Raw genomic sequence first — 56,215 nt, 5'->3', positions numbered from 1 at the left:
CGGGCGTGGCAGGCCGGCGGCCGGACCATTCCGCGGACCTCGCAGGAGCAGTGGCGTCAGCTGCCCCGGGTCGCGCTCAAGGACATGCGGCCGGGCGATCTGATCATTTATTTCTCCGATGCCAGTCATGTCGGGATGTATCTGGGCGACGGCGCGATTGTGCATGCGCCGCGGCCCGGCCGGCAGGTCACGATCACCGGCGCCGGCTCGATGCCGATCCTCGGCGTCGTCCGCCCCGACGGCGACGGCTGACGCCATGGCGCGGATCACACGCACGATAAATGACCGGATTGTTTGCTATCTGAGTGTTGCCGTCGCGTAGCGGAATGCACTCAAGCGGGGTGATGTTCGTCATTCCGCATTCCGCCTTCCCCAGGTCAAATGGCTTATCGGGTGCGGCATATGACGATGGCCGATTGCCGTCGGGCATTCCATCCCACTCCGTACTGACGCTATGGTCGCCTGTCAGTGCCCGGTGTGTGCCGCCGCTTCATTGACCGACGAGCGGTGGGAGCCGGGCACGGTGGCGCGCCGTCGGCGCCCCGCCGCACCCCTCGGGGGGAGGGAAGGAAGCAGACCAATGCCCGTACCCGTACCGCACCAGCGGACGGTCGTGCTGCCGCACCAGGCAGGACCGGTGGACGACGCCCGCGCGGATGCCGCGCGGGTCGCCGGCGCGCCGGGCGCGGGGGACGCGACGGCCCAGGGCGTGAGCGCCCCGGCCACCGGCGTGGACCGGCAGCCGGTCCACTCGGTATCGCAGGCCTTCCAGAAGCCCGAGCAGCAGTCGGCCGAGCGGCGAGTTTCGGCCGACCAGGGCCCCGTCCATCAGGGCCTGACCCTGCTGCTCATCGGCGAGGACCCCAATAGCCATGTCCCCGACATGTGGGACTGGGCGGGCCGTAAGGTGCGCCTGCGCACCGCCCGCAACCTCACCGAGGCCGAGCGGCTGCTCACCGACGATGTGCACTGCATCCTGCTCGACCTTCCGCCGCGGCAGCCCGGCGACCGCACGGAACGCGGTCCGGGCCACGGCGACACCCCTGATGACGAACTGGGCATGCTGCGCGACGTCCTGCGGATGGCCACCTCGCACGCTGTCCTCGTCCTCACCTACGAGACGGACGCCCAGCGCGCCGCCGATGCCGTACGCGTCGGCGCCCAGGACTACCTCTTCCGCGACGAGCTGGACGGCGCGGTGCTCAGCCGCGCGGTCCGCTACGCCGTCGAGCGCAAACGCGCCGACCTCGCGCAGCGCCAGCTCACCGAGTCGCGGATGCTCGCCCAGGAGAATGCCCGCCTGGAGCGCGGCCTGCTGCCGACGCCCCTGCTCGACGGCTCCAACCTGCGGTTCGCCGCCTGCTACCGCCCCGGCCGCAGCCGCGCGCTGCTCGGCGGCGACTTCTACGACACCGTCCGCACCCCGGACGGCACCGTCCACGCGATGATCGGCGACGTCTGCGGCCACGGCCCCGACGAGGCGGCCCTCGGCGTCGAATTGCGCATCGCCTGGCGCGCGCTGACCTTCGCCGGGCTCTCCGGCGACGAGCTGCTGGCCACTCTGCAGAAGGTGCTGGAGCACGAGCGGGCGGACGACGAGATCTTCGCGACGCTGTGCACCGTCGACATCTCCGCGGACGGCCGCCGCGCCGGTCTGTGCCTGGCCGGCCACCCGGCACCGCTGCTGGCCCAGGCCGGCGAGAGCCCGCAGCTGCTGCCGTACGAATTCGGCGGCCCGGCGCTCGGCCTGCTGCCGCAGGCCCGCTGGCCGCGCCGGCAGGTGGAACTGGGCGGCTCGTGGAGCCTGATGATGTACACCGACGGCCTGATCGAGGGCCGGATCGGCGAGGGGAATCAGCGCCTCGGCCAGGAAGGCATGACCGAGCTGGTCAGCCGGCAGATGGCCGCCGGCCTCACGGGCGAGGAGCTGCTGGACGCCTCGGTCAGGGAAGTGCGCGATCTGAACGGCGGCGAGCTGACGGACGACGTGGCCGTACTGCTGCTGGACCGGCGGTAGGGCGACCGCTGCTGAAGCGGGCGGTGAGGGGAGCGCTGCCGCTGCTGGAGCGGCGGTGAGGGCCGGTGGCCGAGATTGGCCCGGTCCAGGCCGTCCCGTCCCGCTCAGCGCCCGCCGTTGTAGGGCCCGTACGGCCCGTCCGAGCTGGAACCCCCGCGTCGGGGACCGCGGCCACCGCCGGAGGCCTCCCGGAGCGCCGGGCGGACGTCGACGGTGTAGACGATCACCGCGATCACGCCGATGACCGGCAGGAACGACATGATCGGGAGAATGAACAGCAGCGCCGTGGCGAGGGTGAGGAAGATCAGCCACATGCCCTTGGTCTGCTTGCTCGCGGCGCGATAGGCGTCCTCGCGGCGCACGGCCGCATCGATCAGCATCACGGCGGCATAGACACCCAGGGCGAGCTGCACCCAGCTCAGAATGCTCTGGAACCCGTAAATCAGCACGCCTTACACCGCCCGTTCGCCAGTCGTGTCGTCTCGGTCCGCGGCGGCCGTCTGCCGCCCATGCGGCCCCACCGTACCCGGACAACGGGCCGGGCACCCGAAGTGTGCCCGGCCCGGCCCGTGAAACGGGACCCCCGGCGAAAGGGTGAGCGAGCTCACGCACCCTCGCCCGGTGCGCCCTCCGCTGTCACTTGGCGGACGGCGGGGTGCTCTTCTTCGCCGGCGTCGGCGCCGGCTTGCGCTGGGCGACGGGCTTCTTCGTCGCGGCCGGCTTGGGCTGCGTCGAGGGGGTGGCCTTGGTCTCGGCCTTGGCGCCGTTCGCCGCCTGGGGCTTCGGGCTCGTGCCGCTCTTGCTCTCCTGCTTCGGCTCCGGCTCGATCGCCACCGCGAGGTCCTCGACCTGGTCGGCGGCCTCGCCGCGCCAGGTCGCCACCGCGCCGCGACCGCGCTCGGCCAGCTCCTCGTAGCCCTCACGGGTCCGGACGACGGCCTCGGCCGCGCGGCCCACGCCCTGCAGCGCCAGCTCCTGCGCCTGGTCACGGACCTTCTTGATGTCGCCGTCGAGCGAGCCCAGCAGCTCGGTCAGCTTCTCCTTGGCGTCCTTGGCCTGCTTGGTGACCAGTGCCTGGACGTCCTTGGGGTCGGTGCCGCGGACGGACTCGAAGCGCTTGGGCGCCTCGACCCGGATCTTCTCGACGAACTGCGGCACCTCGCCGAGCTTCTCGGCGGCCAGGTCGACGGTGCCGGCCAGGGCGTACAGCGGGGTCGCGTCGGTCAGGGCCTTGCGGAGGTCATCGGTGTTGATGGCCATGACGTTATTCCTCCTGGAAACGAAGTCGGTTGCTCAGGTGGCGTGCGGGCCGCCGTCGGCCTCTGTCTCAAGGGAGTCCGTGCCGCGCCCGTTCTCAGGTCCGCTCGCAGCGGCGACCTTGCCGCCGCTCCCGAGCCCGTTCTCCTTGCGGAAGGACTCGTAGATCTGCAGCAGAACCTGCTTCTGCCTCTCGTTCAGCGCCGGGTCGGTGAGTATCGCGGTCTGCACCTCGACCCCGTCCAGACCATGCCGTTCGTCCAGAATCCCGGCCTGGACGTACAGCGTCTCGGCGGATATCCGCAGCGCCTTGGCGAGCTGCTGCAGGATCTCCGCGCTCGGCTTGCGCAAGCCGCGCTCGATCTGACTGAGGTACGGGTTGGACACCCCGGCGGCATCCGCGAGCTGCCGCAGGCTCAGCTGCGCCGTGCGCCGCTGCTCCCGCAGGAACTCGCCGAGATTGCCGACGTTGAGTGATGCCATACAACGATGGTGCCTCGTAGTGCTAACTATTGCAAGCAAGATGCTAGCGGGAGTGGTCCGGTCGAGTGGGACGGGCCACTGGGACCGAGTCCCCGAGAGTGACCGAGCACGAAGGATCCACCGTCATCGTCGGGCGTATCGGCCTGCGCCTTCGCCGGTCGGACCCGGCTAGGGGAGCCCCGGTTCCGGCTCCCGGTCACCGGTACCGGCCCCCGACGCCTCCACGAGCACCACCCCGGCCGCCGTCCGCACGTACAGCACCGATCGCCCGGCCCTCCGCCTCTCCACCAGCCCCGCGTCCAGCAGCACCCGCAGATGCCGCCCCACCGACCCCAGCCCCTGCCCGGTCACGGCGACCAGCTGGGTCGTACTCAGGGGAGTCCCGAGCAGCACCAGCAATCCGGCCCGCGCGGTCCCGATGAGCGCCCCGAGCCCGGCCGGGACGGGCCGCCGGTCGTGGTCCTCGGCGAGCACCCCGAGACACGGGTAGACGACGGCGTACCGCTCCCGTCCCTCCCACGACACCCACCCGGTCCTCGGCGTCACCGGCATGAACAGCAGCTCGGCCCCGGCGGCGATCTCCCGCGGCGGATACGCGTTCAGGTTGACCTGGATCCGGCTCTCCCCGAGCCACCGCGTCCCCGGCTGCAGAGAGTCCAGCACAGCGGCCCAGCCGCCCTGGCTCACCCGCGCGGTCCGCGCGACCACGTCGGCCTCCAGGACGCGCCGCCGACGCGCCCAGTACGGCTGTGCGGTCTTTTCCCAGACGTACGTCAGGAGCGCGGTCGCCCGCTCGGGCAGGTCGTCCCGCTCCAGGGCGGCGGGGAGCGGGCCCCGGAGAGACACGCGGAGGTTGGCGCGCGCCTCCCCGGCCCCGGCCGCCCGCACCCGGGCCACGCTCTCCTCGAAACTCTCCCCGACGCACGAGGTGGGGCAGAAGAAGTCGGCGATCCAGGACGTGCCGAGTGCCGCCCGCACGAGCAGCGCGGTCACCGGGTCGGCCGCGAGGCGGGCGCGGTAGCCGGGCAGGTGCGCGCGCAGCCAGGCCTCCTCGCCCGGATGGGCGCCGGTCCCCGCGTGCAGCAGTTTCAGGCTCGCGAAGGTCTCGGCGAACGGCGAGAGCACGAAGCGGCTGCGGGCGAGGGTGTCGGTGTCGATCTGCCATAAGCCCATGCGTACGACCTTTCGCGTGTCGGCGAAACAGTAACCACGGCCCCCGGGCCGCTCCGAGACTCCGACGCATGCGCAGCTACCGAACCCTGTTCCGCACCCCGGAGTTCACCCCGTTTCTGCTCTCCTTCGCCGCCTACGCCGCGGCCCAGACGATCGGCGGCCTGGCCCTCGGCACGCTGGTCTTCCGGGCCACCGGCTCCCCGCTCCTGTCGGCGGTGAGCATGTTCGGCCCGCAGCTGGCGCAGTTGCTGGGAGCCACGTTCCTGCTCTCGGGCGCCGACCGCCTGCCCCCGCGCGCGGTCCTTTCCGGCCTCGGCCTCGCCTTCGCGGCCGGAACGGCGGTACTGGCGCTGCCCGGCCTGCCGGTCGGGGCGGTCTTCGCCGTCGTACTGGCGCAGGGCCTGATCGCGTCCCTGGGCGGGGGAGTGCGCGCGGGGCTGCTGAACGAAATCCTGTCGAAGGACGGCTATGTCCTGGGCCGTTCCGTGTTCAACATGCTCTGGGGCCTGATGCAGGTGGCCGGGTTCGCAACGGGCGGCGCGCTGCTGGCGCTCCTGACCCCGAGGGCGTGCCTGCTCCTGGCGGCGGCGCTGTACGTGATGTCGGCCCTCGGCAGCCGTCTGGGCCTCACGGCCCGCCCACCGCGCTCCACCGGCCGCCCGTCCATCTCGGCGACCTGGCGCACCAACGCCCTCCTGTGGTCCTCGCGCCCCCGCCGCCTGACGTACCTGGGCCTGTGGATCCCCAACGGCCTGGTGGTCGGCTGCGATTCGCTCTTCGTCTCCTACGCTCCCGGGGCGGCCGGGACGCTGTTCGCGTGCGGGGCGCTGGGCATGTTCGTGGGCGACGTGACGGTGGGCCGCCTGGTACCGCCCGCGTGGCGTCCCCGTCTCGCGGTCCCGCTGCGCCTGCTGCTGGCGATGCCGTACCTGTTCTTCGTCCTGCGGCCGGGAGTGGCGCTGTCGGCCGTGGCCACCGCCGTCGCCTCCGTCGGCTTCGGCGCGAGCCTGGTCCTGCAGGAACGCCTGATGTCCCGCACTCCCGACGACCTCGCGGGCCAGGCACTCGGCCTGCACTTCGTCGGTATGTCCACCCTGCAGGGTGTCAGCGCGGCCCTGGCGGGCACGGTGGCCCAACTGACCTCCCCGGCCACGGCGATGACGGTGCTGGCGGCCGGATCGGTCACCGTGACCCTGACCCTCGCGGCGCTGGGCAGGCACGAGGAACGACAGTCGGCCGTACCCGGTACGGGTCCGGGCGTTCTGCCGGAACCCGCCGCCACGGACTAGCCAGGTGTGCTGTCCGGCGGATCCGGCCGGCTGCAGGCAACGGCGCCTTATCAGTGCAGGTGAGCGGGGTTTGATGGGTGCAGTGGCAAGGCGGAGGAGGGCGTCGGAGCGGAGCGTCGGCAACCGACGACAACGCCGCCGGGGGTGCCCCCTCTGACGCTGACCGGCCACTTTCCGGTGCCGTTCACGAGCGGCGAACGGCCGGCCCGGAGTGGACCGGGTTCATCCGGGTTCATCCGGGCGACGCGGTCCGGAGCCCCGGGCCCCTGAGCCGGGCCCGGGGCCGACGGCTCACTTGCCGAGGGGCTGGTTGAAGCGCAGCAGGTTGCCGGCGGGGTCGCGGAACGCGCAGTCGCGGACGCCGTAGAACTGGTCCATCGGCTCCTGCAGCACCTCGCCGCCCGCGGCGCTGATGCGCTCGAAGGTGGCGTCGCAGTCGTCCGTCGCGAAGATGACGCCGCGCAGCAGGCCCTTGGCCATCAGCTCCGCCATGGCCTGTCGGTCGTCCGGTGAGGCGTTCGGGTCGGCGAGCGGCGGTTCCAGGACGATGCTCACGTCCGGCTGGGAGGGCGCCGCGACGGTCACCCAGCGCATCCCCTCGAATCCGACGTCGTTGCGTACCTCAAGTCCGAGTACGTCGCGGTAGAAGGCGATCGCCTTGTCGTGGTCGTCGACGGCGATGAAGCATTGGGAAAGCCTGATGTCCATGCCGTTCACGCTACGGCCGAGGGGCGGTGCTCGCTTCTCCGTTCCTGACCGGCCGTGTGTGGATCTTGGCCATGCATGCCGGGATGGCGGCGCCATGGTCATGGTTCCGGGCCCGATAGCTGCTCGGGCTCTCGCCGACCAGCTCGCTGAAGCGCGAGCTGAACGACCCCAGCGACGTACAGCCCACCGCGAAGCAGACCTCGGTCACCGTGAGATCGCCGCGCCGCAGCAGCGCTTTGGCCCGCTCGATGCGGCGGGTCATCAGGTAGCCGTACGGCGTCTCGCCGAAAGCGGCGCGGAAGCTGCGGGAGAAATGGCCCGGCGACATCAGGGCGCCACGCGCCAGCGCCGGGACGTCGAGCGGCTCCGCGTAGTCGCGGTCCATCCGGTCGCGGGCCCGCCGCAGCCGGACGAGGTCGTCGAGCTCCTGCCGTCTCACGCGGTCAGTTTCCCACAGCATCCGAGGTCGGTGACGAGGAACTTGGACGGTGCCCCGGAGCCGGAGCGCCACGCGGCGCGCGCGACGGCGGGGATCCGTCGTGCGTCGCGAAACAGGTGCGTCGCGGAACAGCTGCCCGGACCGGTCAGGATTCGAGAAGCGCGGGTCACAAAGCCGCGGCTAGCGTGACTGCCGTGGACTTCCCCCTTCACCTCCGGGGCGATCGGGCTGCCGGTTTCTCCGGACTTTCCGTTCGACCGTAAGCCGGACGGTCCCCACCGGATCCAAGACTCAGGAGTGACCATGACCAGCTCATCCACCCAGGGAATCAAGACCGTGCTGCATCCCGTGTCCGACCTCGCGGCGGCCAAGGAGGTGTACGCCGCCCTGCTCGGCGTAGCGCCGCAGGCCGACGAGTCCTACTACGTCGGCTTCGAGGCCGCGGGCCAGCACATCGGGCTGGTGCCGGGCGGCGGACCGCAGGGCATGACCTCGCCGGTGGCCTACTGGCACGTGCCGGACATCGAGGCGAAGCTGGCCGAGGTCACCGCAGCGGGTGCCACGGTGAAGGAGCCCGCGCACGACGTCGGTGGCGGCCGCCTGGTGGCCACCTTCACCGACCCCGACGGCAACGTCCTCGGGCTGCTCCAGGACCGATGAGTGCCGCCCGCCGCTCCCGCGCCCGGCGTCGTCCCCCGCCCCCGTGCCCGGTGTTGTCGCGACACCGGGCACCGGCTCGGCCGCGACATCGGTGTCCGGGGGGCCGGTGCCTCGGCGGCCGGGGCGCCGTACCCGGTGCCGCTATCCTTCGGCCGGGACGGCGAGGCACTGCCGATGGCCACGCCGACGGACAGCCGGAGCGGCGGGGCGCACCTCACGGCCGCAGGCCGGGGGAGAACCTGGCCGCCACCCGGGCCGTTCGGCCGGGGACGGGCCACCCCCGCGACGTGTACATGATCGAGGGCGAAGCTGAGGTCCTCGATATCGCTCGAAGCCGGTCGGATCGGGCCGGGCGAGGCCTACGGAGACCGCGCAGGCGGCCCGCCCAACAGAGGGAGACACGATGAGCACGGTCACGAGGACGGGCACGCAGTCGCCCGCGCTGCACGATGCCGACAGCCACGATGTGATCCGCGTGCACGGCGCGCGCGTGAACAACCTCAAGGACGTCAGCGTCGAGCTCCCGAAGCGCCGGCTGACGGTGTTCACCGGCGTCTCCGGCTCGGGCAAGAGCTCTCTGGTGTTCGGCACGATCGCCGCGGAGTCGCAGCGGCTGATCAATGAGACCTACAGCGCCTTCGTACAGGGCTTCATGCCGACACTGGCGCGGCCCGAGGTCGACGTACTCGAAGGTCTGACGACCGCGATCATCGTCGACCAGCAGCGGATGGGCGCCGATGCCCGCTCCACGGTCGGCACCGCCACCGACGCCAACGCGATGCTGCGCATCCTCTTCAGCCGACTCGGGCAGCCGCACATCGGCTCGCCCAACGCGTTCGCCTTCAACGTCCCCTCGGTCCGGGCGAGCGGTGCCCTCACGATCGAACGCGGTGCCGGCAAGACCGTGAAAAAGACCTTCAACCGCACCGGCGGCATGTGTCCGCGCTGCGAAGGCCGGGGCACGGTCTCCGATATCGACCTCACTCAGCTCTTCGACGACTCCAAGTCGATCAACGAGGGCGCGATCACGATCCCCGGCTACAGCGTCGACGGCTGGTACGGCCGCATCTTCAGCGGCTCCGGGTTCCTCGATCCGGACAAGCCGATCCGTAAGTACACCAAGACGGAGCTGCACAACTTGCTCCACAAGGAGCCGACCAAGATCAAGGTCGACAACATCAACCTGACGTACGAGGGCCTGATCCCGAAGCTGCAGAAGTCGATGCTGTCCAAGGACCGGGAGGCGATGCAGCCGCACATCCGGGCGTTCGTGGAGCGGGCGGTGACGTTCACCGGGTGCCCCGAGTGCGGCGGCACCCGGCTCAGTGAGGGGGCCCGGTCGTCGCGGATCGGCGGGATCAACATCGCCGATGCGTGCGCGATGCAGATCAGCGACCTGGCCGGATGGGTCGGCGGACTCGACGAGCCGTCGGTGGCGCCGCTGCTGACGACGCTGGGGGCGACGCTCGACTCGTTCGTGGAGATCGGGCTGGGCTACCTCTCGCTCGACCGGCCGTCGGGCACGCTGTCGGGCGGCGAGGCGCAGCGCGTCAAGATGATCCGCCACCTCGGCTCCTCGCTCACCGACACCACCTATGTCTTCGACGAGCCCACCACGGGCCTGCACCCCCATGACATCCAGCGGATGAACGACCTGCTGCTGCGGCTGCGCGACAAGGGCAACACGGTGCTCGTCGTGGAGCACAAGCCGGAGACGATCGCGATCGCCGACCACGTCGTCGACCTCGGCCCCGGTGCCGGCACGGCGGGCGGCACCGTCTGTTTCGAGGGCACCGTCGAGGGGCTGCGGGCCGGCGGCACCATCACCGGACGCCATTTCGGCGACCGGGCCGCCCTCAAGGAGACGGTGCGCAAGCCCACCGGCACGCTGGAGATCCGCGGGGCGACGACGCACAACCTGCGGGACGTCGACGTCGACATCCCGCTCGGGGTGCTGGCCGTCGTCACCGGTGTCGCCGGCTCCGGCAAGAGCTCGCTCGTGCACGGGTCGCTGGTCAACGGTTCCGCCGGCGCGGAGGTGGTGTCGATCGGCCAGGGCGCGATCCGCGGCTCGCGGCGGAGCAACCCGGCGACGTACACCGGACTGCTCGACCCGGTCCGCAAGGCCTTCGCGAAGGCCAACGGCGTGAAACCGGCCCTGTTCAGCCCCAACTCCGCGGGCGCCTGCCCCACGTGCAACGGCGCCGGCGTCATCTACACCGACCTGGCGATGATGGCCGGCGTGGCCACCACCTGCGAGGAGTGCGAGGGCAAGCGGTTCCAGGCAGCGGTTCTCGACCACCACCTCGGTGGCCGCGACATCAGCGAGGTGCTCGCGATGTCGGTGGCCGAGGCGGAGGAGTTCTTCGGCGCCGGCGAGGCGCGCACGCCGGCCGCGCACAAGATCCTCGGCCGGCTCGCCGACGTCGGGCTCGGCTACCTCAGCCTCGGCCAGCCGCTCACGACGCTGTCCGGCGGCGAGCGGCAGCGGCTCAAGCTGGCCACGCACATGGCCGAGAAGGGCGGCGTCTACGTCCTCGACGAGCCGACCGCCGGCCTTCACCTCGCCGACGTCGAGCAGCTGCTCGGTCTGCTCGACCGGCTCGTCGACTCCGGCAAGTCGGTCATCGTCGTCGAGCACCACCAGGCGGTCATGGCGCACGCCGACTGGATCATCGACCTCGGCCCCGGCGCGGGCCACGACGGCGGCCGGATCGTCTTCGAGGGCACCCCCGCCGACCTCGTCGCCGCCCGCTCCACCCTCACCGGCGAGCACCTCGCGGCGTACGTCGGCACCTGACCGGGCCGGGGGGTCGGGGCCGGAGTCCCGGTCGAGGGCGGTCGGGGCGACCGGGTCCGTCTGACCTCGTCCGGGCCGCGTTCGCCTGAGGACAGGCCCCTTGCCGCCACGGTTTTGCTGCCGCCGTCGTGACGAGGCCTCCGCTGCCACCCCGTCACGAGGCCTCCGCTGCCACCCCCGTCACGACGGCACCGCTGCCACCCCGTCACGACGGTTTTCCTGCGCCTCCCGCGTCCGCAGGCCGGGTCCCTATGACGACCGTGGCGTAGAGCTCGTCGGAGTCGGCCACCCGGGGGAGCAGCCCGTTGCGGGTAAAGGCGTCGACGGCCCGCGGTGCCTGCCGTTCGCTCGTCTCGACCAGCAGATGGCCCCCCGGTGCCAGCCACCGGGGGGCGGCCGCGGTCACCCGCCGCAGGACGTCGAGCCCGTCCGCGCCGCCGTCGAGCGCGACCAGCGGCTCGTGCTCGCGGGCCTCGGGCGGCAGCAGCCCGACCTCTTCGGTCGGTACGTAGGGAACGTTGGCCACCAGGATGTCGATACGGCCGCGGAGGTCCGCGGGCAGCGCGTCGAAGAGGTCGCCCTCGTGGACCGCGCCGCCGGCGGCGGCGATGTTGCCGCGGGCGCAGCGCACCGCGGCGGGTTCGATGTCGGCGGCGTACAGCTCGACCCGGCCCAGGGCGGCGGCCAGCACGGCGCCCACCGCGCCGGAACCGCAGCACAGGTCGACGACGACCGGGAGCCGCCCGGTGCGCTCGGCGGCCCGGAGACCGAGCCCGACGGCCTGGCCCACGAGGAACTCGGTGCGGCGGCGCGGTACGAACACCCCGGGATCGACGGTGATCCGCCGCCCGCAGAACTCCGCCCAGCCGACGACGTGTTCCAGGGGCTGGCCGAGGGTGCGCCGCTCCACCATGGCGGCGAGTTCGTCGGCCGTACGGGCGGTGGCGAGGAGCAGCTCCGCCTCGTCCTCGGCGAAGACGCAGCCGGCGGCGCGCAGCGTGGTGACGACGGCGGAGCGGGAGAGGGGTGCGGAAGAGGGTGCCGCAAGGGGCGAGGAGAGAGGTGACGGGGAGGAGAGAGGTGACGGGTGGGACGGCATCGGAGCGGACGACATGTGAGCCTTTCGGGGCGCCGAGGGCGCTTCCCGGGTCACGTGCGTCGGGCGGTCACCTGCATCGGGTGGACCGTACGGGCGTGAGCCGGGAGCGCCTGCCTGGTCTGGCGGGGAATCGGTCTCACCTCCTGGTCGGTCCACTACTGGGGGCGCAACATTACCTGACGGGGCCGCGGCGCACAGGTGGGCGGGCAAGGCCCGATGCCGGCCCCTGCCTCTCCCTCCTCTCTCCCGCCGCGGGCGCCACGGGTGCCGGTACGGGGCGCGTGCGGCGCCGGCCCGTCGATTCAGTGTGCTGTCGATCGTCGATTCAGTGCGCTGCCGGCCACCGGTTCAGCGTCCCGCCGGCCGCCGGTTCAGCGCGCGGCCGGCCCGCCGATGCCGCCGACCTCGACCGCGCCGATGCGTCCGGCGTCGTCGAACGAGACCTCGACCGTGGTGCCGGTGGGCAGGTCCGCGCTGATCCGGCCGGGGGCGTGGCGCTGGGGCAGCCGGTGGTGGCCGAAGTAGCCGGCCACCACCGCGTGGGCCGAATTGCCGTGCACGTTCGCGCCGGTGAGCAGGGTGCGCGGCAGGGTGACCGGGTCGGGTGCCGCCCACGGGACCTGCGCATCGTCCGGCACCATGTACAGCCGGGCATCCTCGCTCGCCTGGACGCCGAGGTAACCGGCCGCGCCCAGTACGCCCATCGCCCCGAACGTCAGGGTCTCCACGGCCACACGGGGATCCGCACACCCCGACAGATCGACGCGTTCCTCGGTGAACTCCCGGATGCCGTGCGTCTGCCCGTACTGCCGCACCGCCTCCGCCGCGCCGACCGCCGGCATGTCCCGGAATCCGGGATTGGCCCATCCCCACAGCCATGAACCGTCGGACGCGTCATAGCTGCCGAGTACGGAGATGCGCAGGTCACGGCCCGCCTGGCGGTAAATGCACTGCGCCAGATCGGCGGTCCACGGGCCGGTCGGCAGAAAGGCGTTGAACGTTTCGAGCTGCTCGGCACCCCAGGCGGCATGCGGCTCGGTCAGTCGGACGAAGGCGTCACTGAAAGGGGAGGGGGAGTTCACGCCATCCGACCCTAGCGAGCGTGCGAGCACGGGGGAGCGTCGGCCCCGGAGTTCCGGTGCCCGGCCTTGCACCGGCGAGACGAGGGGCGAGACGAGGGGTGAGACGAGGGGCGGGGCGAGACGGGGGGCGGGCATGGGGCTGGAGCGTCGAGGCGGATCAACGGCTCGCTCGCAGGGGGCAGTTCGCGCCGGGGCATGGCTGGAAAGTACTTGTCATACCGGAAAGTACTTGTCACGCTGGATGCAGGAAGTCGGAGCAGCATCAGTTGTCGGGGGGACGGCATGTCGGAGTACGCCTCGAAGGAAGCGGCGGCCGCACTGGACCGTGTGCGGAAGTTGAGCTCGACGGTGCGGGACGGCGCGAAGTGGTCCGTCTGGTACCAACTGGTCTACGGCTGCGCGGCCGCGGTCCTGGTGCTCTCCATCGGGCTGCTGGGCCGGCCGTACGGGCTGGCGATCGGCACTGGCTTGTGGTGTGTCACCATCACCGGGCTGTCGGTCTATGCGGCCCGGCAGCGCGTCGCCAGGCGCGGGTTCGGCTGGCGGCACGGCGTGATGATCGCCTCCTGGGGGCTGCTCTACAGCGCGGTACTGGTCCCTGGCACCATGTGGTTCCCGGGGGTCCTGGCGTGGTGGGTGCCCGGCGCACTGGTGGTTGCCCTTCCCGGGCTGATAGGCGCGTACTTGGAGGCCCGGCGGTGACGGACCCGCATCCCGGGGCACATCCGCGTCATGCGCTCGACGAAGTGATGCACGCACCGGTCCGCTTCTCCATCGTGGCGACCCTGGCGGCCGCCGAAAAGGCCGAGTTCGCCTTTGTCCGCGACACCGTCGAGGTGAGCGACTCGGTCCTGTCGCGGCAGGTCGCCACCCTGGAGAAGGCCGGCTATGTCGCCGTCACCAAGGGATATGTCGGCAAGCGCCCGCGCACCTGGCTCGCCCTGACGTCCGAGGGCCGCACCGCCTTCGCCGCGCACTGTCAGGCCCTGCGGGCGATAGCGGGCGACGGCGGGTGACAGCGACGGCCGCTGACGGCGGCCAGTGGCTCAGGGAGGGCAGGGCCGGCAGAGCACGGAGCCCGCCAGAGGACAGGGCCCGCCAAGCGCAGCCGGCCGCCCCAGCCAACGAGCCGTGGCGCACAGCGCCCTGGCGATGCCGTGTTGACTTCGAGCGCGCTCCAACTCATAGCGTCCGGGACGGGATGCCGGTACAGGTCCGCCACGAGGGCCCCGGGGTTCAGGAATCAGGGAGGGATCAGGGTCGGTGATCCGGGTCCGTCCGTCGTACGTCCAGGAGGTAGCAGCAGCATGACCACGACGAACATCCCGTCGCGTCACCTCGGCGAACTGGTGGTTTCCGCGCAGGGGCTCGGTTGCATGGGGATGAGCCATGGGTACGGGGAGTCGGACGACGCGCAGTCGGTGGCGACCATCAACCGGGCGCTCGACCTAGGTGTGAGCCTGCTGGACACCTCCGATTTCTACGGGGCGGGGCACAACGAGGAGCTGATCGGCCGGGCCGTCGCCGGCCGGCGGGACGAGGTGGTGCTGGCGACGAAGTTCGGGTTCGCCAACCGGCTCGGTGAGCCGACCGCGATCCGTGGCGATGCCGCGTACGTACGGGAGGCCTGTGACGCGTCGCTGCGCCGGCTCGGGGTCGATCACATCGACCTCTACTACCAGCACCGCGTCGACCCGGACGTGCCGATCGAGGAGACCGTCGGTGCGATGGCCGAACTCGTCGCGGCGGGCAAGGTGCGGCACCTCGGGCTGTCCGAGGCGGGCGCGGCGACCCTCCGGCGGGCGCATGCGGTGCATCCGATCGCCGCGCTGCAGAGCGAATGGTCGCTGTGGACCCGCGATCTGGAGCAGGAGATCGCGCCGGTGTGCCGTGAACTCGGCATCGGCCTGGTGCCGTTCTCGCCGCTCGGGCGCGGCTTCCTGACCGGGCGCTACACCTCGGTGGAGGGGCTGCCGGAGTCGGACCTGCGCCGCGGCCAGCCGCGCTTCGCCGACGGCAACCTGGAGCAGAACCTCGCCATCGTCGAGCAGCTCGACGCACTCGCCGCCCAGAAGAGCGTCAGCACCGGTCAGCTCGCCCTGGCCTGGGTGCAGCACCGCGGGGACGACGTCGTGCCGATCCCCGGCACCCGCCGGGAGAAGTACCTGGAGGAGAACCTCGGCGCGCTCGCCGTCGAGCTGACCGCCGCGGAACTCGCCGCGATCGACGCCGCGGCACCGGCCGGCCGGATCGCCGGCACGCGCTACGACGAGGCCAGCATGACGTTCGTCAACAGGTGACGCGGCCCAGGGCTGTCGGAGCCCGCGGGGGAACTGCGACAGCCGGGAGGCGCTCGCTCACACCGGCGACATGACCTCGTAGAGGTTGCGGGAGTCGTCGCGGAAGAACAGGCCCCGGGCGCACAGTGGATGGTCGGTCCGGCCGTTGTCCGGCGCGGCGGGGTCATTGCCGTAGGGGATGCCGGCGGCCTCGATGCGGGCCAGGATCCCATCGAAGGTCTCGGGGTCGACGTCGAAGGCGAGGTGGTGGCCCTCGGCGTCCGGCACGGTCATGAAGTCGAGGGTGAGCGTCTCGTTCACCCGGACCGGGGCGAAGTGTCCCAGGCGCCCGGCCGGCGGGAGCTCCGGCAGGCCCATGACCGAGGCGAAGAAGCGGGCGGCGACGCGGTGGTCGGCGGCCGGGACGATGGTGTGGTTGAGGGTCACGGTCATCGGTCGCCCCCGGGGTGGTGGAGGGTGCCGCGCAGCAGCACGTCGATGAGTTCATCGGGTGTGAGCGGGGCATCGGCGTCCGATACCGGCGTCTGCAGCCGGGTGAACAGCAGGCCCAGAAACGCGGCGGAGACCTTTTCGGGGCTCAGCCGGAACGCGGCCCGGTCGGGTTCGATCAGCTCGATGACGGCGTTGCGCAGGGCGGTGACGGACTCCGCCCGGCGGTCCCGCGGCGGACCGCCCCCGTCTTCGCTGCCGGCGCCGGGTTCGCGGCCGCGGAGGTGCCCGGAGCCATGGAGGGCTCCGATGACGGTGCCCATGCGTTCCATATGCGCGCGCAGCGCCTCGGCGGCTTCGGTCAGCCGTACGGCGAGCGGTTCGTCCAGGGAGACCGAGGCGAGCTCGCGCAGGACGTGGTCCGTGCCGGCCGCCTCGGCGACACAGGCGTCCAGCACCTCGTCCTTGTCCTTGAAGGCCCGGAAGATCGTGGCCTCCCCGATACCGGCGGCGCGGGCGATCTGGCTGGTGGTGATGGCCGCGCCGTACTCCGCCACGAGCGGCAGCGCGGCGGCCACGATCATGGCCCGGCGCTGCTCGACGCTCATGCCGGGGGCGCGTTTACGGGAGGTTGGGGTCATGGCTCCACGGTACGGAGTGAGTACTCACTCCGTCAATGGGTGCGCGCATCCGTCCCCCGCTCCTTAGACTTCTTGCAGCGCGACAGGGCCGGTGCCGACGGCCGCTGAGCAGGGCCGTCGCCGTACGGAAGGACGGCGCGCCATGGACTGGAAGCTCGAACTGGTGCCGATTCCGGTGACCGACGTGGAGCGGGCGAAGCGCTTCTACAGCGAGCAGATGGGCTTTGCCGTCGATCACGACATGAGCGTCGGCGGCGAGGTGCGCGTGGTGCAGCTGACGCCGCCGGGGTCGGGCTGCTCGATCGTCATCGGCGCGGGCGACGGGATCGCGGAGGCGAAGCCCGGTTCGGTGCAGGGGCTGCAGCTGGTGGTCCCCGATATCGCCGCGGCCCGCGCGGAGCTGGTCGAACGGGGCGTGGTGGCCGGCCCCGTACAGCATGTGGAGGACGGGGCGATGGCGGACGGGCCCGGCGGGACTTGGAACTCGTTCGTCTACTTCAGCGACCCGGACGGCAACGGCTGGGCGCTGCAGGAGGGCCCTCCCGGGAACTGAGGGACACGGGGCCGCGGGGCTCCTAGGGTCGGTGGATGGCGACGGTTCAGGAAGAATTTCTGCGGACCTTTCATGCCGCGCATCCCGCGGTGACCGTGCGGGCGTTGGCCCATGGGCGGGCCGGGGACGGCCGTTCCAGTTACGAGATCCTGCGGGACCGGATGGCGGTGTGCGGCCGGGTGCTCGATCTCGGCTGCGGCGACGGGCTGCTGCTGGAACTCCTCGCGGAGCGGGAAGCGGGTGCCCGGCGAACGCTCGCCGGGATCGACCTGTCCGCCGAGGAGTTGACGCTGGCCCGTGGCCGGCCGGGCGTCGAGGGGGCGGACCTGCGGGTCGGCCGGGCGCAGCAACTGCCGTTTCGCGACGGCCGGTTCGACGGCTGTGCCTCCCATATGGCGTTGATGCTGATGAGCGAGGCGGATCAGGTGGCGGCGGAGCTGGCACGGGTGCTGGAGCCGGGCGGGACGCTGGCCGTGGTCCTGGGGGGCGGGGCGGCCGGGGGTGAGGCGTGCGAGAGGTTTCTGCAGCTGGCCAAGCCGCTGTTCGCGTCGGCGCCCGCGGAGCAGCGGATCCCGTCGCTCGGGGACCCGCGGCTGCGCACCCGCGAGGGCTTCGATGCGGTGTTCCGCCCGGCCGGATTCGGCCCGGTGGAGTGGGAGACCGTACGGATCGATCTGTCCGGCCCGCCCGAACAGATCTGGCGGACCGTCAGTGGCTACTACGACCTCGGCCCCTTCGACGCCGCGGTCATGACGGATCTACGGACCCGCTTCGAGGCGGAGTCGGCGGCGATGGCGCTGCCGGACGGCCGCATTCCGTGCGCGATGAACGTGCATCTCGCGACGGCCGTACGGCGCGATACCTGAGGGGACCGAGCGCCATGGAGGGCGGGCTGCCGGGGGACCGTGCCGCCGTGGTGCTGATCCATCTCGCCATGACGGGGCGGATGCTGGAGCGGCTCACGCTGCCCGGGGTGGTGCCGGCCGACGAGACGGACGGTCCGGTCTCGGCGCCCGTCGACCGTGCGATCGGGCCGGCGGGCGAGGGGTAACGGGCCCGCCGGGTGCGGCCTCAGCCGCCGTACGGGCGGCTCGCACGGGCCTCGCGGAGGGCCACCGCCCACCAGGTCAGCTGATCGAGCAGGGTGTCGGCGGCCTGGGTGGCGGGGGCCGGGTCGCGCAGTCGGCCCGCATCGTCGAAGAGGTTGCCGGCGAGTGAGAAGCTCACCGTTTCGCGCACCGTGGTGGCATGCAACTCGGCGAACACCAGCCGCAGTTGTTCCACGGCGCGCAGGCCGCCGGAGATCCCGCCGTACGAGACGAAGCCGACCGGCTTGGCCTGCCACTGGCCGTGCAGCAGGTCGATGGCGTGCTTGAGCGGGGCCGGGAAGGAGTGGTTGTACTCCGGCGTGATCACGACGAAGGCGTCCGCCTCGTCGACCCGCTTGGCGAAGGACTCGTACTCCTCGCTGCCGTAACGGAGTTCGTACGGGCGGACGGTGTCCAGGTCGATGACGTCCACGTCGATGTGCGGATGGCTTTCGGTGTGCCGGGTGAACCAGTTCGCGATGACGGGCGCGAACCGGCCCTCCCGGGTGCTGCCGATGATCACTGCGAGGCGGTAGGGGTGCTCGGACATGTGGGGCCCTTCGTGGCGTGGCACGTGCGTCGGTGGGCGGCGGCGTTGCCGTCGAAACCCGACGCTAAGACCTCAAGCGGACTTGAGGTCAAGCGTGTGGTGCCCCACAGGAGCCTTGCTCACGGGCGGGCTGCCGGGGCCCCGCCCATCGGGGCCCCGGCTACCGGGCCGGCTACCGGGTCACTCCGCCCCGAACAGCTTCAACAGCTCCGCCTTCTCGAACATCCGGGCCGTGTCGATCGCCGAGGGCGTGCCCGCCGTCGGGTCCGCGCCGTGGGCCACCAGGACCTTGATGACCTCGTCCTCGGCCTTGAAGACCGCGCCGGCCAGCGGCGTCTGACCGCGGTCGTTGGGGCGGTCGGCGTCGGCACCGCGCTGCAACAGCGCCTCCACGGTGGCGGGATGACCGTGGTACGCCGCCAGCATCACGAGCGAATCGCCCTTGTCGTTCGTCAGGTTGGCGGGGACGCCCGCGTCCACATACGCCGCGACGGTGTCGGTGTCGCCGTGCCGCGCCAGGTCGAACACCTTGGCCGCGAGCTGCAGTACCTCGGGGTCGTGCGCGTGCTCGATCGCCTCGGGCCCCTGCGGCTCGGAATTAGCGTCGCTCATGGTCGCCGGCCTCCTGCTGTGGTGGGTGGTACGTGCGTGCACTGTGTCCTCGCCACCTTATGCAGGTCACCGCCGTGGGGGCAGCGGGCGCGGGGGCACGCCGTGCGGTGGCGCCGGCCCCGCGCCCCCGGCCGCGCCGGCCGGGCCCCGCCCTCAGAACGCCGCGCGGATCTCCCCCACCCGCGCGCCGCCGCCGAGGAGCGGGGCGTCCGCGAGGCGGGCCAGGACAGGGTCGTCGATGTCCATGAGGCGCAGGGTGCGGGCGAGGACCGGGCCGAGGGTGCGGGTGGCGCCGTCGTCGATCTTGAAGGCGAGGGCGCGGCCGTCGGGGAGGGCCAGGGCCTGGACGGCCTCGGCGCCCATCTTGGCGAGGGTGCCCGGGAGGGCCTGCATCAGCCAGGTGTCGGGGCGGCGGGTGCCGGCGACGTACTCCGGGTGGGCGCGCATCGCGTCCGCGACCCGCCGCTCGGGGGTGCCGGGCTCCGCCATGACGAAGTACCGGAAGGCGCGGGCCAGTCCCGTCAGCGAGAGGGAGAGCAGCGGCGCGCCGCAGCCGTCCGTGCCGACGTGCGCGACCTCCTCGCCGCTCGCGGTGCGGACGCCGTCGGCCACCAACTGCTGCAGCGGGTGCGCCTGGTCGAGGTACGAGGCGAGCGGCCAGCCGTTGAGCGCGGAGGCGGCCAGCATCGCGGTGTGCTTGCCCGAGCAGTTCATCGTGAGGCGGTCGCGGCCCCGGCCCGAGGCGAGGTACGCCTCCGCCTCCTCGGGGTCCAGCGGCAGATCCGCCGGTGTCTGCAGATCGTCGGCGGTCAGACCGTGCTCGGCCAGCATGGTCCGTACGAGATCGAGGTGGAAGGCCTCGCCGGAGTGGCTGGCGGCGGCCAGCGCCAGCCGCTCGCCGGAGAGGTCCAGGCCCGCCCGCAGCACGGCCGCGGCCTGCATCGGCTTGTTTGTGGAGCGGGGGAAGACCGGGGTGGTCACCTCGCCCAGTGACCACTCCACGCTGCCGTCCGCCGCGAGTACCACCAGGGAGCCGCGGTGCCGGCCCTCGACGAAGCCGGAGCGGACGACCTCGGCGAGGACGGGGGAAGCGGGAGAAGGTGCCCTCACCGCGGAGCCCGGGGACGCGGCGGCTTCCGGGATCGGTGCGGATATCGGAGTGGGCGAGGTCATCGGCGGCCTTCCGGGGGAGTGACCCGTTGTCCCCCGGAGGCTTGTGGCCCGGTCAGGACAGCAGGTCGTCTACTTGCGCTTCGCCTTCACGGTACCTGCGGGCGATTTCGGCACTGCAATCGTCGGTGGTGCGCTGCAGTGACTGACGGCGACGCGACACCTGCTGTTCGTAGCGGATCAGCCGGCCCATGGCGTCCTGCAGTTCCTGGTCCGTCCGCGCGGTGAGGTCGGACAGCTCCACCTCGCCGAGCATCTCCTCGGCGAGCCTGCGGTACTCCTCGCTGTGCGGAGTGCCGACCGTCACATGCCGTGCCGAGGAGCGGTGCCGTGACGGCAGGTCCGTCAGGATCTCCGGCAGCCGGTCGAGCAGGGGGGAGTGCTGCGCGGAACGGCGGGCGATCTCGGCGCGCAGAATGTCGATCCGGCCCTGCAACAGCCGTCGCAGATAGCTGAGATCGGCCTCTTCCTGCTGCGAGTCGCGCCGCACCACCCGCAGCTCGGGCAGCCCCAGACCGGACAGCTCGGGCGTCGTGGCCGGACGGCAGGGGTCGCGCTGCTGCGGGGGGCGGGGATGCTGCGCCTGGCCTGCCTGGAGCATGGGGCCGTCCTCGGTGCCGGGGGGTTCGACGCGAGCCGTTGCCGTGGTCGTCGTCAGGGCGCTGGGGGGTGGTGGGGTGGTGGGGGCCGGAGCTGCGGTGTCTGTCGTGGGGGCGGTTGAGGTCGTCCGACCGGTCGGTGTCGTACGGGCGGTTGGTACGGGACCGGGTGTCTGTCCGGCGCCGAGAGTGCTCATGGGTCGTTCCGTCCCCTCGTCCGGTGCCGCTTCCTGGGCATGTTGTCCATGAAACGCACCACGTGCACGCATCGTGCCACTCTGGGCGGTCCTTCTGCAGGGCCATGGCACCCGAACGGCCCCTGCAGGGGCACGGCTGTCCGAAGCCGGTGGGGTGCCCGGCATGATGGCGGGTATGCGAGCTGTGGTGCAAAGGGTTGACGGCGCACGCGTCGAGGTGGCGGGCGAGACGGTCGGGGAGATCGTCGGTGAGGGGCTGTGCGTGCTGGTGGGGGTCACGCACGAGGACACCCCGCAGAAGGCGGCGCAGCTGGCCCGCAAGCTGTGGTCGGTGCGGATTCTGCAGGGCGAGAAGTCCTGCTCGGACACCGCGGCGCCGCTGCTGGTGATCAGCCAGTTCACTCTCTACGGTGACGCCCGCAAGGGGCGCCGCCCCACCTGGAACGCGGCGGCCCCGGGACCGGTCGCCGAGCCGCTGGTCGACGAGGTCGTCGCACAGCTGCGGGAACTGGGCGCCCATGTGGAGACCGGCCGCTTCGGTGCGGACATGAAGGTGTCGCTGACCAACGACGGGCCGTTCACGGTGCTGGTGGAGGTGTAGGCCCCGCCGCCGGGCACTCCGTGGGCACCTGGGCGCCCGGCCGGGCCGCCGGGCACCCCGTAGGCGCCCGGCCGGGCCGCCGGGCACCCCGTAGGCGCCCGGCCGGGCCGCCGGGCACCTCGTAGGCACCGGGCCGGGCCGCCGGGCACCTGGGTGTCGCGGCCTTACGGCGCGACGACGGCCTTACGGCGCGACGACGGCCTCCTGCGCCGCGGCCGTGCCGCCCGCCATCAACGGCGCGTCCAGCGGAACATTCCGCTTGACCAGGGCGAGCGCGATCGGGCCGAGCTCGTGGTGGCGGGCCGAGGTGGTGATGAAGCCGAGCTGCCGGCCCTCCTCGCCGTCCGAGGCGAGGCGGACGGGGGTGCCGTGCGGCGGCAGATGGACCTCGCTGCCGTCCAGGTGCAGAAAGACCAGCCGACGCGGCGGCTTGCCCAGGTTGTGGACCCGGGCGACGGTCTCCTGGCCGCGGTAGCAGCCCTTCTCCAGGTGCACGGCGGTGCCGATCCAGCCCAGCTCGTGCGGGATGGTGCGGTGGTCGGTCTCCAGGCCCAGCCGGGGGCGGTGGGCCTCGACGCGCAGCGCCTCCAGCGCCAGGACGCCGATCGCCGGGCCTGCGCCGGGCATCGTCCGGGAGCTCCCCCCGGTGAAACCCTCGGCGAAGGACTCCAGACCGGCCCGTGGCAGGAACAGTTCGCGGCCGTGCGCGGTCTCGCGTACGACGGCGCTCCCGGGCGCCTCGGCGATGGAGCCGGCCGGCAGATGGACGACGGCGATCTCGTCCGTGCGGTCGGCTACCTCGACCCGGTAGAAGAACTTCATGCTCTCCAGGTAGGCGATCAGCGCCTCCTGGTTGCCGGGTTCGGTGTGCATCCAGGTCGTCTCGCCGTCGTCGACGAGGTAGACCGCATGCTCGATGTGGCCGTGCGCGGACAGGATCAGCGCCTCGGTGGCGTGGCCGGGCGCGAGATCGCTGACGTGTTGGGTGAGCAGCAGATGCAGCCAGCTCAGCCGCTCGGGGCCGGTGACGGTGACCACGCCGCGGTGGGAGAGGTCCACGAAGCCGGAGCCGTCGGCGAGGGCGCGCTGCTCACGGAAGAGGTCGCCGTAGTGCGCGGCGACGCCTTCGTCGGGGGCCTCGGCAGGGACGGCGCCGGGCAGCGACAGCAGGGGGCTGGCGGGTGATGGTCGCAGCATGAGGCCAGCCTACGACTCGTCGGCGACTGCTTCAGCCGTCGCCCTCGGCGGCCTTGTCACGGCAGGCCGCACACCGCCCGAAGATCGCGAAATGCTTCATATCCGTCTCGAAGCCGAACTGTTCGCGCAGCTGCGCCGTGAACGGCTCGGCCACCGACAGATCCGCCTCGATGACGTCCGTGCAGTCCCGGCACACCAGGTGGATGTGGTGGTGGCGGTCGGCGAGGTGGTACGTGGGTGCGCCGTGCCCGAGGTGGGCATGGCTGACCAGGCCCAGCTCTTCGAGGAGTTCCAGGGTCCGGTAGACCGTGGAGATGTTCACCCCGCCCGCCGTCTTGCGCACCTCGGTGAGGATGTCGTCAGGGGTGGCGTGCTCCAGCCTGTCCACAGCCTCCAGTACGAGCTGACGCTGCGGGGTCAGGCGGTATCCGCGCCTGCGGAGGTCGCTCTGCCAGTCGGTGGTCACCACACAGCCAGTGTAGGAGGACGGGCGGCGGGTGTGCGTGGGTTGCCGCTTCAGCCGGCCGCCCGTACGCCGCGCAGAGAGCGGGCCAGGTCGCTGACGGCGGCGGGGTTGCGGGGGCTCTCGACGAGCTCGGCATAGTCCATGACGTAGATCCGGTCGTGCTTGACCGCCGAGACGCCGGCGAGCGGGGCGTAGGACTTCAGGAAGGCCTTCTTCTGTGCGGCGGAGGTGTCGCCGTAGTTGTTGATCACGATGACGTCGGGGTCGCGGTCGACGACGGTCTCCCAGCCGACGGTCGTCCAGGAGTCCTTGAGGTCCTTCATGACGTGGTTGCCGCCCGCCTTGGTGATGATGTCGTGCGGTCCGGCGTACTTGCCCGAGGTGAACGGCTTGTCGCGGCCGTCGTCGTAGAGGAAGACGGTGGGGCGTGCGGCGGGTGCGGGGGCCTTGGCCGCGGCGTCGGCCACCTGGTGCCGGTACTTCTTCACCAGGGCTGCGGCACGGTCCTCGACGCCGAGCCCAGCGCGAACATGATCTCGGTGATGCCGACGTCGTTGGTGACCACCCGGCGGGGGGCCTTGTCGTAGGTGGTGCGGGTGCCGCAGTTCTCGATGGTGACGGGGTAGTGGCCGGAGGCCCCGACGGGCTGCCGGGCGGCTGCGTCATTTCTGTCGCCGGAGACCTTCGCGCCGCAGCCGGTCAGGGCGAGCGCGAGGGAAGCCGCGTCCGGCCAGCTGGTCCGCGCCGACCCGGGCCAGCGCCCGCGCGCACCGTGCGGTGTCCTCGGCGCTCGCCCGGCCCGCCCCGCGCTGATGCGGCAGCCGCCCCATCGCGACGACCTCGGCCACGGTGAAGTCGAACTCCGTACTGGTCTCCTGGGGCAGCGCGGCCAGCAGCCGGGCGCCCTCGCGCGCGTCCATGGCGTGCAGGTCCGCGCCGTCCAGCCGTACGGTCCCGGCGGCCGGGCGCAGCGCGCGGTAGACACAGCGCAACAGGGTCGATTTGCCACTGCCGTTGGGGCCGACCAGGCCGACCAGCCGGCCGCTGCCGGCCCGCAGCGTGATGTCGTGGACCAGCCGTTTCCCGGCCACCTCCACGGACACTCCGGTGACGTCGATCCGCATCAGGCGCCGCCTCCGAAGGTGTAGCCGCGCCGCCGCATCAGCAGGACGAAGCAGGGCACGCCGATGACGGCGGTGAGCACGCCGACCGGCAGTTCGACGGGCGCCAGCAGCACCCGGGAGAGCAGATCCACCCACACCAGCAGCACCGCGCCGAGCAGCGGTGCGACGGCCAGCACCCGGCGGTGGTCGGCGCCGACCAGCATCCGGGTCACATGCGGCACCATCAGCCCGACGAAGCCGATCGCGCCGCTGACCGCGACCACCGCGCCGGTGACGGCGGCCGCGACGACGAACAGCTCGCGGCGCAGCCGGTGCGCGTCCACGCCGAGGGCGGCGGCGGTCTCGTCGCCCATCGCCAGCGCATTCAACCGGCCCGCGGACAGCAGCAGATGGGCCAGTGCGGCGGCCACCGCGGCGGCGGCGATCGGTACCGAGCCCCAGCCGGCCCCGCTCAGGCTCCCGAGCAGCCACATCATCGCCGAGCGGGCCGCCTCGCCGCGGTCGGCGGTGAACACCATGAGGGTGGTGACGGCGGAGAAGCCGTAGTACATCGCGGTGCCGGTCAGCACCAGACGCAGCGGGGTGAGCCCGTGGGCGGTGCGGGCGGCCGCGTATACCAGGGCCATGGCGAGCAGCGCGGAGACGAACGCCGACACCGACAGCGCCCAGACGCCCAGGGCGCCGAGCGTCCCGAAGAGGAGGACGGCGTTGGCGCCGACGGCGGCGCCGGAGGAGATGCCGAGGACGAACGGGTCGGCCAGGGCGTTGCGGACCAGGGCCTGCACGGCGACGCCGACGGCGGAGAGCCCGGCGCCGACGACGGCGGCCAGGACCGCCCGTGGGAAGCGCAGCTCCCAGACGATGGTGTACGCGGAGGCCTCGTCCGCCGAGATCGTCCCGCCGGTCAGCCCGGCGCCCAGATAGCGCACCACCTGAGCCCAGCCGAGGCCGGCCGCGCCGAGTCCGGCCCCGCACAGCAGCGAGCCGAGCAGGACGGCCGTGAGGACGGCGCTCAGGGGCGGTACGGGCAGGCGCCGGGGCGGCGCCGATGCGCCGGTCCCGGCCGTCGTCGGATGCGCGGTGCCAGTCGCCACGGTCGGTCGGCCGCCTCGGGGTCGGGCCGTGTCCGTACGTACCAAGGGGCGGCCCGGGACCGCGCCGGTCCGGTGGCATCCCCTCGCAGTCCACGGCGAGTTGTGCGGGAAGCTGTGCGCACCACGGGCAATCGGGCTTGCGGAAGGATGCCTTCCGCCCACCGTTGCGGGTCAGCGCCGGACTTCGACCGGCTTCCCCCGCGGGGCGCTGGCGGGGAGAGCGGGGCTCTCCCGTCGTGCTTACGGGTTGTAGGGCGTGCCGTCGGGACGGAAGAAGGACACGCCGTCCGGCACGTCGTCGGGGAGGTTCTCCGCCCACTCCTTGAGGTCGGCGACCTTCTTCAGATGCGCCGACATGTACGGCCGCAGCGGTACGTCCGGGGTGGACTTCTCGCCGACCCACATCAGGTCGCTGTTGACGTAGCCGTAGAGCCGCTTGCCGCCGCTGTACGGGCCGGAGGCGGGGGTGCGGGCGATGGCGTCGGTGGCCAGGTCGATCTGCGGCTTCTGGTCGGCCAGCTCGCCGTACCAGACCTCCACCACGCCCTGGTCGCGGCACATCACGATCTCGACCTTGCGGTCCGCGTCGATGCGCCAGAAGCCGCTCTCGCTCTCCAGCGGGCGGACCTTCTTGCCCTCGGCGTCGAGCACCCAGCTGTGCGAGGTGTACTCGAGGAAGTCACGGCCGTCGTGGGTGAAGCTGACCTCCTGCCCGAAGTTGCACTTCTCGGTGCCCGGGAAGTCGGCGACGCCGGCGCCCTCCCAGTTGCCGAGGAGGAAGGCGAGCGGCACCAGGGCCGGGTTCAGGTCGGACGGGATCTCGATCATGAGAGCTCAGACGATCTATGTGGAGGGGAACCGACAGGCGCGCGCGGGGCGCTCCTCAAAAAACTGGTGGGTGGGGCTGCCACCCGGCGGTAGCCGTGGAGCGACGGCTCAGCGCTGGCCCTGGTACAGCTTCTTCCAGGTCAGACCGGCGAACGCGATCACGCCGACGGCGACCAGAACCAGCAGGGTGGTGAAGAATGCCTCAAGCACGAGCGCGCTCCCTGAACGGAGTGAGGGTGTAACGGACCGCCTGAGAGTCTAGTCGGCGGCGGTGACAACGGCGCTGTGAGGTCCACCGCGCCTACTCTTGCCTCATGGCGAAGAAGCTCGTGATCAAGGTGACGGCGGGTGCGGATGCGCCCGAGCGGTGCTCGCAGGCGTTCACGGTGGCGGCGGTGGCGGTGGCCAGCGGTGTCGAGGTGTCACTGTGGCTGACCGGGGAGTCCGTGTGGTTCGCGCTCCCCGGGCGGGCGGCGGACTTCGAGCTGCCGCATGCGGCGCCCCTGCCGGAACTGATCGACGGGATCCGCGCCGGCGGCGGCGCGATCACGGTCTGCACCCAGTGCGCGGCCCGGCGCGACATCGAGCAGAAGGATCTGATCGAGGGGGCCGGGATCGCCGGTGCCCAGGTGTTCGTCAGCGAGATCATGCCGGACGACGTACAGGCGCTGGTGTACTGAGGCCCGCGGGCGCCCGGCGCGCCTACTGGGGGTGCTTGTCGTCGCCCCGGTCGTCCAGCTCGCGCCACCAGCGGTCGGACTCCGGGTCGCCGGACTCGTCCCACCAGCGCTCACCGGGCTCCCGGCGGTTGCCGATGATCGCCGCGACCGGCGGAATGACCATGGCGACGACGCACATGCCGACCGCGGCCGGTACCGACCACAGCCGCACCACGCCCCAGGCCAGGACGAACAGCACCAGGCACACGCCCATGAGGACGAAGTACCTGCGATGGCGGCGCTGTACGGGCGACCGGCGGTGCGCGTCCATAAATCCACGGTAAGTCCGCGCGGGGCAGGACAGAAGTCGGCGGGTGAAACGCCGTTCGCGCCCCGGACGGCGCGGAGGGCCGCACCCCCAGTCAAGGCGTCCAAACCTCTGGGGTGCGGCCCTCCGGCCGTACGGATCGTGGCGAGGGCCCCTGCGGAGCACGGCCACTCCCGCCGTCAGACAGCGATGGCAACCTCCGCCAGGCCGCCCTGCTGGGCGACGACGGTGCGGTCGGCGGTGCCGCCCGGGACGAGCGCACGCAGCGTCCAGGTGCCCTCGGCCGCGTAGAAGCGGAACTGTCCGGTCGCGGAGGTGGGAACCTCGGCGGTGAACTCACCGGTGCTGTCCAGGAGGCGGACGTAACCGGTGACGGGCTCGCCGTCGCGGGTCACGCTGCCCTGGATCGTGGTCTCACCGGGCTTGATGGTCGAGGCGTCCGGGCCGCCTGCCTGTGCTCCACACATAGGGGTACTTCCTTGAGGGGTTCGGGAGAAGCTTGCTTGCTTACTTGGCTGCGCCGAGTTCGATCGGCACGCCGACCAGCGAGCCGTACTCGGTCCAGGAGCCGTCGTAGTTCTTGACGTTGCTCTGGCCGAGCAGCTCGTGCAGGACGAACCAGGTCAGCGCGGAGCGCTCACCGATGCGGCAGTAGGCGATGGTGTCCTTGGCGAGGTCCACGGACTCACCCTCGTAGAGGGCCTTGAGCTCGTCGTCCGACTTGAAGGTGCCGTCGTCGTTGGCGTTCTTCGACCACGGGATGTTGCGGGCGCTGGGCACGTGGCCGGGGCGCTGCGACTGCTCCTGCGGGAGGTGCGCCGGGGCGAGCAGCTTGCCGCTGAACTCGTCGGGGGAGCGCACGTCGACCAGGTTGAGGTCGTTGATCGCGGCGACGACGTCGTCCCGGAAGGCACGGATGGAGGTGTCCTGGGCCTTGGCCTTGTACGCGGTGGCCGGGCGCTGGGGGACCTCGGAGCCGTCGACCAGGTCGCGGGAGTCCAGCTCCCACTTCTTGCGGCCGCCGTCGAGCAGCTTGACGCTGCTGTGGCCGTAGAGCTTGAAGTACCAGTAGGCGTAGGAGGCGAACCAGTTGTTGTTGCCGCCGTAGAGGACCACGGTGTCGTCGTTGCCGATGCCCTTGGCGGAGAGCAGCTCCTCGAAGCCCTCCTGGTCGACGAAGTCGCGGCGGACCGGGTCCTGGAGGTCCTTCTTCCAGTCGATCCGGACGGCGTTCTTGATGTGGTTCTTGTCGTAGGCCGAGGTGTCCTCGTCAACCTCGACGAGGACGACCTTCGGGTCCTCCAGGTGGGCCTCGACCCAGTCGGCGTCTACGAGGACGTCGCTACGGCTCATTTTCTTCTCCTCCGGGGCAGTTACGGGGGGTGGTGGCAGAGTTCCACGCGGGTATGCCGGATACGCGCCGGCGACTTCCGGACGGGGTACCGGGGCGGCGCTGCGCCGGGACGCGTGGGGGCGCGGCCTCGGCGGCCGCCGGGGATAGACGGGTGCGGAGGCCCGTCAGACAGGGCGACAGAGCATGGCGGCGACGCGGCACAGGTCTACTGCCCGCCGCTTCGTCAGTACCGCACGTCCCCGCGGACGGAGACCGCTCAATGAGCTCTGCATGGCACCGATCGTAGGGACGCGGGGCGGGGCGTGTCACCGGCGTGTCGAATGGCGAGACGCCTTTGTCCGCGATGTGGGATCGGATGCCGTGGGGCGGGGCGCCCGCGGGCGCCCGGCGGCCGTACGCCGGTGGGGGGTCTGGCGTACGGACTTGGGTGTCTCAGGGATTGGACGATGCGCGGATCGGTCGGCGGGCCGGTGGGGCGGCCCGCCGTGGGCGTCCGGTCAGCCGGGAAGCTTGACGTCCTTGCCCGCGGCGGAGATCGAGAGGCCGTCGGGCATCGCCAGGACCTTCTTCAGCTTCAGGTTGCCGGGCAGCTGGTCCAGCTTCCAGTCGTGGTCGGTCTGGGCGCGCACCTTGGTCTCGCAGCTCGGGACGGCCTTGCACATCGCGGGGAGCCCGTCGGCGCGCAGCCGGACGGTGTTGCCGCCCACGATCGTGATGGAGCCGGTCACGTCCAGCGAGCTGAGGAGCGGGATGTTCGGCGAGATCTTCACCTGGCTGCGGCCGTCCTTCTGACCGCCGTAGGTGATCTTGACGCCGCCGCCCGCCGCCTTCGTCAGGTCGGCGTAGTTGATCCGGGCGTTGCCGGTGGCCGTGGCGGCGCTCTCGATGGAGGTGTAGTCGCTGGTCAGCGTGACGTCGTGGAACTGCGCCGACAGCTGGTCGACGCGCAGGGCGCGCCCCTCGGCGCGGGCCTCGATGCCCCCGAGCTCGGCGTCCACCTCCTGGAGGCTGCGGCCGGCGACCTGGGTCAGGAACGGGAAGCCCTTGATCGAGACCTCCGGGGTCTTGTCGAGCCCCTGGCTGCTGCGGATCTTGTCCGCGGCCATGTCCTCGGCGAGATTCACCGCCACCCGGTCGGCGGCCACGAACAGCCCGCCGAATATGACGATGACGATCAACAGCACACGAAGTGCACGCATCGAACCACTTCCCCCACACCTGGGCCGGATCCCGGCCGCATCCCTGCAGGCCCCCTGCCTGCGCTTCCGGGGGAGCCTAGACGACGCGGTCCGGGAAACGGGAGCGGCGGCCGCCGGAAGGCGCCAGGTGCGCTTCCGGCGGCCGCCGCTCGCTGTCGTTCGCGGCCCGGCGGGGCGTTATCCCAGTGCCCGCCCCAGGACGTAGACCGCGGGTGCGGCCAGGGCCAGCGGGAGGGCCACGCCGGCCGTCAGGTGGACGAAACGGGACGGGTAGTCGTAGCTGGCCACCCGCAGGCCGATCAGCGCGCAGCCGCCGGCCGCCAGACCCAGCAGCGCGCCGGAGGCTCCGAGGCCGGTCAGCTGGCCGGCCGCGATACCGGCGCCCGCTGCGGCCACCAGGGAGATGCCGATCGAGGCGGGGGAGGGCAGCGGCAGCGCACGGGCGAGGGTGGCCACCGCGACCGCGGCGGCGCCGACCACCACCGCGTGCGGGCTCGCCGCGAGGTGGCCGGCGGCGAGCACCGCGAGCGCCGACGAGGTCAGGCCCGCGGTCAGCGCGTACATCCGCTCGTCGGCGCTGCTGCGGTTGCGCAGCTGGAGGACGAGGACGAGCAGACACCACACCCCGAGCGTGCCGATGCCGACCAGGGGCGCGCTCGCGCGGTCGGTGGCGAGCAGCGCGACGTCGGTGGTCAGTCCGCCCAGGAAGGCGAGCGCGATGCCCTGTCGGGCCGGCCACATGCCGTTGAGCCGGAACCACCCGGCGGCCGTGACGGCCTGCAGCAGTGCCACCGGTACGGCGAGCACCGGGCGGCCGAGCGGCGCGGTGAGCGCCAGCAGCAGGGCGAGCCCGGCGGTCAGCGCGGCCGGCTGGATGCCGGGCGGGATGATCGGCGAGCGGCCCTCGGCGCGGGCGCGCTGGTTGGGCGCGAGCGGTGCGGAGGAGACCGACGCGGCGGAGACCGGTGCGGTGGCCGCCGACGCGGGTGCGGCGGGCGCCGGCCTGGCCTGCTGGGGGTGTTGGCGGGCGTACGGCTCGTCGGCCGGGCGGGCGGTCTGGTGCTGGGTGGGCAGCGGCGCGGTCTCCGCGGAGTGCGGGGTGCCGTAGCCGTCCTGGCCGTAGGCCGGTCGCTGCGGCTGTTGCGGGCGCTGCGGTTGCTGTGGCTGGTGCGGCTGTCGGTGCTGCTGTGGCTGCTGCTGTCCGTAGGCGTCGTACCCGTACTGGCCGCGCCCGTACGGGTCCTGTCCGTACGGGGCGCGTCCCTGCCCGCCGCGTCCGTGCTGTCCGTGCCCGTACTGCTCGGGCCGCGGCTGCTGCTGCGCGGAGGGGTCGTAGGCCTGCTGCCCGTACGGCGGCTGCTGCCCGTGCGGGGCCTGCGGTCCGTGCGAGGCCTGCTGCCCGTGTGACGGCTGCTGTCCGTAGGGCGCCTGCGGCTCGTACGGTGCCTGCTGCCCGTAGGGGGGCGGTGCGGACTGCGGTGCCTGCCGTCCGTACGGCGGTTGCTGCCCGTACGGGTCGTGCGGCTCGTACGGATTGCGGTGCTGCGGCTGGTTGTCGCTCATGGTCGTGTACTCACCCTCCCGCGAACGGCGGCAGGACCTCGACGGTGCCGCCCTCGGCCAGCGACACCGCCTGGTGGTCACGGGTGCCGACCGGATCGCCGTCCACCAGGAACGAGCAGCGCAGCAGAACGCGCGCGAACTCGGGGTTCGCGGCATGCGCCGCGCGCGCCGCGTCGAGCGCCTCGGCGAGCGTCGCCGCCGCATACGGCTCCTCTGCCGTGCCGGCGGCGGCCTTGGCCGCGGCCCAGTAGCGCACGGTGCCAGTTGTTGTCACGGCGGCCTCTTCGTCGTGTCGGTCGGGGGACGCCCCCGTGGTGGCGGGGCCCCGTCGTTGCCGCCTCCATGATGGCCTACGCGGCGGGTGATCCGGCTCCGGGCAAGTTCTGGCAAAGGCTCCGGACCGGTGCTGGGCGGACGCCGGTAATTCGATTGCCAAGGGCAAGTGTTCGCCTAGGCTCATGCCGTGTTGGTCCGACTAGCGCGGGCGCATTTGCGGCCCCATAGGCGCTCGATATCCCTGATCGTGCTGCTCCAGCTGATCCAGACCCTGGCAACCCTCTACCTCCCCACCCTCAACGCCGACATCATTGACAACGGTGTCGTGAAGGGGGAATCGGGCTACATCCTCCGTGTCGGCGGCTTCATGGTCGCCGTCACCCTCCTGCAGATCGTCTGCGCGATCGGTGCCGTCTACTTCGGTGCCCGTACGGCCATGGCGCTCGGCCGGGACATCCGCGCCGCGGTCTTCGACCGGGTGCAGTCCTTCTCCGCCCGCGAAGTGGGCGCGTTCGGCGCGCCGTCGCTGATCACCCGCACGACCAATGACGTCCAGCAGGTCCAGATGCTGGTGCTGATGACGTTCACGATGATGGTCTCGGCGCCGATCATGTGCATCGGCGGTGTGGTCATGGCGCTCAACCAGGACGTGCCGCTGTCGGGCCTGCTCCTGGTCATCGTCCCGGTCCTCGGGATTTTCGTCTCACTGGTCGTGCGCCGGATGCGGCCGCTGTTCCGCGGGGTGCAGGAGCGCATCGACACCGTCAACCGCGTACTGCGCGAGCAGATCACCGGCATCCGCGTCATCCGCGCCTTCGTCCGCGACCGGCACGAGCGTGAGCGGTTCGCCGGGGCCAACACCGAGCTCTACGACGTGTCGCTGCGCGCCGGCCGGCTGATGTCGATGATGTTCCCGCTGGTCATGCTGATCGTGAACCTCTCCAGCGTGGCCGTCGTCTGGTTCGGCGGGCTGCGGATCGACAGCGGCGCCATGCAGATCGGCGCACTGACGGCGTTCCTCAGCTACCTCATGTACATCCTGATGTCGATCATGATGGCGACGTTCATGGTGATGATGCTGCCGCGCGCCGAGGTCTGCGCCGAGCGCATCCAGGAGGTGCTGGCGACCGACTCCAGCGTCATCCCGCCCGAGAACCCCGTCACCGAGCTCCGCCGCCACGGCGAACTGGAGCTGCGCGGCGTCGAGTTCCGCTTCCCGGGGGCCGAGCAGCCGGTCCTCAAGGACATCTCGCTGATCGCCCGCCCCGGTGAGACCACCGCCGTCATCGGCTCGACCGGCTCCGGCAAGTCGACCCTCCTGGGGCTCGTACCGCGCCTGTTCGACGCGACCGGCGGCGCGGTCCTGGTGGACGGCGAGGACGTCCGCACCCTCGACCAGGAGACGCTGGCCAAGGCCATCGGCCTGGTCCCGCAGAAGCCGTATCTCTTCTCCGGCACCGTCGCCACCAACCTGCGCTACGGCAACCCGGACGCCACCGACGACGAGCTGTGGCACGCCCTGGAGACCGCGCAGGCGCGGGACTTCGTCGAGCGGATGGAAGGCGGCCTGCAGGCCCCCGTCGCCCAGGGCGGCAGCAATGTCTCCGGCGGCCAGCGGCAGCGGCTGGCCATCGCGCGGGCGCTGGTGCGCCGGCCCGAGATCTACCTCTTCGACGACTCCTTCTCCGCGCTGGACTACGCGACGGACGCGGCGCTGCGGGCCGCGCTGTCCCGCGAGACCGACCGCGCGACGGTGGTGATCGTCGCCCAGCGGGTCTCCACGATCCGCGGCGCCGACCGGATCGTCGTCCTGGACGAGGGCCGGATCGTCGGCACCGGCACCCACACCGAGCTGATGGCCGGCAACGAGACCTACCGGGAGATCGTGCTCTCCCAGCTCACCGAGCAGGAGGCGGCGTGACCACCGCGGACAAGGGGGCCTCGGCCCGGGCCGAGGCCCCGGCGGCCACCGAGGAGACCCCTCAGGCGGCCCCCAGACGAGGCCCGGCCCCGGCGGCCGGGCCCGCCCGGATGATGGGCGGCCAGCCCACCGAGAAATCCATGGACTTCAAGGGCTCCGGCACCCGGCTGCTGGCCCAGATGCGGCCCGAGCGCGGCATCATCTTCGTCGCGCTGGTGCTGGGCGTACTGAGCGTGGCGCTCACGGTCGTGGGTCCCAAGGTCCTCGGCCACGCCACCGACCTGATCATGTCCGGCATCATCGGCCGCCGGCTGCCCGCCGGCCTCACCAAGGCCCAGGCCGTGGATCAGCTGCGCGCTCACGGCGAGGGCGGGCTCGCCGACATGATCGGCGCGATGCCGGTCACCCCCGGCCACGGCATCGACTTCGGAGCCATCGGCCAGATCCTGCTCTGGGTCACCCTGATCTACGTGGGTGCCTCGCTGTTCGGCTTCGTCCAGGCCAGGATCGCCACCCGGGTCGTCCAGCGGACCGTCTTCCGGATGCGGGAGCAGGTAGAGGAGAAGCTGGCGCGGCTGCCGCTGAGCTACTTCGACAAGCAGCAGCGCGGTGAGGTGCTCTCCCGGGCGACCAACGACATCGACAACATCCAGCAGACGCTGCAGCAGACCCTCAGCCAGATCGTGGTCTCGTTGCTGACCATCGTCGGTGTGCTGGTCGTGATGTTCTGGATCTCGTGGCTGCTGGCGCTGGTCGCCCTGATCACGGTCCCGGTCTCCGTCGTCGTCGCCACCAAGGTCGGCAAGCGCGCCCAGCCGCAGTTCGTCCAGCAGTGGAAGACCACCGGCAAGCTCAATGCGCACATCGAGGAGATGTACACCGGCCACAGCCTGGTGAAGGTCTTCGGCCGCGAGCGGGAGTCCGCCGAGCTCTTCCGCGAACAGAACGAGGCCCTGTACGCCGCCGGGTTCAAGGCCCAGTTCATCTCCGGGATCATCCAGCCCGCGATGATGTTCATCGGCAACCTCAACTACGTGCTGGTGGCCGTCGTCGGCGGGCTGCGGGTCGCCTCCGGGGCGCTGTCCATCGGCGATGTCCAGGCCTTCATCCAGTACTCCCGGCAGTTCAGCCAGCCGCTCACCCAGGTCGCCTCGATGGCCAACCTGGTCCAGTCCGGTGTCGCCTCCGCCGAGCGGGTCTTCGAACTCCTCGACGCCAAGGAGCAGGACCCCGACGCCGAGCGGCCGGCCGGGCCCGAGCGTGTCGACGGCCGGGTCGCGTTCGAGGACGTCTCCTTCCGTTACGCGCCGGACAAGCCGCTCATCGAGGATCTGTCGCTGGCCGTCCACCCCGGCCAGACGGTGGCGATCGTCGGCCCCACGGGCGCCGGCAAGACCACGCTGGTCAACCTGCTGATGCGCTTCTACGAGGTGCGCGGCGGCCGGATCACCCTCGACGGCACCGACATCGCCGAGATGCCGCGCGAGGAGCTGCGCTCCCACATCGGCATGGTCCTTCAGGACACCTGGCTCTTCGGCGGCACGATCGCGGAGAACATCGCCTACGGAGCCCCCGCGGGCATCTCGATGGACAAGATCGTGGCGGCCGCGAGGGCCACCCACGTCGACCGCTTCGTGCGCACCCTGCCGGACGGCTACGAGACGGTGCTCGACGACGAGGGCAGCAATGTCTCGGTCGGCGAGAAGCAGCTGATCACCATCGCCCGTGCCTTCCTCGCCGAACCTGAGATCCTCGTCCTGGACGAGGCCACCAGCTCGGTCGACACCCGCACCGAGGTGCTCATCCAGCACGCGATGGCCCAGCTCCGCAGCGGCCGCACCAGCTTCGTCATCGCCCACCGCCTCTCCACCATCCGCGACGCCGACGTCATCCTGGTGATGGAGAACGGCGCGATCGTCGAACAGGGCGCCCACGACGCCCTGTTGGCGGCGGGCGGCGCCTACGCCCGCCTGTACGCGGCCCAGTTCGCCGAGGCGGTGGCGGAGACCATCTAATGCTTTGGCTGTTTTCCCACGTTGTCGGCTGTCCCGCCGTGCGGGTTCTCGCCGTTGCGCCTGGCGGCGGGCGGGGTCCGCTGCGCGGGGCTGTCGGGTGCCGGTGACGGGCCTGCGCGGGTGGGTGTCCGGACTGCTGCGCTTTACGTCCGGACACCCACCCGCTCCGGCCCGTCCCCTCCCGTTGGGGGAAGGGGGAGGCCGGTGGGGGTGGACGTAGCCGGTCCGGCGCACCTCGTGGCTCACACGCAAACAGCCACCACAGCGGCCCGCCCCCACCCACGTTCACTCATCCACCCACGGGAGGGGACGGGCCGGAGGGGGGGGGGGGGGGGGGGGGGGCGGCCCGCCGCCCCCCCCCCCCCCCCCCCCGGCCCGCCCCCCCCCCCCCCCCCCCCCCCCCCCCCCACCGGCCCTTTGCATAGCTTCTTGCCGCAGGTGGCGGCCGTGCCACCGGCCCACAGGGACGCCGATATGGGAGGACGGGGGTGCACTCGTGCGCATTGGACTGCTCACCGAAGGTGGTTATCCGTATGCGTCCGGTGAGGCGCACGCGTGGTGCGACCGGCTCGTGCGCGGGCTCACCGGCCATGACTTCGAGGTCTACGCCCTGAGCGCCGACCCCCGCCAGGAAGCGCACCTCCGGCCCGAACTGCCGCGCCACGTACGGCTGGTACGCAGCGCTCCGCTGGGGGACGACTTCCCCGCCGGGCGCCGCCGGACCGGCGCGCCGCGCACCGGCCGCACCCCCGGACGCCGCGCGCGCCGCCGCTTCGTCGAGCGCTTCGACGATCTCGTGACGGCCTTCGCCACGGCGCCTCCGGGAGGCGAGCCTTCCCGGGGCGCCTCCCACGGGGGCGCCCAGGCCGGGGATCCGCCGACCGTTCCGCAGGGGGCCCTCCATTCCCCCGTGACCAGCAAGGCGGACCGTTTCGCCAGCGGTCTCTACGGGCTCGCCGAATTCGCCCGGGAGCACGGAGGGCTGCCCGCGCTGCTGCACTCCGAGGACGCCGTACGCATCCTGGAGGCCGCCTGCCACGGCCCCCACGCGCTGCCCGCCGCCCAGGGCGCACAGGTCGACGATCTGCTCGCTGTCACCGCCCGGCTCGCACGGGCGCTACGACCGCTGTCCCTGGACTGGTACGGCGACCGGCAGACTCCCGGGCTCGGCGGTGTGGACCTCTGCCATGCCACGTCCGGCGGCGCGGCCGCCCTCCCCGGACTGCTGGCCAAGCGCTTCTTCGCCACCCCGCTCCTGGTCACCGAGTACGGCGTACGGCTGCGCGAGCACTACCTCGCGCGCACCGCCTCGCCGCTGAGTGCGCCGGTGCGCGCACTGCTCGCCGCCTTTCAGGGCGCACTGGCCGCCGAGACCTATACGCAGGCCGCGCTGATCACCCCCGGCAACACCCACGCCCGGCGCTGGCAGGAGCGCTGCGGCGCCGACCGCGCCCGGCTGCGCACGGTCTACCCGGGCATGGACGCCGCCCCCTTCGCCGCGGTCGCGGACGCGGCGGCGGACGACACCAAGACGCTGGTGTGGGTCGGCAGCGTCGAGCCCGCGAAGGACCTCGTCGCGCTGCTGCACGCCTTCACCGAGATCCGCAAGGCCGAGCCGGAGGCCACACTGCGGATCATCGGCGGGGTCGGCCGCGATCCGCAGGCGTCCGGATATCTCGGGCACTGCCGGGCGCTGGCCGCCCAGCTCTTCCCCGACGAGGCGGCCGACGCCCGCACCGTCGGGGAGAACCCGGTCAGCTTCGAGGAGATCGGCAGCCCGGAGGTGCCGGCCCTGGAGGACGCCTATGCCTCCGGCGCCGTGGTGGTGCTCTCCAGCGTCATCGAGGGCTTTCCGCGCTCCCTGGTGGAGGCGATGTTCTGCGGCCGCGCCACGGTGTCGACCGACGCCGGCGCGGTCTGCGAAGTCATCGGCGGCACCGGCCTGGTCGTCCCGCCGCGCAACCCCCGCGCCCTCGCCGAGGCCTGCACCGCGCTGCTCGGCGACCCGGACCGCAGGGCCAGGCTGGGCGCGGCGGCCCGGGCGCGGGCGCTGGAACTGTTCACCGTCGAGCAGAATGTCGCGGCATTTCGTGGCATCTACCTGGAGTTGATCTCCCACGCCCCGGCCCGTCCGGCCGCCTGCCGCGAGCGGGACGCACGGGGCGTACCGCAGCCGTTCGCCCGCCCCGCCGAGTCCCATGTCCCCGGCCGCTGGGCCGCGACCGGCGCCGCCACCCGGGCCGCCGTGCCCGCCGGCCACACGCCGAGCTGGGCGGTCCCCGAGGAGGAGCGGGCCGCCGCGCCGCAGGTCCCGCGCGCGGAGACCGGGGGAGCGGCCGGTGTCCGAGGGGCGAGACGGCCGGTGAGATGGGGAGGGTCCACCGATCAGACCGGCGTGACCGGAGTGAGGGAGAGAGGGCAGTGGTGACGGCTGTGCTGGACGTGATGTGTGCGATGTGCCCGGCGGACGTGGCACCGGTGACGGGCATGGCGGACGTGGCGCACGGCGGGAGCCGGGAAGGACTCCGGTGCGCCGGCCGTCCCGGCGGCCCGGCGCACGCCGGCCACACCGCCTCCGGCGGCCGCTGCCGCCCGGCCCGGCGGCGCCTGCCGCACACCCGCCCCGACCGGGGCGGCCGCGCGGCGGCCCGGAGGAGAGGGGACGGGCTGTGACCACACCCGACGGTGGCGCCACCCACGCCGTACCGGCCATGGAGGACGGGCCCGCCGCCCGTACCGTGCCGCCGACCAAGGGGGCCGCCGCCCGACCCGCGCGCCGCGGCCCCGCCGACCCCGTACGGTCCCTGATGCACCGCCACCAGGAGCTGTGTGCACGCGCCGTGGACGCGCTGGAGATCGCGGCCGGACTGGAGGCGCACGGCGTCACCGACCGTACGGCCGCACGCTTCCGGCACCGTGACGTCTTCTCGCTGGCCGAGGAGCTCTACGCCCGGGTGCCCCGCGCCGACCCGGAGGACGCCCGGCCGGACGGTGACGGGTGCCCGGCCGCGCCCGACCCCGCCCGGGGCTCCCTGGGCGTGCGCGGGGTGCTGCAGCTGCTGCCCGGCGCCGTCTGCGTCGCGGCGCTCGCCGCCCTCGCCTCGGTCGGCACGGCAACTCCCGCCGTACGTACCGCCGTCGCCGCCGCGGGCGGTGTGCTGCTCGCCCTCGCCGTCCGGCTGGCCGTCCGGTCCGGGCCGCTGCGCCTGCGCCACCGGGGCGCCGGAGCGTGGACCGCCGGCCTGTGGGCGTGCTGGACGGCCGGATATGCCGTGTACGGCGACTGGCTGCTCGGACAGCTGCTGGCCGGTGGCCCCGATCTGCCGCATGCCGCTCCCCGGGCCGCCGTCGCCACCACCGTGGCCCTGGCCTTCGCCCTCGCCCCCGCGGCCGGCTGCGCCCGCTGGTTCGCGGCGCGCGGGCGGCGCGGCCTGGCCGCCAGCCGCGGCCTCGAAGAACTCGCCGCCCGGGTCCGGCCCTTGCTGCTCGCCACCACCCTGCTCTTCCTGGGCGCGCTGGTGGCGCTGCTCCTGGGCGCGGACGCGGCCTTCGGGGGCGACGGCACGACGGCGGTGGCTGCGGCGGCCGCGCTGGGTGTGCTGCTCTTCCTCGCCCGGCTGCTGGCCGTGCACGGCTTCCCCGGGGCGGCCGCGACGGGCCTGGCCTCGGCCGCCGCCCTGGAAGCCCTCGCCCTGTCCCTGGTGCTGATCGCCCGGCTCCCCGGTCTGCCGCCGCTCGACGTCCCGGTCGAGGCGCTCACCACCGCCGTGGGCCCGGCCGCCGTACCCGCCGTGGCCTGCACGGCCGCCGCCCTCGGCCTCCTGGTGTACGGCCTGCGGGCGCTCACCGGCGCCTGCGCGCACTGGCCGGCTCCCGCCGTCCCGGCGGAGGCGCACCGGCCGTGACCCCCCGGACGCCCCCCGGCCCCCGACTTCCCGTCCCCCCACACGGGCACCCCCACCACGCACCACCCCCGAAGCGGCACCCCGAAACGGCCGCTTCGGCCCCTTCCCCGCGGACCTCGCCCCCCACGTGGACCCCGCCCCCGGGGCGGGCACCGACGCCGCGGCCGAAGCCGACGTACTTCCCTCGATCCGCTTTAGGAGCACGACACATGAACGTCCAGCCGACCACACGCCACGCGGACCGGGGGGTCGCACGATGAGGGTGCTGCTCATCGGTGCCAACGGCTATCTGGGCCGTTATGTCGCCGACCGCCTGCTCGCCGACCCCGCCGTCCAGCTCACCGCGCTCGGACGGGGGGACGACGCCGACGTCCGCTTCGACCTGGCCACCGGCAGCCCCGGGGCGCTGACCCGTTTCTTCGACGCGGTCCACCCCGGTGTCGTCGTCAACTGCGCGGGTGCCACCCGTGGCGGTGCCCGCGAGCTGACCCGGCACAACACCGTCGCGGTCGCCACCATCTGCGAATCGCTGCGGCGCAGCAGCTGCGGCGCCCGGCTCGTCCACCTGGGCTGCGCGTCCGAGTACGGGCCCTCCCAGCCCGGCTCCTCCACCGCCGAGGACGCGGTGCCGCGCCCCGGGGGGCCGTACGGCGTCAGCAAGCTCGCCGCCACCGAACTCGTCCTGGGCTCCGGACTCGACGCCGTCGTGCTGCGGATCTTCTCGCCGGTCGGTCCCGGCACCCCGGCCGGATCACCGCTCGGCCGGCTCGCCGAGGCGATGCGCCGCGCCATGCAGTCCGGCGACAACGAGCTCAAGCTCGGCGGGCTCGGCGTACAGCGGGACTTCGTCGATGTCCGCGATGTCGCGCGCGCGGTGCACGCCGCCTCGCTGTCCGCCGCCCAGGGCGTGGTCAACATCGGGACCGGCCGGGCCGTACGGCTGCGCGAGGCCGCTTCCGTGCTCGCCCGGGTCGCCGGCTTCGGCGGCGCGCTCCACGAGCTCGACTCCCCGCCGGCCCGGCTGGTCATCCCCGGCCCGTCCCCCGAGCACCCGGTCGGCTCGCCGCCCGCGACCTACCCGTATCCGGACGGCTGCGGCACCTGGCAGCAGGCCGATGTCCGCACCGCCCGCGACCGGCTCGGCTGGCGCCCCCGGATCGGGCTGGAGGAGTCCCTGGCCGACATCTGGATGGAGGCCGCATGTCGTATCTGACCAGCCCCACCGACACCGCCCACGCCCCGCACGAGTCGACACCGCGCGGGATCGGCGTGCCGGGCTTCGCCCATCCGCTGCTGGCCCCCACCGAATGGGCCGAACTGCTGCGCTGCTCCGGCGGGTTGGTCCTGCGGCAGGACGCGGAGCACGGCGGCTCCCGGGCCCCGCTGCGGACGGGGCCGCTGCACTGGGCGGTGCTCAATGTGTCCAACGGGCCCGGCGCCCGCCCCGACCCGCACTGTCTGCCGGCCGCCGCCCGGCTGCGGGAGACCGGTGTCCGCCTGCTGGGACACCTCGACATGGGGCGCGGTACGCGCCCCTTCGGCGAGCTGCTCTCCGACGCCCACCGCTACCTGGAGTGGTACAAAGCCGACGGCTTCTGGCTGGACCGCTGTCCCACGGACCGGACGCTGCTGCCCGATACCCGGCGGCTGGCCACCACCCTGCGCGCCCTGGGCGGCGGCTATCTCGTCTTCGGACACGGCAGCCACCCCCACCCCGGCTATGCCGAGTCCGCCGACCAGCTCGTCACCTTCGCCGGCTCCTGGGCCGACTACCGCTGGTCGCAGGTGGCCGAGTGGACCGCCGACTACCCTCCGGAGCGGTTCTGTCACCTCGTCCACAGCGTGCCGCGGACGCATCTCGACGAGGCGCTGCGGATCGCCCGCTGGCAAGGCGCGGGCACTGTGTACGTCACCGACCGCCGGGCCGCCGCGGCGGCAGGTACTGCTGACGGCGCCTGGGAAGCGCTGCCCGGCTACTGGGACGACATCGTCTCGCGCATCGGAACGGGAGTCTCGGAATGAAGACGGGCGTGGCAGTGTTACGGGGAGAGCAATCTCCCCCACTCTCGGCTCGGCTCGGGCGGGGGGAACCCATCTAGACCGACCAACGGAGTCCCCGTGTCGCTGCCACCCCTGGTCGAGCCCGCTTCCGAGCTCACCGTCGATGAGGTCCGCAGGTACTCCCGCCACCTGATCATCCCTGATGTCGGGATGGACGGGCAGAAGCGGCTGAAGAACGCCAAGGTGCTGTGTGTGGGCGCCGGTGGCCTGGGCTCGCCCGCGCTGATGTACCTGGCCGCGGCCGGTGTCGGCACGCTCGGCATCGTGGAGTTCGACGAGGTCGACGAGTCGAACCTGCAGCGCCAGATCATCCACAGCCAGGCGGACATCGGCCGCTCCAAGGCCGCGTCCGCCAAGGACACGGTGCTGGGCATCAACCCGTACGTCACCGTCAACCTGCACGAAGAGCGCCTCGACTCCACGAACGTCATGGAGCTCTTCGCCGAGTACGACCTGATCGTCGACGGCACCGACAACTTCGCCACCCGCTACCTGGTCAACGACGCCTGCGTGCTGCTGAACAAGCCGTACGTCTGGGGCTCGATCTACCGCTTCGACGGCCAGGCGTCGGTGTTCTGGAGCGAGCACGGCCCCTGCTACCGCTGCCTGTACCCGGAGCCCCCGCCGCCCGGCATGGTGCCCTCCTGCGCCGAGGGCGGCGTCCTCGGTGTGCTGTGCGCCTCCATCGGCTCCATCCAGGTCAACGAGGCCATCAAGCTGCTCGCCGGCATCGGCGAGCCGCTCCTCGGCCGGCTGATGATCTATGACGCGCTGGAGATGACCTACCGCCAGGTCAAGGTCCGCAAGGACCCGGACTGCGCCATCTGCGGTGAGAACCCGACCGTCACCGAGCTCATCGACTACGAGGCCTTCTGCGGTGTCGTGTCCGAGGAGGCCCAGGAGGCGGCGGCCGGCTCGACGATCACTCCCAAGCAGCTCAAGGAGTGGATCGACGGCGACGAGAAGATCGAGATCATCGACGTCCGCGAGCCGAACGAGTTCGAGATCGTCTCGATCCCCGGCGCCCGGCTGATCCCGAAGAACGAGTTCCTGATGGGCACCGCCCTCCAGGACCTGCCGCAGGACCGGAAGATCGTCCTGCACTGCAAGACGGGCGTCCGCTCCGCCGAGGTCCTGGCCGTGCTGAAGTCCGCGGGCTTCGCCGACGCCGTGCACGTCGGCGGCGGCGTCATCGGCTGGGTCAACACCGTCGAGCCGGAGAAGCCGATCTACTAGGTCTTCGCCGGGGCCTCCTGCGAGGCCTCCGAGTCCAGCGCAAAGGCGCCGGTCCGTGCACCACGGACCGGCGCCTTTGCGCTGTGTGCAGTGCGTACGGGCGGGTGCTCCCGGCCCGTACGGCGGCGGCTTCCGCTCAGATCTCGCCCTTGCGGGTGAGATACGTGAAGGCCAGCCAGCCCGGCAGCACCGGCAGCCAGAAGACCATCAGCCGGAACAGCAGCACCGCAGGGAAGGCCGTATCGGCGGCGAGCCCGGCGAACGTCAGCGCACCGATCAGCGCGCCCTCGACGGCACCCACACCGCCCGGCGTCGGCGCGGCCGACCCCAGCGCGTTACCGGCGAGGAAGGCGACCGCGATACTTGCGTAACTGATCGTCTCGCCGCCGCCGAACGCCCGGATCGAGGCGTCCAGGCACATCACGTTCGCCGCCGTCAGCAGCAGCATCCCGCCGATGCCGGTGACCAGCTTCCCGGGCCGCTGCAGGATGTCCAGCATCCGCGGGACCACCCCGGCGAACAGCGACCGCACCCGGGTCGAGACGAACTTCCGCAGCGCCGGCACCGCGGTGACGATCAGGACCAGCACGGCCACGGTCAGCAGCCCGGCGATGACCGTACGGGACGGCGAGATCGTCGGGGTCTGCTCCTGGGTGCCGGTCAGATAGCCGAAGATCATCAGCAGCAGCACATGGCTGCCCAGACCGAACAGCTGGGATGCCCCGACGCTCGCCACCGCCAGTCCGGGCCGGACCCCGGCGCGCTGCAGGAAGCGGGTGTTGAGCGCCACACCGCCGATCGCCGCGGGCGCCACCAGCTTCACGAAGTTGCCCGCGATCTGCGCAATGACCGTCCGGACGAACGACACCCGCTCCGTGACGAATCCCAGCAGGCTCATCGCCGCAGCGATATAGGTCAGCGCCGAGAAGAACATCGCGACCAGCACCCACTCCCACCGGGCCTCGCTGACCACATCGCCCAGGTTGAAGTTGGTGAGCTGGGACAGCAGCAGATACACCGCGAAGGCGCCGGCGATCCAGCTGATCAGGATGCGTGGGCTGAGCCGCTCCAGCTTGGCGGGTTCGATCACCGCCGTCGGACGGATCAGCAACACCTGCCGGCGGATCTGGGCGAGCAGATCCTCCTCGCGGGCCTCCTCCGACGCCTCGTCCAGGGCCCGCTTCTCGGCGTTCTTCTCCGCATGCCGCTCGGCCCGCATCGTCTTGCGGTCCTTGGGGCCCGCCGCCTCGCGTGCCTCCCGCGCCTCCTTGGCGGCCTGCGACGCCTCCAGCACCGCCTCGCGCTCCCGTTTGGAGCGCTCACGGGCCAGCTGGCGCAGCGTCGCGCGGGTGGTGCGGCTCAGCGCGATCGGCTGCAGCAGCGGCAGGCTGTCGGCGACCGCGTCCGGGCCGAGCACCTCGACGGCCGCGGCCACCGCGCGCTCGGCACCGACCCGCAGACCGCAGGTGGCCAGCAACTGGGCGATGTCCATCCGCAGCACGAGATCACCGGCGGCGATCTCGCCGCCGCGCAGCTCGGTCAGGACGATATTGCCGGAACGATCCATCAGCAGCGCGTCCCCGACCAGCCGCCGGTGCGCGATCCTTCGTGACTGCAGCGACTCGACCTGCCGCCAGGCGCTGTGCAGCAGCGCGTCGGTGATCTCGTCATCGGCCAGTGAGTCGAAGGTCCGGCCGCTGATGTGCTCGTAGACCAGCATCACCGCGTCCGGGCCGAGCTCGGAGGTGGCGATCAGCTTGGGGGCATGGGCACCGGCCGCGATGGCCGCATACGCCAGCAGCGCCTCCTGCTCCAGCGCCTGGCGCAGCGACTGCAGACTGCGGCGCTGGTTGATGCCGCGCAGCGAGAGCCGGCGCCACACGCGGTAGAAGAAGCCCTGCGCCTGCTGCTCGCGGTCGACGACGGTGACATCGATCGGCGGGCCGTCCTCCAGGGTGACGAGGTAGCGGCGGCCGCGGTCGGGGTGCTCGGTGTGCTCCGTGGTGGTGGCGTCCTCCGCGCGCAGGGCGGAGACCGGGTGGAAGCCGACCCGGCGCAGCCCCGCGAGGAGGTTCTGGCCGGTGGGGCGGACATTGGGGGAGCCGACCGCGTAGAGGGTGCCGTAGGCGACGGTCCAGCCGATCAGCACGGTCGTGATGATCGCGAACGGTGTGGTGTACCGCCCGACCAGCACCGCGAACGCGTCCAGCAGCAGTACGCACCACATCGCGACCCGCCAGCGCGGCCGCCGGGACATGCCCACCGCCGTCATATAGGCGATCACGGGTGCCAGATAGCTGTGCACCGGAGCGGAGAGCGCACCGTTTTCGAGAGGCTGGGTCAGCGCGTCCCGGATGGAGGCGGGGGCCGCTTCGGCCACCCACAGATCGGCGGCCAGCGACACCCCGTGGGCGAGGACCGCGGCCAGCACACCGTCCGCGATCCGCAGCCCGTCGCGCTTGATCAGCCGCTCGACGGCGAACGCCACCGGCACGATCAGCACCGCGACGCTGGAGGTGAGCCCCGCCAGGTTGATCAGCAGCGGTGGCGCCGCCTTCGCGCCGGTGCCGATGTCCCGGGCCAGGCCCTGGGTGGTGCCGTGGGCGAAGGTGGCGAGTCCGAGGACGAGGGCGATCCCGGCGATGCCGAGCAGCAGCCGCAGCAGGTCGGCGGGGCGGTGCACCCGGGCGGGCAGCAGCGGCTCGTCGCCGGAGACCCGGTCGACGTGGAACTCGCCGTACTCGTCGGAGCTCAGGTCGGAACGGTGCGAGCCCGTGTGGGGCGTGCCCGGGGGTGCGCCGGAGGCCGGCTCCTTGCGCTGGTCGCGCGCGGCCGGTCCGTCCTGCTCCTGCTCGGGCTCCTTGCTGTTCCGCTCCTCCTCGTGCCGCTCGGTTGGCTCGGGCTCCTTGGGCTCTTCCGGCCTCTCGGACGCCCCGGGTGGTTCGGCCTTCTCGATCGTGCTCGCCTTTTCGGTAGCGGAGGCCGTGCCCGGCCTCCGTTGGTGCTTCCCCTGTGGTGACGCCTGGCTCCGCTGCGGCCGCTCGGTCGGCGCGGCTGGTCCGGGTGCGGTGCCGACGGCGTCGACGACCAGCGCCTCAGGGGTGCCCGCCTCCCGTGGAGGCACCGCACCCTGCTGCTCGGCCGTCTCTTCTTGATCTCGTATCACCAGTCACCGTCCGGAAGATGGTGGCACGGACGACCGGTGGAGGGGGGCATCAGGGTGCATTTCGGGGGTGCGGGAAGCGGAACGTCCTCCCCACACCGGGCTGACGGCGCCCTGCCGCCGACCTCCCGGGGGTGCGGGACCGTGTGTCCGGTCCCATTGTCGGTGCCGTGCGGCAGGATGGACCGAATGAGTGGGACCGGAGATACGGCGGCGGGTGAACTCCCCGCATACCCGGAGTACGCGGAGCGGGTCCTGGCCGTTGCCGAGCTGATCCCGGCGGGCCGGGTGATGACGTACGGCGATGTCGCGGAGTGGCTCCAGGACGAGGGGCAGCCCGAAGGGCTTCCGGCGACGGGCGGTGACGGGCGACGGGTGGGCGGTCCGCGGCAGGTGGGGCGGGTGATGGCGCTCTACGGCGCCGCGGTGCCCTGGTGGCGGGTGGTGCGCGCGGACGGCCGGCTGCTGCCCGGCAGCGAACTGCGCGCGCTGGCGCACTACCGGGACGAGGACACACCCCTGCGTACGGCCTCGCGGGAGGCCGAGGACCACATACCGCGGCTCGATATGCGGCGGGCCCGCTGGGACGGTCGCCAGGACGGCGCCGCCCCGTAGCCCCGACGGCCTCGCGCGGCGGGCCGGGGGACGCGCTACGGCTCGGGCGCCATCTGGCGTAGCGTCGGGCACTGCCGTCACGAGGACGGCCCCGCCGCGCACCGCGCAGCCGGACCACCGGCCCGGCCGGCGGCCCGCAGCGCCGCGCGCCGCGCACCACCTACGCACCACGACGAGCACCTCCTCAGGACCGGCGATCCACGTGAGTTCCTCCTTCTCGGCCATTCCGTCGACGCAGCCCCACCGGGCGGCGCCGCGGGGTGCCGCAGGCGCGTACCGACTGGTGCGTACCCCGCCGGGGCGGGTGGCTCCTCCTGTCTTGGACGCAGCCCAGCGCGCCGTGGTTGACCACCGGCACGGGCCGCTGCTGGTGCTGGCCGGGCCGGGCACCGGAAAGACCACGACGCTGGTGGAGTCGGTGGCCCGCCGGGTGCGGGCCGGCGGCGACCCCGAGCGGATCCTCGTCCTCACCTTCAGCCGCAAGGCCGCCGTCGAACTCCGCGACCGGCTCGCGGCCCGGCTGGCGGATCTGGAGGGACAGCCCGGCACGGGGGCCGGCGGGCCACGGGCGGGCATCCCGCAGGCGACGACCTTCCACTCCTTCTGCTACGCCCTGGTCCGCGCCCACCAGGACGCCGACCTCTTCGCCGACCCGGTGCGGCTGCTGTCCGGACCCGAGCAGGATCTCGTCGTCCGTGAACTCCTCGAAGGACAGGCGGAGCTGGCCGGGGCCGGCCGCGCCCGGGTGAGCTGGCCGGACGAGCTGCGGGCCTGCCTGACCACCCGAGGCTTCGCCGACGAGGTCCGCGCGGTGCTCGCCCGCAGCCGCGAACTGGGCCTGGGCCCGGACGCCCTCGGCGCCTTCGCCCGGCGCACCGGACGCCCCGACTGGAGCGCCGCGGCCGGCTTCCTCGCCGAGTACCTCGACGTCCTGGACGGCCAGGGCGTACTGGACTACGCCGAGCTGGTGCACCGCGCGGTGCTGCTCGCCGAACGCACCGACGTCGCGGCGCAGCTGGCCGCCGCCTATGACGCGGTCTATGTCGACGAGTACCAGGACACCGACGTCGCCCAGGTACGGCTGCTGAGCGCGCTCGCGGGCAACCAGGGAGCGGCGGGCCGACCGGGCTCCCCGGGACGCACGCTCGTCGCCTTCGGCGACCCCGATCAGTCGATCTACGCCTTCCGCGGTGCCGACGTCAACGGCATCCTCGACTTCCCCGAGACCTTCCGCCGCGGCGACGGAACCCCCGCCCCGGTGGCCGTCCTCGGCACCTCCCGGCGCTCCGGCGCCACCCTGCTCGCGGCCACCCGGCTGCTCACCCGCCGGATGCCGCTCACCCGCCTCCCGGCCCGGAAGGTACGGGCCCACCGCGAGCCCGCGCCCGTACGGGACGGCGGCCGCGTCGAGGTGTATACGTACCCGACGCCCGGTGCCGAACTCGACAACGTCGCCGACATCCTGCGCCGGGCCCATCTGGAAGACGGCGTGCCCTGGGGCGAGATGGCCGTCCTCGTCCGCGCCGGGGGACGCTCGCTCCCCCCGGTACGCCGCGCGCTCACCTCCGCCGGGGTACCGCTCGACATCGACGGCGACGATCTGCCGCTGCGCCACGAACCCGCGGTCGCCCCCCTGCTGACCGCGCTGCGGGCGGCGGCACGGGCCGCACTGGCGCAGGATGATGCGGTGGAGGGTCCCGGTGGCGGCCGGTCCGGTGAGGGGGACTCCGATGACGCCGGTCCCGATGATGGACAGTCGGGTGGGGCGGAATCCGGTGAGGCCGGTCCCGAAGACGGCCGGTCGAGTGGGGCGGAATCCGGTGACGCCGGTCCCGAAGACGGCCGGTCCGGTGGGACGGAATCCGATGAGGCCGGCCCCGGTGACGGCCGGTCCGGTGAGCTGGACTCCGATGACGCTTCATCCGGTGGGACGGAATCCGTCGAGGCCGCCCCCGGTGACGCCCCGTTCGGTGACGCCCCCTCCGGTGAGGCGGCCGCCCCCGGTGACACCGCCCGCCACCGGCTCGACGCCGAAACCGCTCTGGACCTGCTGACCTCCCCCCTGGGCGGAATGGACTCCGCCGATCTGCGGCGGCTGGGCCGCGCCCTGCGTGAGGAGGAACGGGCCGCCGGGCAGGCACTGCCGCGGCCCTCCGACGAGCTGATCGCCCAGGCGCTCGCCGAACCGCAGCGCCTGGTGTCCCACGACCCCGCCTATGCACGCGGCGCCCAGCGGCTCGGGCTGCTGCTGCGCAAGGCCCAGGAACTGCTGGCCGGCGGCGGCACCGCGGAGCAGGCGCTGTGGGAGCTGTGGGACGGCACCCCCTGGCCGCAGCGTCTGGAGCGGTCCGCCCACCGCGGCGGCGCCGCCGGGCGCAATGCCGACCGGGACCTGGACGCCGTCGTGGCGCTGTTCGAGACCGCGGCCCGCGCCGAGGAACGCACCGGTGGCCGCGGCGCGCTCAACTTCCTGGAGGAACTCGACGCCCAGGACATCGCCGCCGACACCCTCACCCGGCGCACGGTGCGACCCGACGCCGTACGGCTGATGACCGCGCACCGCGCCAAGGGTCTGGAATGGCGGCTCGTCGTCATCGCCGGAGTGCAGGAGGGCCTCTGGCCCGACCTGCGCCGGCGCGGTTCGCTCCTGGAAGCCGACCGGATCGGCCGCGACGGCCTGGCCGAGCCGCTCACCCCGGGCGCGCTGCTCGCCGAGGAACGCCGGCTGTTCTACGTCGCGGCCACCCGGGCCCGCGAACGCCTGGTCGTCACCGCCGTGAAGGCCGCGGCCGACGACGGCGACCAGCCCTCCCGTTTCCTGACCGAGCTGGGCGTCGCCCCTCAGGACGTCACCGGCCGGCCGCGCCGCCCCCTCTCGGTGGCCGCGCTCGTCGCCGAGCTGCGCGCCACCACCGTCGACCCGGCCGCCACCCCGGCGCTGCGCGAGGCCGCCGCCCAGCGGCTCGCGAAACTGGCGGCGCTGCACGACGACGACCACCACCCCCTGGTACCAGCCGCCCACCCGGACAACTGGTGGGGCCTGCACGAACCCACCCACAGCACCGTCCCGTTGCGCGACCGCGACCGCCCCGTCGTCCTCTCCGGCAGCGCCCTCGACCAGCTCGCCCACACCTGCTCCCTCCAGTGGTTCCTGGGCCGCGAGGTCAAGGCGGACGCCCCGGCCACCGCCGCCCAGGGCTTCGGCAACGTGGTGCATGTGCTCGCCGACGAGGTCGCCTCCGGCCGCACACCTGCCGATCTGGGTGTCCTGATGGAGCGCCTGGACTCCGTATGGGACGCCCTCGCCTTCGACGCCCCCTGGAAGTCGCGCCAGGAAAAGGACACCGCGCGCGCTGCCCTGGAGCGCTTCCTGCGCTGGCACGTCATGGAACGCGAGACCCGCGGCCGGGACACCGTCGCCACCGAGCACGGCTTCGACCTCACCCTCGGGGCCGGCGCCTACGAGGTCCGTATCCGCGGCAGCATGGACCACGTCTCCCGGGACGCACAGGGCAGGGCGTACGTCGTCGACTTCAAGACCGGCAAACAGAAACCGACCGGACCCGAGGTCGCCCGCCACCCCCAGCTCGCCGTCTACCAGCTCGCGGTGCGCGAGGGTGCGGTCGACGACGCCTTCGACGGCCGCACACCGGAGCCGGGCGGCGCCGAACTGGTGCATCTGCGGTTGGGCGCCGCCCAGAAGGAAGGCGGCGATGCGCTGCCCGCCGTACAGGGCCAGCAGCCGCTGGAGGGGGAGTGGGTCGGCGAACTGCTCGCCACCGCCGCGGGCCGTGTACTGGAGGAGCGGTTCACGCCGACCACCGGCACGCACTGCACACACTGCGCGTTCCGGGCGTCGTGCAGCGCACAGCCGGAGGGGCGGCACGTCGTGGAGTGAGCGGCGCCGGTCGTGGGTGAGCGGGCGCAGGAGAGCCGCCGGCCGTCGGCTCTGCCGCTGTTCCTGCCGCTGTGACCTGCGCGGATGCCGGGGGCGACGGCGGTTGTCAGTGGCGCCCGTTACGGTTTTCGCTGTGTCAGCTCACCTCACCGACCCCGAGCAGCTCAAGGAGCTCCTCGGCATCCCGTTCACGCCGGAGCAGACGGAGTGCATCACCGCCCCGCCCGCCCCGCAGGTCATCGTGGCCGGAGCCGGTTCGGGCAAGACCACGGTGATGGCCGCGCGCGTGGTGTGGCTGGTCGGCACCGGCCAGGTCGCCCCCGAACAGGTCCTCGGGCTGACGTTCACGAACAAGGCGGCCGGCGAACTCGCCGAACGCGTCAGGGCCGCGCTCCTCGCCGCCGGTGTCACCGACCCCGAGGCGCTCCCGCCCGACGCCGGCGGCACCGCCACCGACCAGCCCCCCGGCGAGCCGCGGATCTCCACCTACCACGCCTTCGCCGGCCAGCTCCTGAAGGACCACGGCCTGCGCATCGGCCTGGAACCCAGCGCCCGGCTCCTCGCCGACGCCACCCGCTTCCAGCTCGCCGCCCGTACCCTCCGTGCCGCCCCCGGCCCCTACCCGGCGCTCACCACCTCGCTGCCCTCCCTCGTGGAGGACCTCCTCGCCCTGGACGCCGAGCTCGCCGAGCACCTCGTGGACCCCGCCGCGCTCCGCACGTACGACACCGAGCTGCTCGCCGCCCTCGACGGTGTGAAACTCACCAACGCCGACCTGCGCAAGGTCCCCGAAACCGCCCGTGGCCGCCTGGAGCTGCTCGATCTCGTCGCCGCCTACCGGGCCGAGAAGCGCCGCCGCGACCTCCTCGACTTCGGCGACCAGATCGCCCACTCCGCGACCCTCGCCACCACCCGCCCGGAGGTCGGCCGGATCCTGCGCGACGAATTCCGTGTCGTCCTGCTCGACGAGTACCAGGACACCTCCGTCGCCCAACGGCTGCTGCTGTCCGGCCTCTTCGGCGCCGGCACCGGGACCGCCACCGGGACCGCCACGGGGCATGCCGTCACCGCCGTCGGCGACCCCTGCCAGGCCATCTACGGCTGGCGCGGTGCCTCCGTGGCCAACCTCGACGACTTCCCCGTCCACTTCCCTTTCCAGGACGGCGCCCCCGCCCGCCGGTACGCGCTCAGCGAGAACCGCCGCAGTGGCGGCCGCCTCCTCGACCTCGCCAACGGCCTCGCCGCACCACTCCGCCGGATGCACGAGGGCGTCGAAGCGCTGCGCCCCGCCCCCGGCGCCGAGCGCGACGGCATCGTCCGCTGCGCCCTGCTGCCCACCCACGCCGAAGAGCTCAGCTGGCTCGCCGACTCCCTCGCCCACCTCGTCCGCACCGGCACCCCACCCGGCGAGATCGCCGTGCTGTGCCGCACCGCCGGTGATTTCGCCCGCATCCAGGGCGAACTGGTCGACCGGGACGTCCCCGTGGAGGTCGTCGGCCTCTCCGGGCTGCTGCATCTGCCGGAGATCGCCGACCTCGTCGCCGTCTGTGAGGTGCTCCAGGACCCCACGGCCAACGCCGCCCTGGTCCGCCTGCTGATCGGTCCGCGCTGGCGGATCGGCCCGCGCGACCTGGCGCTCCTGGGCCGCCGCGCCCGCACTCTCGTCCACCACGGCGCCCCGTCCGACGACCCGGGGCAGCGCCTCGCCGAGGCCGTCGAAGGCGTCGACCCGGCCGAGACCATCTCGCTCGCCGACGCCCTGGACACCTTCCTGGAGGCCGAAGGTCCCGACGACGGGCTCCCGTTCTCCTCCGAGGCCCGGGTGCGTTTCGCCTACCTCGCCACCGAACTGCGCGACCTGCGCCGCTCCCTCGGCGACCCCCTCATGGACGTGCTCCACCGGGTGCTCGCCGCCACGGGCCTGGAGGTCGAGCTGTCCGCGTCACCGCACGCCCTCGCCGCACGCCGCCGCGAAACGCTCGGCACCTTCCTCGACATCGCGGCCGGATTCGCCGCCAAACAGGGCGGCGAATCCCTCGACGGCGACGCCACCCTGCTCGCTTTCCTCGGCTTTCTGCGCACCGCTGTCCAGTTCGAAAAGGGCCTGGACAGCTCCCTTCCCGGCGGCGACAACACCGTCAAGGTCCTGACCGCCCACAAGTCCAAAGGCCTGGAATGGGACGTGGTCGCCGTACCCGGCCTGGTCGCCAAGCAGTTCCCCAGCGAACAGGCCCGCGAGTCGTGGACCAGCCGGTCCAAGGTCCTCCCGCACGCCCTGCGCGGCGACGCCGCGACCCTCCCCGACGTCGGGGAGTGGGCCGCCCGCGGCCTGAAGTCCTTCAAGGAGGCGATGAAGCAGCACCAGGAGACCGAGGAACTCCGCCTCGGCTACGTCACCTTCACCCGCCCCCGCTCCCTGCTGCTCGGCTCCGGCCACTGGTGGGGGCCCCAGCAGAAGCGACCGCGCGGCCCGTCCGCCTTCCTGGAGGCGCTGCGCGAGCACTGCGAAGCGGGACACGGCGAGATCGAGCACTGGGCCGAGGCCCCCGAGGAGGGCGAGGAGAACCCCGCCCTCTCCGAGGCCGCCACGGAACAGGCCTGGCCGCTGCCCCTCGACCCCACCGCCACGGCCCGCCGCCGCGCCGCCGCGGCCACGGTCCGCGCCCATCTGGAGCGCCGGACGGAAGAGGGGACCGCCGTCGTCGCCGCCCCGCCGTCCCTGTCCGCCCACGACCCCGACTGGCCGCCGCCCCCGGCGGAGGACGCATGGGACGCCGACCCGTACGACCACTCCGAAGCCGACCCGTTCGACGAGGCCCCGCCGTTCGACGATGCGGCGCCGTTCGACGAGGTCCCGCCGTACGCCGTGCCCGGCCCCGGCCCGTTCGACGACACCGCGCCCTACGCCCACCCGGAAGCCGGCCCCGTCGACGGCGCCCCGCCGCCCGACACCCCCGAGGCCGAGCCGGCCCCGCTCCGTGCCCATATCGTCGCCCAGCGCGCCACCGAGCCCGACCTGACGGCACCCACCGGCCCCGGCACCGCCCACCCCGGCGACACCGCGCCGCACACCCTCCTCCCCGAGGAGCGGCGCACCATCGGTTCCTGGGACCGCGATCTGGACGCGCTCGCCGCCGAGCTGCGCCGCTCCCGCGCCACCGTCCGTGACGTCCCGCTGCCCTCCGCGCTCAGCGCCACCCAGTTGCTCCGTCTCGCCGCCGACCCCGACGGCTTCGCCCGCGAACTGGCCCGCCCCATGCCGCGCCCGCCGCAGCCCGGTGCCCGCCGCGGCACCCGCTTCCACGCCTGGGTCGAATCCCGCTTCGAAGAGCTGACGCTGCCGCTGCTGGGCCCCGACGAGCTGCCGGGCGCCGAACCGGGCGAGGAGGCCGAGATCGTCGACGAGCACGACCTCGCCACCCTCAAGGAAGCCTTCGCCCGCACCCCCTACGCCCAGCGCACCCCCTTCCGCGTCGAGGCCCCCTTCCAGCTGACCCTCGCGGGACGGCTGATCCGCGGCCGGATCGACGCCGTCTACAAGGAGCCCGGCCCCGACGGCGACCGCTTCGAGATCGTCGACTGGAAGACCGGCCGCGCCCACAGCGCCGACCCCCTCCAGCTGGCCGTCTACCGCCTCGCCTGGGCCGAGCGCCACGGCCTGGAGCCGTCCGCCGTCGACGCCGCCTTCCTCTACGTCCGCAGTGGCGAGGTGGTCCGGCCCGCCCGGCTGCCGGGCCGGGCCGGACTGGAACGCATCCTGCTCGGCGAGACCGCTGACCGGCCTCCCCCGCAAGGCCGATAGGCTCGGTCGTATGAGCACAACCCCGGACAGCGCCGTCCGTACGTACATCACCCGCCACCGCGAAGCCTTCCTCGAAGACCTCGCCGACTGGCTGCGCATCCCCTCCGTGTCCGCCGACCCGGAGCGCGCCGGTGATGTGCGCCGCAGCGCCGAATGGCTCGCCGCGAAGCTCTCCGACACCGGCTTCAGCACCACCGAGATCTGGGAGACCGGCGGCCTGCCCGCGGTCTTCGCCGAGTGGCCCTCGGGGGACCCGTCCGCGCCGACCGTGCTCGTCTACGGCCATCACGACGTACAGCCCGCCGCCCGCGAGGACGGCTGGCACACCGACCCCTTCGAGCCCCGGACCGTTGACGGCAAGCTCTACGCACGCGGCGCCGCCGACGACAAGGGCCAGGTGTTCTTCCACACCCTGGGGGTCCGCGCGCACCTCGCCGCGACCGGCCGTACCGCCCCCGCCGTCAACCTCAAGCTGCTGATCGAGGGCGAGGAGGAGTCCGGCTCACCGAACTTCCCGGTCCTGATCGAGAAGCACGCGGACCGCCTCGCCTGCGACGCGGTGATCGTTTCCGACACCGGCATGTGGTCCAGGGACACCCCCACGGTGTGCACCGGTATGCGTGGCCTGACGGACTGCCAGGTCGACCTCTACGGCCCCGACCAGGACATTCACTCCGGCTCGTTCGGCGGTGCCGTCCCCAACCCCGCCACCGAGGCCGCCCGGCTGGCCGCCGCACTGCACGACGCCGACCGCCGGGTCGCCGTCCCCGGCTTCTACGACGGCGTGATCGAACTCTCCGACCGCGAGCGGGAACTCTTCGCCGAGCTGCCCTTCGACGAGGAGGAGTGGCTGCGCACCGCGCACTCCCACGCCTCCCTCGGCGAGGCCGGCAGCACGACCCTGGAGCGCATCTGGGCCCGCCCCACCGCCGAGGTGAACGGCATCGGCGGCGGCTACCAGGGCCCCGGCGGCAAGACCATCGTGCCGTCCACCGCGCAGCTCAAGCTGTCCTTCCGGCTGGTCGCGGGGCAGAGCGCGGCCGCCGTCCAGCAGTCCGTACGCGACTGGACCGCGGCGAGCCTCCCGGCCGGCATCCGCCACCAGATCACCTTCTGGGGCGCCACCCGCCCGTGCCTCACCCCGCTCGACCACCCCGCGCTCCAGTCCGTCGTCCGCGCCATGGGCCGCGCCTTCGAACAGAAGATCCGTTTCACCCGTGAGGGCGGCTCCGGGCCGGCGGCCGACCTCCAGGACGTCCTCGGCGTCCCGGTCCTCTTCCTCGGCATCTCCGTGCCGTCCGACGGCTGGCACGCACCGAACGAAAAGGTCGAGCTCGACCTGCTGATGAAGGGCGTCGAGACCGCCGCCCACCTGTGGGGCGACCTGGCGGAGACCTGGCGCACGGCTTGACCGCGCGCGTACCGCCGTACCGCTCCGCGCCCGTACGCAGCAATCACCCACGCCATAGGGGGAGTTGGAAACAGCAGTGACCACCTGGACCGACCACACCGCAGGCCGGCCGCTCACCTTCAGCGCGCCGAGCGGAATTGACCGTTCCGCCCATCACCGCCTCGACGAGGCCTGGCTGGCGGCGGCCTGGAGCCACCCGACGACGCGCGTCTTCGTGGTGTCCGGCGGACAGGCGCTGATCGACGACACCCCGGACGGCCGCACCGAGCTGATCACGACGCCGTCCTTCGAGGCGCCACTGACCGAGGCCCATCGCTACTACCTCGGCACCGACGACGAGGGCGTCAGCTACT

The 56,215-nt window shown here is 72.6% G+C and carries 51 protein-coding genes, 2 pseudogenes and 1 riboswitch (2 of these 54 cut by a window edge); of the genes and pseudogenes, 25 read left to right on the top strand and 28 right to left on the bottom strand.

The window, feature by feature from the left end:
* Positions 1-252 carry the final stretch of an NlpC/P60 family protein gene (locus tag ACGFWI_RS22255; RefSeq protein ID WP_393907738.1) on the top strand. The gene continues 792 nt to the left of window position 1, outside the view, so only the last 252 of its 1,044 coding nucleotides appear in the window; the start codon falls outside the window, past its left edge; the stop codon is at positions 250-252.
* 328 nt (positions 253-580) lie between these two features.
* Positions 581-2,017: a PP2C family protein-serine/threonine phosphatase gene (locus ACGFWI_RS22250; RefSeq protein ID WP_393907703.1), complete on the top strand. Its 1,437-nt coding sequence runs from the start codon at positions 581-583 to the stop codon at positions 2,015-2,017.
* A gap of 104 nt (positions 2,018-2,121) precedes the next feature.
* Here the strand turns inward: ACGFWI_RS22250 and ACGFWI_RS22245 are convergent, their stop codons facing one another.
* The 4 genes from ACGFWI_RS22245 to ACGFWI_RS22230 form a co-directional block, all read right to left on the bottom strand.
* Positions 2,122-2,466, bottom strand: coding sequence for a DUF2516 family protein (locus ACGFWI_RS22245; RefSeq protein ID WP_393907702.1), 345 nt, complete (start codon positions 2,464-2,466; stop codon positions 2,122-2,124).
* Positions 2,467-2,653: 187 nt separating this feature from the next.
* Positions 2,654-3,277, bottom strand: a complete 624-nt coding sequence (locus ACGFWI_RS22240; protein ID WP_393907701.1) for a hypothetical protein — start codon at positions 3,275-3,277, stop codon at positions 2,654-2,656.
* Between the two features lie 33 nt (positions 3,278-3,310).
* Positions 3,311-3,757: a helix-turn-helix domain-containing protein gene (locus ACGFWI_RS22235; protein ID WP_393907700.1), complete on the bottom strand. Its 447-nt coding sequence runs from the start codon at positions 3,755-3,757 to the stop codon at positions 3,311-3,313.
* A gap of 168 nt (positions 3,758-3,925) precedes the next feature.
* Positions 3,926-4,930: an ArsR/SmtB family transcription factor gene (locus ACGFWI_RS22230; protein WP_393907699.1), complete on the bottom strand. Its 1,005-nt coding sequence runs from the start codon at positions 4,928-4,930 to the stop codon at positions 3,926-3,928.
* 68 nt (positions 4,931-4,998) lie between these two features.
* Between ACGFWI_RS22230 and ACGFWI_RS22225 the strand changes: the two genes are divergently transcribed.
* Positions 4,999-6,219, top strand: coding sequence for an MFS transporter (locus tag ACGFWI_RS22225; RefSeq protein WP_393907698.1), 1,221 nt, complete (start codon positions 4,999-5,001; stop codon positions 6,217-6,219).
* 291 nt (positions 6,220-6,510) lie between these two features.
* Here the strand turns inward: ACGFWI_RS22225 and ACGFWI_RS22220 are convergent, their stop codons facing one another.
* A complete protein-coding gene (locus ACGFWI_RS22220) occupies positions 6,511-6,927 on the bottom strand; it encodes a VOC family protein (RefSeq protein WP_393907697.1) in 417 nt (138 codons plus the stop codon).
* A gap of 10 nt (positions 6,928-6,937) precedes the next feature.
* A complete protein-coding gene (locus tag ACGFWI_RS22215; RefSeq protein ID WP_393907696.1) occupies positions 6,938-7,387 on the bottom strand; it encodes a helix-turn-helix transcriptional regulator in 450 nt (149 codons plus the stop codon).
* A gap of 282 nt (positions 7,388-7,669) precedes the next feature.
* Here ACGFWI_RS22215 and ACGFWI_RS22210 point away from each other — a divergent pair, with 282 nt between their 5' ends.
* Together ACGFWI_RS22210 and ACGFWI_RS22205 are read left to right on the top strand one after the other, a co-directional pair.
* A complete protein-coding gene (locus ACGFWI_RS22210; RefSeq protein ID WP_393907695.1) occupies positions 7,670-8,026 on the top strand; it encodes a VOC family protein in 357 nt (118 codons plus the stop codon).
* Positions 8,027-8,429: 403 nt separating this feature from the next.
* Positions 8,430-10,826, top strand: a complete 2,397-nt coding sequence (locus ACGFWI_RS22205; protein WP_393907694.1) for an ATP-binding cassette domain-containing protein — start codon at positions 8,430-8,432, stop codon at positions 10,824-10,826.
* Positions 10,827-11,031: 205 nt separating this feature from the next.
* On the opposite strand, the gene ACGFWI_RS22200 is transcribed toward ACGFWI_RS22205, so the two are convergent.
* Together ACGFWI_RS22200 and ACGFWI_RS22195 are read right to left on the bottom strand one after the other, a co-directional pair.
* Positions 11,032-11,925, bottom strand: a complete 894-nt coding sequence (locus ACGFWI_RS22200) for a putative protein N(5)-glutamine methyltransferase (RefSeq protein ID WP_393907737.1) — start codon at positions 11,923-11,925, stop codon at positions 11,032-11,034.
* Positions 11,926-12,296: 371 nt separating this feature from the next.
* Positions 12,297-13,007, bottom strand: coding sequence for a DUF6882 domain-containing protein (locus ACGFWI_RS22195; protein ID WP_393907693.1), 711 nt, complete (start codon positions 13,005-13,007; stop codon positions 12,297-12,299).
* A 282-nt stretch (positions 13,008-13,289) separates the two neighbouring features.
* Here ACGFWI_RS22195 and ACGFWI_RS22190 point away from each other — a divergent pair, with 282 nt between their 5' ends.
* From ACGFWI_RS22190 to ACGFWI_RS22180, 3 genes are all read left to right on the top strand, one after another.
* Positions 13,290-13,709, top strand: a complete 420-nt coding sequence (locus tag ACGFWI_RS22190; RefSeq protein WP_393907692.1) for a hypothetical protein — start codon at positions 13,290-13,292, stop codon at positions 13,707-13,709.
* The gene (locus ACGFWI_RS22185) at positions 13,706-14,023 is read left to right on the top strand and encodes a winged helix-turn-helix domain-containing protein (protein ID WP_393907691.1); all 318 of its coding nucleotides are present in this window, start codon (positions 13,706-13,708) and stop codon (positions 14,021-14,023) included. The genes ACGFWI_RS22190 and ACGFWI_RS22185 overlap by 4 nt, the downstream gene beginning before the upstream one ends.
* Positions 14,024-14,314: 291 nt before the next feature.
* Entirely contained in the window at positions 14,315-15,307 is a 993-nt protein-coding gene (locus tag ACGFWI_RS22180; RefSeq protein WP_393907690.1) for an aldo/keto reductase, read from the top strand.
* A 57-nt stretch (positions 15,308-15,364) separates the two neighbouring features.
* Here the strand turns inward: ACGFWI_RS22180 and ACGFWI_RS22175 are convergent, their stop codons facing one another.
* Positions 15,365-15,739 (bottom strand): VOC family protein, encoded by a 375-nt coding sequence (locus ACGFWI_RS22175; protein ID WP_393907689.1) that lies wholly within the window; start codon positions 15,737-15,739, stop codon positions 15,365-15,367.
* Positions 15,736-16,320 carry a TetR/AcrR family transcriptional regulator gene (locus ACGFWI_RS22170; RefSeq protein WP_393907736.1) on the bottom strand — a complete coding sequence of 195 codons (585 nt, stop codon included), beginning with the start codon at positions 16,318-16,320 and terminating at the stop codon, positions 15,736-15,738. The genes ACGFWI_RS22175 and ACGFWI_RS22170 overlap by 4 nt, the downstream gene beginning before the upstream one ends.
* A 199-nt stretch (positions 16,321-16,519) precedes the next feature.
* Here ACGFWI_RS22170 and ACGFWI_RS22165 point away from each other — a divergent pair, with 199 nt between their 5' ends.
* From ACGFWI_RS22165 to ACGFWI_RS22155, 3 genes are read left to right on the top strand one after another with little or no spacing between them, the layout of a single operon-like run.
* Positions 16,520-16,930, top strand: a complete 411-nt coding sequence (locus tag ACGFWI_RS22165) for a VOC family protein (RefSeq protein WP_393907688.1) — start codon at positions 16,520-16,522, stop codon at positions 16,928-16,930.
* Positions 16,931-16,965: 35 nt separating this feature from the next.
* On the top strand, positions 16,966-17,796 hold the full coding sequence (locus ACGFWI_RS22160) for a class I SAM-dependent methyltransferase (protein ID WP_393907687.1): 831 nt from the start codon (positions 16,966-16,968) through the stop codon (positions 17,794-17,796).
* A gap of 14 nt (positions 17,797-17,810) precedes the next feature.
* Positions 17,811-17,981 carry a hypothetical protein gene (locus tag ACGFWI_RS22155; RefSeq protein WP_393907686.1) on the top strand — a complete coding sequence of 57 codons (171 nt, stop codon included), beginning with the start codon at positions 17,811-17,813 and terminating at the stop codon, positions 17,979-17,981.
* A gap of 20 nt (positions 17,982-18,001) precedes the next feature.
* On the opposite strand, the gene ACGFWI_RS22150 is transcribed toward ACGFWI_RS22155, so the two are convergent.
* The 4 genes from ACGFWI_RS22150 to ACGFWI_RS22135 all read right to left on the bottom strand — a co-directional run bounded on the left by ACGFWI_RS22150 (position 18,002) and on the right by ACGFWI_RS22135 (position 20,951).
* Positions 18,002-18,568, bottom strand: a complete 567-nt coding sequence (locus tag ACGFWI_RS22150) for an NADPH-dependent FMN reductase (RefSeq protein ID WP_393907685.1) — start codon at positions 18,566-18,568, stop codon at positions 18,002-18,004.
* 180 nt (positions 18,569-18,748) lie between these two features.
* Positions 18,749-19,180, bottom strand: a complete 432-nt coding sequence (locus ACGFWI_RS22145; RefSeq protein ID WP_393907684.1) for an ankyrin repeat domain-containing protein — start codon at positions 19,178-19,180, stop codon at positions 18,749-18,751.
* A 153-nt stretch (positions 19,181-19,333) separates the two neighbouring features.
* Positions 19,334-20,353 carry an asparaginase gene (locus tag ACGFWI_RS22140; protein WP_393907683.1) on the bottom strand — a complete coding sequence of 340 codons (1,020 nt, stop codon included), beginning with the start codon at positions 20,351-20,353 and terminating at the stop codon, positions 19,334-19,336.
* Between the two features lie 52 nt (positions 20,354-20,405).
* Complete coding sequence (locus tag ACGFWI_RS22135) at positions 20,406-20,951, bottom strand: ABC transporter substrate-binding protein (RefSeq protein WP_393907682.1); 546 nt, start codon at positions 20,949-20,951, stop codon at positions 20,406-20,408.
* Between the two features lie 370 nt (positions 20,952-21,321).
* On the opposite strand from ACGFWI_RS22135, the gene dtd reads away from it, so the two are divergent.
* The gene (gene dtd, locus ACGFWI_RS22130) at positions 21,322-21,747 is read left to right on the top strand and encodes a D-aminoacyl-tRNA deacylase (RefSeq protein ID WP_393907681.1); all 426 of its coding nucleotides are present in this window, start codon (positions 21,322-21,324) and stop codon (positions 21,745-21,747) included.
* A 183-nt stretch (positions 21,748-21,930) separates the two neighbouring features.
* Here the strand turns inward: dtd and ACGFWI_RS22125 are convergent, their stop codons facing one another.
* The 6 genes and pseudogenes from ACGFWI_RS22125 to ACGFWI_RS22100 all read right to left on the bottom strand — a co-directional run bounded on the left by ACGFWI_RS22125 (position 21,931) and on the right by ACGFWI_RS22100 (position 26,456).
* Entirely contained in the window at positions 21,931-22,944 is a 1,014-nt protein-coding gene (locus ACGFWI_RS22125) for a YgfZ/GcvT domain-containing protein (RefSeq protein WP_393907680.1), read from the bottom strand.
* A 31-nt stretch (positions 22,945-22,975) separates the two neighbouring features.
* Positions 22,976-23,413 carry a Fur family transcriptional regulator gene (locus tag ACGFWI_RS22120; protein WP_393907679.1) on the bottom strand — a complete coding sequence of 146 codons (438 nt, stop codon included), beginning with the start codon at positions 23,411-23,413 and terminating at the stop codon, positions 22,976-22,978.
* Between the two features lie 47 nt (positions 23,414-23,460).
* Positions 23,461-24,113 (bottom strand): annotated as a pseudogene (locus ACGFWI_RS22115) (ABC transporter substrate-binding protein).
* 13 nt (positions 24,114-24,126) lie between these two features.
* A pseudogene (locus ACGFWI_RS22110) lies at positions 24,127-24,534 on the bottom strand (ABC transporter ATP-binding protein); the annotation flags it as partial.
* On the bottom strand, positions 24,534-25,628 hold the full coding sequence (locus tag ACGFWI_RS22105) for a FecCD family ABC transporter permease (RefSeq protein WP_393907678.1): 1,095 nt from the start codon (positions 25,626-25,628) through the stop codon (positions 24,534-24,536). The pseudogene ACGFWI_RS22110 and the gene ACGFWI_RS22105, both read right to left, overlap by 1 nt.
* A gap of 125 nt (positions 25,629-25,753) precedes the next feature.
* Positions 25,754-25,827, bottom strand: a riboswitch (cobalamin riboswitch).
* Positions 25,828-25,868: 41 nt separating this feature from the next.
* The gene (locus tag ACGFWI_RS22100; protein ID WP_393907677.1) at positions 25,869-26,456 is read right to left on the bottom strand and encodes an FABP family protein; all 588 of its coding nucleotides are present in this window, start codon (positions 26,454-26,456) and stop codon (positions 25,869-25,871) included.
* Positions 26,457-26,770: 314 nt separating this feature from the next.
* Here ACGFWI_RS22100 and ACGFWI_RS22095 point away from each other — a divergent pair, with 314 nt between their 5' ends.
* Complete coding sequence (locus tag ACGFWI_RS22095; RefSeq protein ID WP_393907676.1) at positions 26,771-27,136, top strand: DsrE family protein; 366 nt, start codon at positions 26,771-26,773, stop codon at positions 27,134-27,136.
* A gap of 22 nt (positions 27,137-27,158) precedes the next feature.
* Here ACGFWI_RS22095 and ACGFWI_RS22090 read toward each other — a convergent pair whose 3' ends face one another.
* From ACGFWI_RS22090 to ACGFWI_RS22060, 7 genes are all read right to left on the bottom strand, one after another.
* A complete protein-coding gene (locus ACGFWI_RS22090) occupies positions 27,159-27,446 on the bottom strand; it encodes a DUF3099 domain-containing protein (protein WP_030085403.1) in 288 nt (95 codons plus the stop codon).
* Positions 27,447-27,622: 176 nt separating this feature from the next.
* Positions 27,623-27,910, bottom strand: coding sequence for a DUF1416 domain-containing protein (locus ACGFWI_RS22085; RefSeq protein ID WP_030085405.1), 288 nt, complete (start codon positions 27,908-27,910; stop codon positions 27,623-27,625).
* A 40-nt stretch (positions 27,911-27,950) separates the two neighbouring features.
* Complete coding sequence (locus tag ACGFWI_RS22080; protein WP_393907675.1) at positions 27,951-28,796, bottom strand: sulfurtransferase; 846 nt, start codon at positions 28,794-28,796, stop codon at positions 27,951-27,953.
* 165 nt (positions 28,797-28,961) lie between these two features.
* The gene (locus ACGFWI_RS22075; RefSeq protein ID WP_350252853.1) at positions 28,962-29,069 is read right to left on the bottom strand and encodes a putative leader peptide; all 108 of its coding nucleotides are present in this window, start codon (positions 29,067-29,069) and stop codon (positions 28,962-28,964) included.
* 225 nt (positions 29,070-29,294) lie between these two features.
* Complete coding sequence (locus tag ACGFWI_RS22070) at positions 29,295-29,996, bottom strand: DUF2993 domain-containing protein (RefSeq protein WP_393907674.1); 702 nt, start codon at positions 29,994-29,996, stop codon at positions 29,295-29,297.
* Between the two features lie 177 nt (positions 29,997-30,173).
* A complete protein-coding gene (locus ACGFWI_RS22065) occupies positions 30,174-31,559 on the bottom strand; it encodes a hypothetical protein (RefSeq protein ID WP_393907673.1) in 1,386 nt (461 codons plus the stop codon).
* Positions 31,560-31,569: 10 nt separating this feature from the next.
* Complete coding sequence (locus ACGFWI_RS22060; protein ID WP_393907735.1) at positions 31,570-31,815, bottom strand: MoaD/ThiS family protein; 246 nt, start codon at positions 31,813-31,815, stop codon at positions 31,570-31,572.
* 207 nt (positions 31,816-32,022) lie between these two features.
* Here ACGFWI_RS22060 and ACGFWI_RS22055 point away from each other — a divergent pair, with 207 nt between their 5' ends.
* From ACGFWI_RS22055 to moeZ, 7 genes are all read left to right on the top strand, one after another.
* The gene (locus ACGFWI_RS22055) at positions 32,023-33,756 is read left to right on the top strand and encodes an ABC transporter ATP-binding protein (protein ID WP_393907672.1); all 1,734 of its coding nucleotides are present in this window, start codon (positions 32,023-32,025) and stop codon (positions 33,754-33,756) included.
* A gap of 113 nt (positions 33,757-33,869) precedes the next feature.
* Positions 33,870-35,771 (top strand): ABC transporter ATP-binding protein, encoded by a 1,902-nt coding sequence (locus ACGFWI_RS22050; protein ID WP_393907734.1) that lies wholly within the window; start codon positions 33,870-33,872, stop codon positions 35,769-35,771.
* Between the two features lie 496 nt (positions 35,772-36,267).
* Complete coding sequence (locus ACGFWI_RS22045) at positions 36,268-38,199, top strand: DUF3492 domain-containing protein (RefSeq protein ID WP_393907671.1); 1,932 nt, start codon at positions 36,268-36,270, stop codon at positions 38,197-38,199.
* Between the two features lie 241 nt (positions 38,200-38,440).
* The gene (locus ACGFWI_RS22040; RefSeq protein ID WP_393907670.1) at positions 38,441-39,676 is read left to right on the top strand and encodes a hypothetical protein; all 1,236 of its coding nucleotides are present in this window, start codon (positions 38,441-38,443) and stop codon (positions 39,674-39,676) included.
* Between the two features lie 256 nt (positions 39,677-39,932).
* Positions 39,933-40,889 (top strand): NAD-dependent epimerase/dehydratase family protein, encoded by a 957-nt coding sequence (locus tag ACGFWI_RS22035; protein WP_359447082.1) that lies wholly within the window; start codon positions 39,933-39,935, stop codon positions 40,887-40,889.
* Positions 40,877-41,698: a spherulation-specific family 4 protein gene (locus ACGFWI_RS22030; protein ID WP_393907669.1), complete on the top strand. Its 822-nt coding sequence runs from the start codon at positions 40,877-40,879 to the stop codon at positions 41,696-41,698. The genes ACGFWI_RS22035 and ACGFWI_RS22030 overlap by 13 nt, the downstream gene beginning before the upstream one ends.
* Positions 41,699-41,794: 96 nt before the next feature.
* Positions 41,795-42,973 (top strand): adenylyltransferase/sulfurtransferase MoeZ, encoded by a 1,179-nt coding sequence (moeZ, locus tag ACGFWI_RS22025; RefSeq protein ID WP_393907668.1) that lies wholly within the window; start codon positions 41,795-41,797, stop codon positions 42,971-42,973.
* Between the two features lie 136 nt (positions 42,974-43,109).
* Here moeZ and ACGFWI_RS22020 read toward each other — a convergent pair whose 3' ends face one another.
* Complete coding sequence (locus ACGFWI_RS22020) at positions 43,110-46,139, bottom strand: lysylphosphatidylglycerol synthase domain-containing protein (protein WP_393907667.1); 3,030 nt, start codon at positions 46,137-46,139, stop codon at positions 43,110-43,112.
* 186 nt (positions 46,140-46,325) lie between these two features.
* Here ACGFWI_RS22020 and ACGFWI_RS22015 point away from each other — a divergent pair, with 186 nt between their 5' ends.
* The 5 genes from ACGFWI_RS22015 to nudC all read left to right on the top strand — a co-directional run.
* On the top strand, positions 46,326-46,751 hold the full coding sequence (locus tag ACGFWI_RS22015; RefSeq protein WP_393907666.1) for an MGMT family protein: 426 nt from the start codon (positions 46,326-46,328) through the stop codon (positions 46,749-46,751).
* A 223-nt stretch (positions 46,752-46,974) separates the two neighbouring features.
* A complete protein-coding gene (locus ACGFWI_RS22010) occupies positions 46,975-50,649 on the top strand; it encodes a UvrD-helicase domain-containing protein (RefSeq protein WP_393907733.1) in 3,675 nt (1,224 codons plus the stop codon).
* 133 nt (positions 50,650-50,782) lie between these two features.
* Positions 50,783-54,451 (top strand): UvrD-helicase domain-containing protein, encoded by a 3,669-nt coding sequence (locus ACGFWI_RS22005; protein ID WP_393907665.1) that lies wholly within the window; start codon positions 50,783-50,785, stop codon positions 54,449-54,451.
* 10 nt (positions 54,452-54,461) lie between these two features.
* Entirely contained in the window at positions 54,462-55,862 is a 1,401-nt protein-coding gene (locus tag ACGFWI_RS22000; protein WP_393907664.1) for a dipeptidase, read from the top strand.
* Positions 55,863-55,938: 76 nt separating this feature from the next.
* Positions 55,939-56,215 carry the start of an NAD(+) diphosphatase gene (gene nudC, locus ACGFWI_RS21995; protein WP_393907663.1) on the top strand. It continues 659 nt past the right edge of the window, so only the first 277 of its 936 coding nucleotides appear in the window; the start codon lies at positions 55,939-55,941; its stop codon lies off the right edge, out of view.

The organism is Streptomyces sp. NPDC048434 (assembly GCF_043200375.1).
Classification (GTDB): domain Bacteria; phylum Actinomycetota; class Actinomycetes; order Streptomycetales; family Streptomycetaceae; genus Streptomyces.
Note: the sequence above shows the minus strand (reverse complement) of the source record. Positions and strands in the feature narration are given on the sequence as shown.

Coding starts and splice junctions, on each gene's coding strand:
- ACGFWI_RS22250 (WP_393907703.1), top strand. CDS start 581: ATGCCCGTACCCGTACCGCACCAGCGGACGGTCGTGCTGCCGCACCAG.
- ACGFWI_RS22240 (WP_393907701.1), bottom strand. CDS start 3,277: ATGGCCATCAACACCGATGACCTCCGCAAGGCCCTGACCGACGCGACC.
- ACGFWI_RS22235 (WP_393907700.1), bottom strand. CDS start 3,757: ATGGCATCACTCAACGTCGGCAATCTCGGCGAGTTCCTGCGGGAGCAG.
- ACGFWI_RS22230 (WP_393907699.1), bottom strand. CDS start 4,930: ATGGGCTTATGGCAGATCGACACCGACACCCTCGCCCGCAGCCGCTTC.
- ACGFWI_RS22225 (WP_393907698.1), top strand. CDS start 4,999: ATGCGCAGCTACCGAACCCTGTTCCGCACCCCGGAGTTCACCCCGTTT.
- ACGFWI_RS22220 (WP_393907697.1), bottom strand. CDS start 6,927: ATGGACATCAGGCTTTCCCAATGCTTCATCGCCGTCGACGACCACGAC.
- ACGFWI_RS22215 (WP_393907696.1), bottom strand. CDS start 7,387: ATGCTGTGGGAAACTGACCGCGTGAGACGGCAGGAGCTCGACGACCTC.
- ACGFWI_RS22210 (WP_393907695.1), top strand. CDS start 7,670: ATGACCAGCTCATCCACCCAGGGAATCAAGACCGTGCTGCATCCCGTG.
- ACGFWI_RS22205 (WP_393907694.1), top strand. CDS start 8,430: ATGAGCACGGTCACGAGGACGGGCACGCAGTCGCCCGCGCTGCACGAT.
- ACGFWI_RS22200 (WP_393907737.1), bottom strand. CDS start 11,925: ATGCCGTCCCACCCGTCACCTCTCTCCTCCCCGTCACCTCTCTCCTCG.
- ACGFWI_RS22190 (WP_393907692.1), top strand. CDS start 13,290: ATGTCGGAGTACGCCTCGAAGGAAGCGGCGGCCGCACTGGACCGTGTG.
- ACGFWI_RS22180 (WP_393907690.1), top strand. CDS start 14,315: ATGACCACGACGAACATCCCGTCGCGTCACCTCGGCGAACTGGTGGTT.
- ACGFWI_RS22175 (WP_393907689.1), bottom strand. CDS start 15,739: ATGACCGTGACCCTCAACCACACCATCGTCCCGGCCGCCGACCACCGC.
- ACGFWI_RS22170 (WP_393907736.1), bottom strand. CDS start 16,320: ATGATCGTGGCCGCCGCGCTGCCGCTCGTGGCGGAGTACGGCGCGGCC.
- ACGFWI_RS22165 (WP_393907688.1), top strand. CDS start 16,520: ATGGACTGGAAGCTCGAACTGGTGCCGATTCCGGTGACCGACGTGGAG.
- ACGFWI_RS22160 (WP_393907687.1), top strand. CDS start 16,966: ATGGCGACGGTTCAGGAAGAATTTCTGCGGACCTTTCATGCCGCGCAT.
- ACGFWI_RS22155 (WP_393907686.1), top strand. CDS start 17,811: ATGGAGGGCGGGCTGCCGGGGGACCGTGCCGCCGTGGTGCTGATCCAT.
- ACGFWI_RS22150 (WP_393907685.1), bottom strand. CDS start 18,568: ATGTCCGAGCACCCCTACCGCCTCGCAGTGATCATCGGCAGCACCCGG.
- ACGFWI_RS22145 (WP_393907684.1), bottom strand. CDS start 19,180: ATGAGCGACGCTAATTCCGAGCCGCAGGGGCCCGAGGCGATCGAGCAC.
- ACGFWI_RS22140 (WP_393907683.1), bottom strand. CDS start 20,353: ATGACCTCGCCCACTCCGATATCCGCACCGATCCCGGAAGCCGCCGCG.
- ACGFWI_RS22135 (WP_393907682.1), bottom strand. CDS start 20,951: ATGCTCCAGGCAGGCCAGGCGCAGCATCCCCGCCCCCCGCAGCAGCGC.
- dtd (WP_393907681.1), top strand. CDS start 21,322: ATGCGAGCTGTGGTGCAAAGGGTTGACGGCGCACGCGTCGAGGTGGCG.
- ACGFWI_RS22125 (WP_393907680.1), bottom strand. CDS start 22,944: ATGCTGCGACCATCACCCGCCAGCCCCCTGCTGTCGCTGCCCGGCGCC.
- ACGFWI_RS22100 (WP_393907677.1), bottom strand. CDS start 26,456: ATGATCGAGATCCCGTCCGACCTGAACCCGGCCCTGGTGCCGCTCGCC.
- ACGFWI_RS22095 (WP_393907676.1), top strand. CDS start 26,771: ATGGCGAAGAAGCTCGTGATCAAGGTGACGGCGGGTGCGGATGCGCCC.
- ACGFWI_RS22090 (WP_030085403.1), bottom strand. CDS start 27,446: ATGGACGCGCACCGCCGGTCGCCCGTACAGCGCCGCCATCGCAGGTAC.
- ACGFWI_RS22085 (WP_030085405.1), bottom strand. CDS start 27,910: ATGTGTGGAGCACAGGCAGGCGGCCCGGACGCCTCGACCATCAAGCCC.
- ACGFWI_RS22080 (WP_393907675.1), bottom strand. CDS start 28,796: ATGAGCCGTAGCGACGTCCTCGTAGACGCCGACTGGGTCGAGGCCCAC.
- ACGFWI_RS22075 (WP_350252853.1), bottom strand. CDS start 29,069: ATGCAGAGCTCATTGAGCGGTCTCCGTCCGCGGGGACGTGCGGTACTG.
- ACGFWI_RS22070 (WP_393907674.1), bottom strand. CDS start 29,996: ATGCGTGCACTTCGTGTGCTGTTGATCGTCATCGTCATATTCGGCGGG.
- ACGFWI_RS22065 (WP_393907673.1), bottom strand. CDS start 31,559: ATGAGCGACAACCAGCCGCAGCACCGCAATCCGTACGAGCCGCACGAC.
- ACGFWI_RS22050 (WP_393907734.1), top strand. CDS start 33,870: ATGGGCGGCCAGCCCACCGAGAAATCCATGGACTTCAAGGGCTCCGGC.
- ACGFWI_RS22035 (WP_359447082.1), top strand. CDS start 39,933: ATGAGGGTGCTGCTCATCGGTGCCAACGGCTATCTGGGCCGTTATGTC.
- ACGFWI_RS22030 (WP_393907669.1), top strand. CDS start 40,877: ATGTCGTATCTGACCAGCCCCACCGACACCGCCCACGCCCCGCACGAG.
- ACGFWI_RS22015 (WP_393907666.1), top strand. CDS start 46,326: ATGAGTGGGACCGGAGATACGGCGGCGGGTGAACTCCCCGCATACCCG.
- ACGFWI_RS22000 (WP_393907664.1), top strand. CDS start 54,462: ATGAGCACAACCCCGGACAGCGCCGTCCGTACGTACATCACCCGCCAC.